Here is a 57,671-nt window from a genome sequence, read left to right on the forward strand (position 1 = left end):
TGCGTGGGTTCTTCGGGTACGTTTCATTGCTTTCTTTCTCTGCTTTCTGCCGCCTATCGGCTGCAAGGTTAAGCAAGAATATCACTTAAAACACTGTCCAGTTTTCCGGGTCCACCTCTCAATAAGCACATAACTATTGTAAGTACGCATTAGACCCTCTCTTCTTAACTTGTTGCTAAATATTCCTCATGTTGAATCTTAAAACCAGTGGATTGCGGTATCTAAATAACAATAGTCGCAGCGCGCTCATTATCTATAAATACGATACACCTTATTTCAGCAAGGTTATTTGATAATGATTTGGAGCTGCACGAGGCACTCGTTTTCTTACCATTAAATGGTTTGCCTTCTAGCTCACCAGTTAATTCATCATCGAGATAGCCAACAATTTGCTCAATGCCGTCAAAGTAAATTGTGATTTTATCCACTGATATGGTATTCAATAAATTGATTTTGCGTGACTGCTCAATCTTACCTGTGATTTTAGTCTGATCGTCTTGTCCCTTTGCCCTATAAAACTGTGGAGAAGATTCATAGACGTAGTGTTTTGCACATGCTGAAAGTAAAGCAGCAGCGAAGATAATAATTACCTTTTTCATATTCTTAGTTCTCCCTCTGCATTTATCCTAAGAGATTCGTAAATTTGAATATAATGCCTGTAATCGATAAGAGAAGGCCTAGTAAACTTATAATCCAATGTTCTTTCAAAAACTCGATACATGCTTTAACAGAGCGGCCATTTTTTTCCCACCAAGTTCCTAAAGTAATTAGCGTATTATTATTCGCACGGCCTGCGATGTTAGCGAATACGTCAACTTTTCGAAGTGTAGATTGGTGCAATCTAACGAATTGCTTAGCATCAAATGCATCTGCCTCTTGTTGTCCTGTTAAAAAGTCTTTTGCAGCTACGTGATTCAACTCCATTAATTTTTCAATTCTGGGGTGGCCTACATATCCTACCCCATAAATGCTAATCAGCATTCTTGATAAATCAAAGCGATTCCGTTCATCAATTTCATATGGAGAGCCGCCTAATGCAAGTAATCTGTTCTTTAAGGCTTCAAAACCAAAATTTGCATCTCTCATATTCCAATGCAACCATTTACAATGCTGTTTAGTTCTAGCTTCTTGGAAGAATGCTTCAAGCATCATTTTCTCTAATTGATCGTAGTGATTATCAATGCTTTTTAATAAGCCTTGTTGTTCTGCAAAAATATGTATTGAATAGGATTTGGTTTGTCCGGAATCTAGGTTCCTTAATGCTATTGACGTGACTCTGGGTGAGTTTGGATTGTCTCCGCGATCATAAAAACTTTCACATGAGTAATGCACTACAATAGTATGTTCTGGAGATTGAAATATTTCTTCTAATTGCTGCTTTGCTTTTTTCCATCTGCGATATAAATCTATTTCCTTCCCCATGCTTCCTGCCTTTTTTATATGCTCTTTTAATTAGCCCAATTATAACGGCTTAAGATTTAAGCTCAATAAGGTATGCAGTAGTTCACGTGTCTTTTATCCGACTTAGGTTGACATCGCAATGTTACCCCAGCATGCGTAGTTTTAACATTTCATAAGGTGTTTTTCCAGCATGTGCAGAATGAGGCCTCAGGTAGTTGTAATAATCCTCCCATTGGCCAAGTTTTTGTCTTAAGTCCACATCGCCGTTGTAATCCAGCATTTGGTAAAACTCCCGCTGGTCGGTCAGATGAGATCGTTCAACTTTGCCGTTGAGTCTTGGGGTGGCGGGTTTGATATAAACATGCAACATTCCCAGATCTGATACATGCCAATGAAACTTGGTTTGAAATTCATGCCCGTTATCTGTGCGAATGGTTTTAATTCGGAATAATAACTCGCTTTATTACAGTAGGGAAACAGGATAAAGCCACTGACACACCCAGCAAAGATGGTTATACAGTGTGGAAGTGGAAAAGCAATCAAGAGGTGCCAGTTCCCTGCGATACTATTGATGAAGCTGTGAAAGTTTCTACCACACTTTAACCAGCATGAAACTTGATGGGCAAGCAACTATGAAAAATCAAAGGGGTCAGACTCGATTGATTTTAAGCGTTACGTTTGCTATTCTCTATGCTTTACCCTTGACTGTTTACCGATGGCCCGCCTTCCTCGCTTTGTATTACCTGGACATCCGCAGCATGTGATTATTCGTGGCAATAACCGTGATCCTGTATTTATTGCCGATGAAGATTATCGCTATTTTCTTGAGAAACTGTCAGATGGCGCCAAAAGGCACCAGCGCGCACGCAAGGGGTCTTGCATTACGACATTTTCCCTTCAAATTTTCGGACAACACGACGCACAGTCGCATAATGCACCTTAAATGCAATCTCTATCTTTTACGTTATTTAAGAAATTAAAGTTCGCCAATGTTTAATAAATCGGTGAATTATTAATTTTGCATCTAGTTTACTGGTTGTAACAACACCAGTTTAAGCTGTTCCTGCTCAACAGGGCGTAAAGTTACTTGCTGGTAGTGCACAAGGCCTCGGCTAGGATGTGTAAACTCGCGCTGGCCGCCTTGGCGCTCCAGGACGTCGTGCTGTTTCCAGTAGATCTCGAATTCCGGACTGGCTGCTGTCAGTTCGGCCACTATTTTCTTGAGTTCCGGTTCTTCAAGTCGTGTGCGGCAGTCTGCCCTGAATTCGGCAACCAGTCGCCTCGCACGCATTTCCCAGTTCACGACAAATTGTTTTGCATTTGGCTGCTGAAATACAAAGCGTAGCAGGTTGGGACGTGTCTCAGCAGGTGCGTTGATCAGCCAGTCTCCAAACAGTGCTGTTGCTGCAGCATTCCAGGCCAGAATATCCCAGGTGCGACCCATGATATACGCCGGGATATGAATACTCTCCAGCATGGCCACCAGGGTTTCTGGTGCCGTATCCGCTTCAGACAAGTGTGCCTGCGGATCGCGGCGGTCTGTCATGTCAAACAGATAGCTGCGTTCGGATTTGCTGAGTTTGAGGGCATTGGCCAGCCTGGCCAGCGCATCGGTAGAAACATTGACCTCACGCCCTTGCTCAATCCAGGTATACCAGGTGGCACTGATGCCAGCCAGTTGCGCGACTTCCTCACGGCGCAAGCCTTGCGTTCGTCGTCTCACGCCATTCGGAAAGCCAAAGGCCTCGGGCGAACCTCGCTGGCGCATGGCTTGTAGAAATTCGCCCAGTTCTTTACGTTTGCTGTCCATGTTGTATGTGTGTGGCTAGTAATGTGTAATTGTGTTGAAAAGTATTCTGTGACAGAACACCTTGATGCGCGATGTCTTCAAAAAATGTCATCAGCATCCTGTTACTGTTAATACTAGTATAACTTGTATTCTTGTAAGGGTATTGCAATTTAGGTATGCTCTCAGCTTATTAAAAATCTGTTTTAATTACAATTGCTTAAAAGGAGCTGTCATGGCGGAAAAAACGCTTTATGACAAACTGTTCGACAGTCATGTGGTGCGTGAAGAAAACGGTGCGGCTTTGCTGTATATCGACCGTCATCTGGTCCATGAAGTGACCAGTCCGCAAGCCTTTGAGGGCCTGAAGCTGGCGGGTCGCAAGTTATGGCGTATCCATTCAGTCCTGGCGGTGCCTGACCATAACGTACCCACCACTGGCCGCAGTGCGGGCGTGGCTGGCATTGAGGACCCGATTTCGCGTTTGCAAGTGCAGACGCTGGATGCCAACTGTAAAGAGTTTGGCGTGACTGAATTTACCATGGATGACGAGCGTCAGGGCATCGTGCATGTAATCGGGCCTGAGCAGGGCGCAACGCTGCCTGGCATGACCGTGGTCTGCGGTGATTCGCACACCAGTACGCATGGCGCTTTTGGGGCGCTGGCACATGGCATTGGTACTTCTGAAGTCGAGCATGTCATGGCGACGCAGTGCCTGGTGCAGAAAAAATCCAAAGCCATGCTGGTGAAGGTCGAAGGTGATTTGGGACTGGGCGTGACTGCCAAGGATGTGGCACTGGCGATTATTGGTAAAATTGGCACCGCAGGCGGTACCGGCTATGCGATTGAGTTTGCAGGCTCTGCGATACGTGGCCTCACCATGGAAGGCCGCATGACCTTGTGTAATATGGCGATTGAGGCGGGTGCCCGTGCCGGAATGGTCGCCGTGGATGACACGACGATCAATTACGTGAAAGGTCGCCCGTTTGCACCTAAAGCCGAGCAATGGGAGGCCGCAGTAGCATACTGGCGTACGCTGCATAGTGACGAAGGCGCGATATTCGATGCGACCGTTGAATTGCAAGCTGCAGAGATTCAGCCACAAGTAACCTGGGGCACTTCCCCCGAGATGGTGGTGGGGGTGGATGGTCTGGTGCCAGATCCAAACAATGCGAAAAGTGATGTGCAAAAAAGTGATTGGGAACGTGCATTGCACTATATGGGCCTGCAAGCCAATACGCCGATTAATCAGATCGCCATTGATAAGGTGTTTATTGGCTCATGCACCAACTCCCGTATTGAGGATTTACGAGCTGCCGCTGCAGTCGCCAAGGGTCGTCGCGTAGCTGGCAATGTAAAGCTGGCGATGGTGGTGCCAGGCTCTGGCCTGGTCAAGGCGCAAGCCGAGCAAGAGGGGCTGGACAAGATTTTCAAGGCGGCTGGGTTTGAGTGGCGAGAGCCAGGATGCTCGATGTGCCTTGCAATGAATGCCGATCGTCTGGAGCCGGGTGAGCGCTGCGCTTCGACCTCCAACCGTAATTTTGAGGGGCGTCAGGGGCAGGGGGGGCGTACGCATCTGGTGAGCCCGCAAATGGCGGCTGCAGCTGCGGTCACAGGTCATTTTGTCGATGTTAGAACACTTTAAGGAAAAGCTTGGCTATGAAAAAAATCGTTACTTTAATCGCACTCGCATTGGTGCTCTCGGCTTGTAATACCATTAATGGCATGGGCAAGGATATTGAGCAAGCTGGCGAAGCTGTCCAGAAGTCGTCCAAATAAACTGGAATTTTTATGAAACCTTTTACCATACACCAGGGTTTGGTGGCACCATTGGATCGCGCCAATGTGGATACCGATGCCATTATTCCCAAGCAGTTTTTAAAGTCGATCAAGCGCAGCGGCTTTGGTCCGAATGCGTTTGATGAGTGGCGTTATCTGGACCATGGCGAGCCCGGCATGGATAACAGCAAGCGTCCGCTCAACCCTGACTTTGTGCTGAATCAAACACGGTATCAGGACGCCAGTATTTTGCTGACACGTGAGAATTTTGGGTGTGGATCCAGCCGTGAGCATGCGCCGTGGGCACTGGAGGACTTCGGTTTTCGTACCGTGATTGCGCCCAGTTTTGCAGATATTTTCTTCAATAACTGCTTTAAAAATGGTATGTTACCCATTGTTTTAAATGAAAATATTGTAGAAATACTATTTAAGGCTGTTGATGCACATCCGGGTTACCAGTTAACGGTTGATTTGCAACAGCAAACCGTGAACACGCCTGAGGGGCAGTCTTATGCGTTTGAGGTGGACAGTTTTCGCAAACACTGTTTGCTGAACGGGCTGGATGATATCGGGCTGACGTTGCAACAGGTGGATGCCATCAGGGCATTTGAGGCCAAGCATAAAGTCACGCAGCCTTGGCTTTTTAACTAGTGGCTTTTTAATTAGCAAGCCCGCACGCGCGTTTGGCATAGATCACAACATTTATTAAACAAGGGTTTTTCATGAAAATAGCAGTATTGCCCGGTGATGGTATCGGGCCTGAAATTGTGGCGCAAGCCGTAAAAGTTTTACACGCGTTAAACCTCGATTTGACGCTGGAAGAGGCGCCGATTGGCGGGGCTGGCTATGAAGCCGCCGGAGATCCATTGCCAGAGGCAACCCTCCAGCTGGCCAAAGAGGCCGATGCCGTATTGCTGGGCGCGGTCGGTGACTGGAAATATGATAGCCTGCCGCGTGACAAACGGCCCGAACGTGGCTTGTTGCGCATACGCAAGGAACTAAATCTGTTTGCCAATCTGCGTCCGGCATTGCTTTATCCGGAGCTGGCTGCGGCCTCAACCCTGAAGCCGGAGGTGGTGTCTGGTCTGGATATCATGATTGTGCGTGAACTGACCGGGGATATTTACTTCGGTCAACCGCGCGGTATCAGTACACTGGAAAACGGCGAGCGTGAAGGCATTAACACCATGCGCTACAGTGAGTCTGAAATCAGACGCATTGGACGTGTGGCGTTTGATATCGCGATGAAGCGTAACAAAAAAGTCTGCTCGGTCGATAAAGCCAATGTGCTGGAAACCACCGAACTATGGCGCCAGGTGATGATCGAACTTGCCAAAGACTATCCTGAAGTCGAACTCAGCCATATGTACGTCGATAATGCTGCCATGCAGCTGATTCGCGCTCCCAAGCAGTTTGACGTCATGGTGACAGGCAATATTTTTGGTGACATTCTGTCAGATGAGGCCTCCATGCTGACGGGGTCGATCGGCATGTTGCCTTCGGCTTCGCTGGACGCGAATAATAAAGGCATGTATGAGCCTAGCCATGGTTCAGCGCCTGATATTGCCGGTAAAAACATCGCCAATCCATTGGCGACTATTTTGTCTGTCGCCATGATGTTGCGTTATACCTTCAATGACGAGGTCAGTGCAGTGCGCGTTGAAAACGCTGTGAAAAAGGCCCTTGCGCAAGGCTATCGTACGGCCGATATTTATACCGAGGGGTCGCAAAAAGTCAGCTGTTCAGACATGGGCGATGCTGTCGTGGCCGCGCTCTCACTTTAAAAAAGAACTGGATACAACATGTTAAGAGTTGGGTTTGTAGGATGGCGCGGCATGGTCGGTTCCGTGCTCATGCAGCGGATGATGCAGGAAAATGACTTTTCTGACATCGAGCCACAATTTTTCACCACCTCGCAAACAGGGGGCGCAGCCCCCAACGTAGGCAAGGATTCGCCGGCACTCAAAGATGCCAGGGATATTCAGGCACTGCGTCAAATGGACGTGATTGTGTCCTGCCAGGGCGGTGATTACACCAGCGAAATATTTCCGCAATTGCGCAACAGTGGCTGGAGTGGCCACTGGATTGATGCTGCCTCGACCTTGCGTATGGAAAAAGATGCGGTGGTCATCCTTGATCCGGTCAATATGCACGTGATTCAGGATGCCCTCGCGCATGGCGGCAACAACTGGATTGGTGGTAATTGTACTGTTTCCTTGATGCTGATGGCGTTGAACGGGCTGTTTAAAGCTGACTTGGTTGAGTGGGCGACTTCGATGACGTATCAGGCGGCTTCTGGTGCAGGTGCCCAGAACATGCGGGAGCTGATCACGCAAATGGGCGTAATCCATGCTTCTGTGGCTGATTTGCTGGCTGATCCGGCCTCGGCAATTCTTGAGATCGATAAAACTGTGGCAGAGACCATCTGCAGTGATGTATTGCCGCAGTCACACTTTGGTGTGCCGTTGGCGGGTAGCCTGATTCCCTGGATTGATAAAGATCTGGGTAACGGCCAAAGCAAGGAAGAGTGGAAAGGCGGCGTGGAAACCAACAAGATTCTGGGGCGCGAAACGAACCCCATTATCATCGATGGCCTATGCGTGCGAATCGGCGCCATGCGTTGCCATTCCCAGGCGCTGACTTTAAAGCTGCGTAAGGATGTGCCGTTGGATGAAATCGAGCAGATGCTGGCTGAGGCCAACCCCTGGGCAAAAGTCATTCCCAACGCGCGCGAAATCAGTATGCGCGAATTGACCCCAGCAGCGATTACCGGCACGCTCAATACCCCGGTAGGCCGTTTGCGTAAACTGGCCATGGGCGGAGAATACCTGTCGGCATTTACTGTGGGTGACCAGTTGTTATGGGGCGCTGCAGAGCCATTGCGCCGAATGTTGCGTATTTTGGTCCAAGCTTAAAGTTATAGCTTAACAACAAGCCCGTAAAGTCTTGATTTATCATATAAATCAAGGTCTTTTCGGGCTTTTGTTCTATGCAACTTGTTGTTAAATAAGAAATAGTGGCTTAAACAGCGAGTCGAAAAGCAGCGTAAAGCACGATTACATGCGCTTGCGTGGCTTACTGTTTGATGCTATGTTGGCAATCGCCATGTATTGATAAGGGTGAATCGGTGACCGCATTCCAATTAAAAAAAATAGCCTTTACCTTAAGTTTGAGCGCAGCCTTGACAGCGCATGCCGCCGGCTTGGGGACAATGACATCCAGTTCGAAGCTGGGCGAGCCGCTTGTAGCTGAAATTGAACTGCTGGCAGTGACACCCAATGAGCTGAACAGTATTCAGGCGGCATTAGCCAGCGAGCAAGTGTATCAAGATCAGCTACTCGAAAAGCCTGCTTCTTACCCCTATATCAAAATTGAGGTGGCTAATAGCAATAAAGGCTTGCCAGTTCTCAAACTATCCAGCTCTCAACCAATTACAGAAGCATTTCTGGATATGCTGATTCAAGTGGATTGGCCCACTGGACGATTGGTAAAAGAATACACCTTGTTGCTCGATCCTCCTGGATTGCAATCTAATTATGTGTCTGAACCGCTTGCATTACCCACCGCACCTGCAAATAACACAGTGGTGCCAACGAGTAATCAGACAGAATCATCTGCAAAACAGGCAAATGATCGCAAAGCCTCCGAACCTGTTCTATCGCAAGCCGAGAAAAAAACTGCTGCTGCAAGCGCTGAACTTGCAAAAGGGACTGAAAGTACAATCGCGGATCATGAAACCGAGCAGGGGGATACTTTGTACGCGATTGCACGGCAGATGCGTCCTGACAATGTAAGTGTAGAGCAAATGCTGGCTGGTCTGTATCAGGCTAATCCACAGGCCTTTGCTGGCAAAAATATGAATCGTTTGAAAGTTGGCAAGATTCTGCGCATGCCAGATCAAGCAACGTTGGAGCACATGAGTCAGCAACAGGCCAAGGGCTTGGTCGCTGCACAGACTGCGGATTGGTTGAGTTATAAAAATAGTCTGGCAAAAGTGGTGCAGCAATCACCTGAAACCAATTCGGCAACGAATAGCCAGCAATCCTCCGGGAAAATTGGATCTGCGCAAGCCAAGCCTTTGCCACCCAAGACTGCGGCCAAAGATATACTTAAACTTTCAGCAGGTGATGAGAAGTCTTCTGCACAAGCTGACAAGTCAGCGCAAAAGGCCATGCAGGACAAGGTCAATGCTATGCAGGAGGATTTGACTGCCAAAGATCATGCTATTAAAGAAGAAAAGTCACGCACCGCTGATCTGGAAAAACAAATCGCAGACATGAAAAAATTGCTGGCGATGAAGAGCGATGCCATGGCCAAAATACAGCAAGATGCCGCGCAGGTGCAAAAATCTGCAGCGCCAGCTGAGGCTATGCCACAGGCTGAAGCACCCGCTTCAGCGCCGCAAAAGGTCTTGCCCGAGCAACCTGCTGTTATCGATGCCACTAAATCAATCCCCGAGGCTGCAGAAGCAACTCCAGAACAGCCAGTAGAGCAGCCGTCATTTATTTTATCCTTGATTCAGCGCCTCAAGCAGATGAATCCGGCATTGCCGTTTGCATTGGTGGCTTTGCCACTGCTTGGGTGTGCATGGTTGATCATGCGTGTGCGTCGCAAAAAACAGATGCATACCTTTGAAGAGGCGATTGTGACCTCTCCGGCAACGGAATTTCAGAATAATACGGTGTTTGGCAATACCCAGATGGCTTCCGGTGACACCTCTTTCCTGACTGACTTTTCACAAAGTGCGGTGGGAGGTATGATTGATGCGCATGATGTGGATCCGATTGCCGAAGCCGAGGTGTATATGGCTTATGGTCGCGATGCCCAGGCAGAAGAAATTCTGAGAGACGCGATTCAAAAAGACCCTAACCGTCAGGAGCTCAAGCTTAAGTTGCTTGAGATTTATCATGGCGCTGGCAATATGGCTGCATTTGAAACATTGGCCAGCGATATGTATGCAAAAGCTGGACCGAATGACCTCGCTTGGACGAAAGTTGTAGCTATGGGTCAACAGCTGGATCCTAATAATCCGCTTTATCGTGCCACAGCTCAGGCGACATCAGTGAACGGTGATGAAATTCTGGCAGACAACGCGGATGTGGCTACAAAAGAAGAGGGGTATCATCTTAATTTTGAGGCCCCATCACTTGAGTTTGCATCGTCAGCGAATGAGGTGGTGGACAGCATAACAGCGACTCCTTTTGTCTTGGCCGAAGAAACAACTCTGCAAGGTGCTGCAGAGGGTGCATTAAAGGACGATGATCTTGCAACAGTCACCTCAGAAATGGTTGACGCTGAACTTCCACTGATGGGGAGTGGCAGTTTGCCACAAGCAGAAAAGCCTTTGGAGACTATTGTCACCGAGACTTCAGTGGTCAATACCAGTAATACAATGTCTGATATCGTTTCCTTACAGGAAGAGGCAATTGGTTCAATAGAATCATCCTTACAGCCAGATAGCCCTAATGAAGGTGCAAAAGCGAGTACGCAACCAGAGGTTTGGGGGGATGGTTTGGCCGGAGGCTTGGAAACTTTAGAGTTAAATACTGAGTCCTCAAGTAATCCTGAGAACGAGTTGACGCCTAAGTCATTGGATTTGCCTACTTTGGACTTTGATGTAGTCGATGGTCAGGAAAAAAATGATGCTTTAAATGTTGTTGGCGAAAACAATTTGTCTCCAGCTGATGCTGTATTTGAATCCTTGCCAGACTTGTCATTTGAGTTGGGAACAGCCCCTAAATCTTCCGAGTCACCTAGCCAGGACTCGTCTGCAAGCAATGGAATGACATTTGAGGAAATTAGTCTAGAAGCTGCGGAACTGCAGCTGGAGGAAGCATCCGCTGCTGGTCTCAATGAGATTGAATCCTTCCCTGAAATCTCTCTGGACGTTGCGCCAGTCGCAACGTTTGCCGAAACAGCTGTTGTTGAGGCTGAATCTGAAGAAGTCGATACCAAGCTTGATTTGATAAAAGCATATATTGATATGGAAGATGTGATTGGAGCCAAAGAGTTGATTGAGGAAGTGCTACAAGAGGGGGGCGAGAAACAGCGCAAACGTGCCAGTGAATTGCTGACACAACTTGCATAATCAGCACCATGCTTTCATACAAGGCCGGGAATCCCGGCCTTTTTCTTGTATCATACTGCCTCTATGCATGTACTTGTTCCCTTGACCTTGATTCCGCAGTTGGCGATGCTGCTATCCCGGCTTCCGGCGCAGTGGGCTGCCATTATTTGCCTGGTGGTCATTGGCTGGTTTGGTATGCAGGCATCCAATACGTTTGCACAACTTACCCGTCGTCTGCGTTGGATATGGATTTCTTTACTGCTGATCTACAGCACATTAACGCCTGGTGAGTATGTCTTTCATGATGCCGCTATATTGGGTGCGCTGACCTATGAAGGCTTGTCTGGCGGTGCGCATCAGGCATTACATTTATTAGCAATGCTGTCTCTTGTTGCTTTTATTTTGGCAAAATATAGTGCGGCTGAGTTGATGAGCGGATTGTATCAATGGTTGACTGCCTGGCGATTTCCCCGAAAATGGCTGGAATCTGGTGTGGTACGCACCTGTCTGGTATTACAGGCCCAAACCACTACGATCACACTGGATCCGCGTTTATGGCGCCAGTGCTTTGAGCAACCCGCAACGTTGGTCGCCTCGCAAGCACAATTACCTTTCGTGACTATGGCGCTCAGGCCATTGGGCAAAGCAGAGCAAGCCTTATTGATCATGCAACTTTTTTTCATATGCGTGCTCCTGTTGGTCTGATGAAGATAGCGATTGGCGTGGAATATCATGGTGGCTGGTTTCAGGGTTGGCAAAGCCAGCCCAATCGCCAGGGCGTACAAGATCACCTGGAAGCCGCACTTGCGCAAATTGCCGGTACACAGGTGCGTTTGCATGCGGCGGGCCGCACCGACGCTGGTGTGCATGCCTTGATGCAAGTGGCTCACTTTGAAACAACGGCCGCTCGGCCGCTCCAAGCCTGGGTGCGTGGCACAAATGCGCATTTGCCTCCCTGGGTGCGTGTGCGCTGGGCGCATCCGGTTGCGGATGATTTTCATGCAAGGTTCAGTGCGCGTGCCCGCAGTTACCAGTATGTGCTATATAACCATGCAGTGGCGCCAGCGACGCAGCATGGCAGGGTAGGCTGGTATCATCGGCCACTGTTACTCCCTTTCATGCAGCAAGCCGCTGCCTGCTTGCTTGGCGAGCATGATTTCAGTGCTTTTCGTGCCAGTGAGTGCCAGGCAAAAACACCGGTGCGCACCATGGTCACTGCCGATGTAAGTCAGCAGGGGCTCTTTTTTATATTCAGCTTTAAGGCAAATGCTTTTTTGCAGCATCAAATCCGCAACATGGTCGGCGCCTTGGTGTATGTCGGACAGGAAAAGCTGAGCGTGGAGGGCTTTGCTGACTTGTTGCAGCAACAGAATCGCACGCTGTCGCCCCCCACCTTTATGCCGGATGGCTTATACTTTACTGGTGTGCAATACGATGCGCATTGGCAATTGCCGGATTGTGATCAATCCTGGCAAGGCTGACGGTGTTGTATGGAGACATTTTTTACTTTGAATCAGAGGATTATGCAGAGAACCCGCGTCAAAATTTGTGGCATTACCCGCAAGGAGGATGCATGGGCCGCTGTGACTGCTGGTGCAGACGCACTTGGCTTCGTTTTTTATTCGGCCAGTCCGCGGGCAGTGCAGCCACAACAGGTTCAGGGTATCGTGCAACAACTTCCGCCATTTGTTGGTAAGGTGGGCTTATTTGTCGATGCCGAAGCCGATACCGTTAAAGAGGCGATTATTACCGCTGGTCTGGATTGCTTGCAGTTTCATGGTGAAGAGTCAGCAGACTATTGTGCGCAATTTAATCTGCCTTATTACAAAGCGATCCGCGTCAAACCCGGGGCAAATTTGATACAATGCGAGTCTGAATTTGCCTCTGCAGCTGCATTGCTGCTGGATACGTGGTCAGACACGGCAGTGGGTGGTACTGGCCAAACCTTTGACTGGTCCCTGATCCCCGCAGGTTTGCAAAAACCCGTGATATTGGCAGGTGGGCTGGAGCCTGGCAATGTGCTGCAAGCAATTAAAAGGGTGCGTCCCTATGCTGTTGATGTCAGTGGTGGTGTCGAGGTGCAAAAAGGCATCAAGTCTCAACAAAAAATAGCTGCATTTATGCAGCAGGTGATGCAGTGTGATGCTGCGCGTAGCGTCGTGGTTTGAGTGATAGAGAGATAACGGAGTAAAGCATGCAAGTTTATGACATGCCAGATGAGCGTGGCCACTTTGGCCCCTTTGGCGGAATTTTTGTAGCAGAGACTTTGGTAGAAGCACTGGAAGAACTGCGTGTGATGTATGAAAAATACCGTCACGACCCCGAGTTTCTTGCCGAGTTTGCTTATGATCTCAAGCACTTTGTTGGCCGCCCCAGCCCGATTTATCATGCGAAGCGCTTGTCTGACAAAATTGGAGGGGCGCAAATTTATCTCAAGCGTGAAGATCTCAATCATACTGGCGCACACAAAGTCAATAATACGATTGGTCAGGCGCTACTGGCCAAGCGTATGGGTAAGCCTCGTGTGATTGCCGAGACCGGTGCCGGGCAACATGGTGTGGCCACTGCAACGATTGCTGCCCGCCTGGGTTTGGAGTGTGTGGTTTACATGGGGGCGGAAGATGTTAAACGCCAAGCACCAAATGTGTTCCGTATGAAGTTGCTTGGTGCCACCGTGGTGCCGGTTGAGAGTGGCTCCAAAACCCTGAAAGACGCATTGAATGAAGCCATGCGTGACTGGGTCACCAATATTTCCAATACTTTTTACATTATCGGCACCGTCGCCGGTCCGCATCCCTATCCGATGATGGTCCGTGATTTTCAGGCAGTGATCGGTGTGGAAGCCAAGCTGCAAATGCAGGAAATGATCGGGCGCCAGCCGGATGCAGTCGTGGCCTGTGTGGGTGGCGGTTCCAATGCTATGGGGATTTTCTACCCTTACATTGACGTAGAAGGGGTGCGCCTTATTGGGGTCGAAGCTGCTGGACATGGCCTTGAAACAGGTCAGCATGCAGCACCATTAACGGCCAATAGCCCCATCGGTGTGTTGCATGGCAACCGAACCTACCTGATGCAGGATGAAGACGGCAATATCGTTGAAACCCATTCGGTGTCAGCAGGGTTGGACTATCCTGGCGTTGGCCCCGAGCATGCATGGTTAAAAGATATCCACCGCGCTGAATACGTGGCCATTACCGATGACGAAGCGATGGCAGCTTTCCATAATCTGTGTCGTACTGAAGGCATTATTCCTGCGCTGGAATCTAGCCACGCGCTGGCACACGCTGAAAAAATGGCTAAAACCATGCCGCCTGATCAGGTGATTCTGGTCAATTTGTCCGGTCGAGGCGACAAAGACATTAACACAGTGGCCAAGTTGGCTAACATTACCCTGTAATCCGCAAAACCAGAAAAAGAATTGTTGTTTATGTCTCGTATAAAAACCGTTTTTACGCAATTGAAAGCGCAAGGCAAAAAAGCGCTGATTCCCTATATTACAGCAGGCGACCCGCATCCAGACCAGACCGTGCCATTGTTGCATGCACTGGTGGCCTCTGGCGCCGATATGATTGAACTGGGCGTACCATTTTCTGACCCGATGGCAGATGGCCCCGTTATTCAGCGTGCCAGTGAACGTGCCCTGGTGCACAAGATGGGGTTGCGTAAAGTGCTGGCGATGGTGAAATTGTTTAGAGAGACCAACCAGCAGACGCCGGTCATCTTGATGGGATATGCCAATCCGATTGAAGCGATGGGCAGTGACCAGTTTGTGGCCTTGGCCAAGGAATCTGGCGTGGATGGTGTATTGACCGTGGATTATCCACCAGAGGAGTGCTCAGCATTTAATACGCGCTTGGCAGAAGCCGGAATGGACAGTATCTTTTTACTTTCGCCCACGACCGAACCTGAACGTACCAGTCTGATTGTGAAGCAGGCAACTGGCTTTTTGTATTATGTCTCGCTCAAAGGCGTGACCGGTGCTGGTAACCTTGACATCGTAGAGGTGAAAAGGCGTGTTACCGAAATCCGTAAAGATACAGACTTGCCAATCGGTGTTGGATTTGGCGTGAAAGACGCAGCAACCGCACGTGAGGTGGCTGCTATTGCCGACGCAGTCGTTGTGGGAAGTCGCATGGTGTTGGCAATCGAGCAATCAGACGCGCATAGCCTGATTGCCAATGTACAGTCATTAATGACAGAGTTGCGTACTGCGATTGATCAGCATTAACGATCAACCAGAACCGCATAATCCGCAGGAGTAGAAATGAGTTGGTTAGATAAAATCCCCCAAAAAATCAAGCGAGCAGTGGATTCTGCTCAACGACGGAACATGCCTGAAGGCTTGTGGCATAAGTGTGATGCTTGCCAGACCGTACTCTATAGAACGGATCTCGATGAAAATCTGGAAGTATGTCCACGCTGTGGACATCATCATCGCTTGGGGGCTCGTGATCGCCTGAATGTGTTGCTTGACGAAGCAGGTCGCGTTGAAATTGGTTCAGATGTAACGCCAGTGGATGCCCTGAAGTTCAAGGACAGCAAAACTTATGCAGAGCGCATGAAAGCTGCACAGCGCGACGTAAAAGAAAAAGATGCGCTGATTGTCATGCGCGGTACTGTAGAAGCCGTCCCAGTGGTTGCCGCAGTATTCGAATTTAAATTTATGGGCGGTTCAATGGGCTCGGTGGTTGGTGAACGTTTTGTCCGTGGCGTGCAAGATGCCATTAATAATAAATCTGCATTTATCTGTATTTCTGCCAGTGGTGGTGCTCGGATGCAGGAAGGCTTGCTTTCGTTGATGCAAATGGCGAAAACCAGTGCGGCACTGACTAAGCTTTCTGAGGCTGGGTTGCCTTACATTTCAGTATTGACTGATCCAACCATGGGGGGCGTTTCCGCCAGTTTTGCCATGCTGGGGGATGTGATTGTGGCCGAACCGAATGCCTTGATCGGGTTTGCAGGTCCGCGCGTGATTGAGCAGACTGTGCGCGAAACATTGCCAGAGGGTTTTCAGCGCGCAGAGTTTTTGTTAACGCATGGTGCCATTGACATGATTGTCGATCGGCGCGAAATGCGTACCAGATTAAGTCAGTTACTATCCAGTTTGATGAATATTAGCAAAGCGGCTTAATGCAGTCGTTAATGCCCGTGCTTCCTGCAACTGTTGAGGCTTGGCTAAGCTATATTGAGTCACTGCACCCAAAAGCCATTGAAATGGGCTTGTCCCGCGTATGTGAAGTGGCGCAGCGCCTGTACTTGCGCTACCCGTTTATGGTGGTCACCGTCGGCGGTACAAACGGTAAAGGCTCTACATGTGCCATGCTTGAGCGCATTTATATGGCCGCCGGCTACCGTGTAGGTTGTTATACTTCACCGCATTTAATGCACTATCAGGAGCGAGTGCGGTTTAATGGCGTTGAAATTTCTGATGCCTTGTTGTGCGAGGCCTTCAGTGCTGTTGAGCATGCGCGGGGCGATGTTGCGCTTACCTATTTTGAAATGGGCACCTTGGCGGCCTTGTGGGCCTTTGAGCAGTCGCCACTGGATGTTGTTGTTCTTGAAGTAGGATTGGGTGGTCGGCTGGACGCGGTCAACATTGTTGACGCTGACTGCGCGATCGTGACCAATGTTGACCTTGACCATATGGAGTTTCTGGGCGATACCCGGGAAGCGATTGGTCGCGAAAAGGCCGGTATTTACCGCCAGCAGCAGGTAAGTATTTGCGGTGATCAGAATCCGCCTGCAACGCTGCTGGAATATGCTAAGCAGTTAGGAACTTCTTTGGCCAGATTTATGGTGGATTACCGGGTTGAACTGTTTGATGATCATGCACTCTATGAGGATTCTTCAGGACAATTAACGGTAGGTGCACTTAAGTTGGTGGGTGAATATCAGTGGCAAAATGTTGCAAACGTGATTTATTCAGTGCGGGCATTATCTGACCGTTTGCCTGTCAGCACTGAATCCGTACTGACTGCAATTAGTCAAACTGAAGTGACTGGCCGTTTTCAATATTGGAATCATCAACCGGATATTATTCTGGATGTTGCACACAATCCACATGCAGCACGCGCATTACTTTCGAATTTAAAGCAGTTGCGCGCGCATGGTGTTTTTATTCGTGCAGTGTTCTCTATGCTTTCTGACAAAGATATCACTAGTGTTGTGAAGGTGCTGGCTGAGGTAATCGATAGTTGGGATGTGGCAGCAATTAAGCACCCGCGGGCGGCAAGCGCAGATTTCCTTTGTGAATCCATTCGACGCGCGGTTCCCTTAGAGCGGATACAGACACATCCTGATTTGAAATCAGCATTACAGTCTGCTTATAAAAAAGCGGCAAAGAATGATAAAATTATCGTGTTTGGTTCTTTCTTTACCGTGGCAACCATTCTGGACATGAGTCATCAGGATTTGACGCAGGGGTAACCTGCCTGAGACTCGGTAGAAACGAATAAAACGACACACGATTATGGCGAGAGATGCTTTGACCGACAAGGAACTATTACTCAAGAAAACCGCCCGCAGAAGGTTGGTGGGGGCGATTACCCTTGTAATTCTGATGTTGATCATCCTGCCCTTTGTGCTTAAAGACCGAGCGGTAAATTCATCAGCTGATACGGTAAAAATAACTGTTGTCAACCGCGAGACTAATCATGAGCCCATTTTAGAGTTGCCTGAAGATGAAGTCTCGCTTGAGGCTGATGCCCCCGATTTATCACAACCCTCCAGCGCTGTCGCTGTGTCTGACGCAGAATCAGCTTCTGCTACAAAAGAACCCTTAATCGAGCCGCTTGTGGCTAAGGCTGAACCCAAGGCTGAACCCAAGGCTGAACCCAAGGCTGAACCCAAGGCTGAACCCAAGGCTGAACCCAAGGCTGAACCCAAGGCTGAACCCAAGGCTGAACCCAAGGCTGAACCCAAGGCTGAACCCAAGGCTGAACCCAAGGCTGAACCCAAGGCTGAAAAGCTTGGTATTAAAGAAGATAAACCTGTCTCCGATAAACAGTCAGGCAAGTTTTATGTGCAGTATGGCGTATTTTCTGACCCTAAAAATCTTGAAAGCCTCCGGACCAAGCTAAAACAGGCTGGATTTGATGCGAATACCGAACATGTGGATGGTGCTGGATTGAAATTACGCTTGCGCTCAAAAACTTATGCAACGCGTGCAGATGCTGCAAATGCTTTGAAAAAAATCCAGGCAGCTGGATTTAGTGGCATTGTTGCAGCCAAATCCTGAAGTGATTGATGACCATTTTTGACTACATAGTGCTTGGTATTATTGGTTTCACTATTCTGCTAGGTCTGATGCGTGGTGCCGTACGCGAGATACTCTCAATGTTAGGCTGGATGTTGGCTTTCTATCTTGCTAACAAATTTAATGCGGATGTCATTCGGTACTTGCCTGATGAAGTACCTACTGAGTCAATTAAAGTGATGGCCGCTTTTGTATTGATTTTTTTAGCAGTGCTACTTTTGAGCAGTTTGCTCGCGCTACTGCTCACTGGCTTGCTTAAAGCGGTTGGTCTGGGTGGGTTGAATCGTTTGTTAGGCGCTTTTACGGGTGCTTTGCGAGGACTGTTATTTGTATGTGTGTTGGTTATGCTGACAGGAATGACTGACATTCCAAGAGATGCTCGCTGGACCAATGCAATGTTGAGTGCACCACTCGAGGCATTGGTGATACGGTTGTTGCCGTTACTGCCTTCAAATATCGCTGCGCATGTGCATTTGGAGCACCAGCCAGTTGAGTCTGAGTTAATTTTGTAATGCAATTGATAGGAATAACACTATGTGTGGAATTATCGGTATTGTAGGTAAGAATCCGGTTAACCAGTTGTTGTATGACGGCTTGCTGGTGTTACAACATCGCGGGCAAGATGCCGCTGGCATCGTGACTTGCGATGGTAATACTTTCCACATGCATAAAAATAATGGACTGGTGAAAGATGTTTTCCATACCCGCCATATGCGTAATCTGGTTGGCAATGTCGGTATTGCACATGTGCGTTACCCGACTGCCGGTTCTTCCAGTGCAGCTGAAGCGCAGCCGTTTTATGTAAACTCGCCGTTTGGCATCGTGCTGGGCCACAATGGCAATCTCACCAACTCTGAGCAGTTGAAGTCCGAAATGTTCCGGCAGGATCTACGTCACATCAATACCAGTTCTGACTCAGAAGTGCTGCTCAATGTGCTGGCACATGAAATTGAGCATACTTCCAAAAATGCATTGCTCAATAGCGATGTGGTGTTTGATGCCGTTGCCGCGGTGCACAAGCGCTGTAAAGGTGCTTATGCCGTGGTGGCGATGATTGCCAACTTTGGTATGCTGGCATTCCGTGACCCGCACGGCATTCGTCCATTGGTGATTGGCAAGCAGGAAACGAATAAAGGCACTGAATACATTGTGGCCTCTGAGAGTGTGGCGCTGGATGTGTTGGGGTTTACCCTGTTGCGTGATGTAGAGCCTGGTGAAGCTGTCTTTATCGATATGGATGGTAATTTGTTCAGCCGCCAGTGTTCCGATAAATCCAAGCTCACTTCCTGTATTTTTGAATATGTCTACCTGGCGCGCCCTGACTCGGTGATTGATGGGGTGTCTGTTTACCAGACGCGCCTGGATATGGGCAGCTTGCTGGCAGAAAAAATCAAGCGCGAATGGGCAGACAAGCACATTGACGTGGTGATCCCGATTCCCGACACCAGTCGACCGAGTGCTTTGCAGTTGGGTATCGCACTGGGACTGGATTACCGAGAAGGCTTTATTAAAAACCGTTATATTGGCCGCACGTTTATCATGCCGGGCCAGGCTTTGCGTAAAAAATCTGTCCGTCAGAAGCTGAACCCGATTGGGATTGAGTTCAAAGGCAAAAATGTTTTGCTGGTCGATGATTCCATTGTGCGCGGAACGACTTCACAACAAATCGTCCAAATGGCCAGGGATGCAGGTGCCAATAAAGTCTATTTTGCCTCCGCGGCACCACCCGTGCGCTATCCAAATGTGTATGGCATTGATATGCCTAGTCGTGATGAGTTGCTGGCAACCAACCGCACGGATGAAGAAATCTGTGCTGAAATTGGTGCGGATGCGCTGATCTATCAGGATCTGGACGCATTGCGCGAAAGTATTGCCAAATCCAACCCGCACCTCACCGAGTTTGATTGCAGTTGTTTTGATGGTAAATATGTCACCGGGGATATCGACGCGGCTTATCTGAATCGCATTGAAACGGCGCGCAGCGATGCCAATAAAAAAGAGGTGCCGCCTAACTCCACCACACAGCTGGATTTGAATTTGCTGTCGACGGATTTGGTGGGTATAGAGTAAGGCTTGACAGCGCTCAGTAAAAGGCGTTAAATCAAATTGCGCTGATTTGAGTGGCCAAATTTAAACAAAGCCAAACTCAGCTTGCGGGCGCATAATAAATTCTGCTAAAGCGAGAGCCCAAAAACCCGTTTTAGCTTCGCGCTTAAACGGGTTTTTCATTATGGGCACCACAACGATATACGGGACATTGAAGATTTATGGACAAGCAATACCATCTGGAAACATTGGCAGTGCGGGCGGGTACGCTCACCACTGAATTTGGCGAAAACTCTGAGGCGCTGTTTCTCAACTCCAGTTTTCGCTTTAAAAATGCAGCGCAGGCAGCCGCCCGTTTTGGCGGGTCAGAGCCAGGCAATATTTATTCACGCTTTACCAATCCAACGGTCACCATGTTTCAGGCCAAACTGGCGGCGCTGGAAGGGGCCGAGCAATGCGTGGCGACGGCCAGTGGTATGGCAGCTATTCTGGCTTGTGTGATGGGATTGTGCAGTGCTGGTGATCATGTGCTGGCTTCGCGCAGTATATTTGGTACCAGTGTGCAGCTGTTCAGTAATATTCTCAAGCGCTGGGGGCTCGAAGTGACGTTTGTCTCGCTTACCGATGTCAACGCCTGGCGGGCGGCGGTCAAAGCCAATACCAAGCTGTTTTTTGCTGAAACCCCTTCTAATCCACTGACCGAAGTTGGCGATATTGCCAAGCTGGCAGAGATTGCGCATGCCAACGGCGCACATCTGGCCATTGATAACTGTTTTTGCACCCCGGCGCTGCAACAGCCCTTAAAGCTGGGCGCAGATATTATCATTCATTCGGCCACCAAATATATTGATGGCCAAGGCAGGGTGCTTGGCGGCGCAGTGTTAGGCAGCAAAACACTGATGGAGCCTGTGTATGGCTTTTTGCGGACAGCGGGCGTTACCATGAGTGCATTTAACGCCTGGGTGTTCGTGAAAGGGTTAGAAACCCTGCAGGTGCGCATGGAAGCGCATGCGGCGCGCGCCCTGGCACTTGCGCAGTGGCTGGAGCAGCAGCCACGTGTTGCGCGGGTGTATTACCCGGGGCTGGTGTCTCATCCGCAATATGCCCTGGCGCAACAGCAGCAACGCCTGGGCGGCGGCATTGTCACCTTTGAAGTCAGGCCGCATGAGGGGCAAACCGGGCAGGAGGCTGCCTGGGAGCTGATTGATGCGACCCGTTTGATTTCGATTACGGCCAATCTGGGGGATGCCAAGTCCACCATCACCCATCCGGCGACTACGACACATAGTCGCGTCACGCCTGAAGCGCGGGCTGAGGCGGGGATTAAAGATAATCTGGTACGCATTGCGGTTGGTCTGGAGCATGTGGAGGATTTGCAGGCCGATTTGGCCTTGTTGTCACGTGCATAGACATGGTTAAAGCAGCTGAGTGCAGATATGCACTCAGTTGTAGTCTTTTGGATGGCACTTCTTGCCTTGTATTCCCGCTTGGAATACTTAGGTCATGTCCGACTTCAGTCATTCTTCATTCCTTTTGCCCGCACACAAGCCATTTTGCTGGTGATTTGGCAAGCGAGTTAGCGTCAAACATGTTAAAATCGCGAGATAACTTTTAACTATAAATGTGGGTTAAGAATGAGTCAGTCTCCAGATCAGTTTGCCAAAGAAACCTTGCCGATAAGCCTCGAAGACGAGATGCGCCGCAGTTATCTCGACTACGCGATGAGCGTGATTGTCGGTCGCGCCTTGCCGGATGTACGGGATGGTTTAAAGCCGGTACACAGACGTGTATTGTTTGCCATGCACGAGTTGTCAAACGATTACAACAAGCCTTATAAAAAGTCTGCACGTATTGTCGGGGATGTGATCGGTAAGTATCACCCGCACGGTGATACCGCGGTGTATGACACGATTGTTCGTATGGCGCAGGATTTCTCCTTGCGCTACATGCTGGTCGATGGCCAGGGTAACTTCGGCTCTGTCGATGGCGACAACGCGGCGGCCATGCGGTATACGGAAATCCGTATGTCCAAGATTGCGCATGAGTTGCTGGCGGATATTGATAAAGACACGGTAGACTTTGGCCCCAACTATGATGGCAGCGAGCAAGAGCCATTGATCATGCCAACCCGTATTCCCAATCTGCTGATTAACGGCAGTTCGGGGATTGCCGTGGGGATGGCGACCAATATTCCGCCACACAACCTCAATGAAGTGCTAAATGCCTGTTTTGCGCTGCTCAAAAATCCTGAAATCACCATCGATGAGCTGATTGATCTGATTCCAGCGCCAGACTTTCCAACAGCTGGCATTATTTACGGTACTGTGGGCGTGAAGGAAGGCTATCGCACCGGCCGTGGCCGTGTCGTCATGCGTGGTCGCACCCATTTTGAAGACCTGGAAAGAGGCGGGCGTCAGTCGATCATCATTGATGAGTTGCCATATCAGGTCAATAAAAAGACGCTGATTGAGAAAATTGCCGAGCTGGTCAACGAAAAGAAAATCGAAGGTATTTCTGATTTGCGCGATGAGTCTGACAAGTCAGGCATGCGTGTCGTCATCGAACTAAAACGCGGTGAAGTGCCAGAGGTGATTTTAAATAACCTCTACAAGCAAACCCAGTTGCAAGATACCTTTGGTATGAACATGGTGGCCCTGATGGATGGTCAGCCACGTTTGCTCAACCTGAAACAAATGCTAGAGGCTTTCCTGCGCCACCGTCGAGAAGTGGTGACACGTCGTACCGTGTTTGAATTGCGCAAGGCGCGTGATCGTGGCCATGTACTGGAAGGCCTTGCTGTGGCACTGGCGAACGTGGATGAGATGATCGCTATCATCAAAGCAGCGCCAACGCCGCCAGAGGCTAAAAAAGAATTGATGGCCCGCAGCTGGAATTCCCCTGTGGTGGAGGAAATGCTCAAGCGTGCAGCGATGGAAGCTTCCCGTCCTGAAGGTTTGTCGGTGGACTTTGGCATGACGCCAAATGGCTATCGCCTGTCTGATGTGCAGGCACAAGAAATCCTGCAAATGCGTTTGCAACGCCTGACTGGCCTGGAACAGGACAAGATTGTCAGCGAATACAAAGAAGTGATGGATATCATTGCTGACTTGCTGGATATCCTGGCCAAGCCTGAGCGTGTGACTGCCATTATTGTGGACGAACTCAACGAAATTCAACGGCAGTTTGGTGACAAGCGCCGCTCAGAGATCGAGCAGAATACGCAGGATTTGTCACTGGAAGATCTGATTACACCACAGGATGTCGTGGTGACCTTATCACATACTGGCTATGTCAAATCGCAGCCGCTCGATGAATACCGTGCCCAAAAACGCGGCGGTCGTGGCAAGCAGGCGGCCGCCACCAAAGAAGATGACTTTATCGACAAAATGTTTGTCGCCAATACCCACGATTACATCTTGTGCTTCAGCAGCCGTGGCCGTGTGTACTGGTTGAAGGTCTACGAAGTGCCGCAAGGCAGCCGTGTCAGCCGTGGCAAACCGATTGTGAATCTGTTCCCGCTCGAAGAGGGTGAAAAAATCAACGCTATTCTGCCGGTGAAAGAGTTTGACGAAAATCATTTTGTGTTTATGGCCACTGCCATGGGCACCGTCAAGAAAACCGCTCTGGTAGAATTCTCCAACCCGCGCAAGTCCGGCATTATTGCCATTAATCTGGACGACGGTGATTACCTGATTGGGGCTGAAGTGACCAATGGCCAGAACGACATTGTGCTGGTATCCAATGGCGGTAAAGCGGTCTGGTTTACCGAAGATGATGTGCGCCCGATGGGACGTGCCACGCGCGGTGTTCGCGGCATGAAGCTGGCAGCCAAACAACAGGTGCTTTCCCTGTTAATTGCCGAAAATGATCAGCAGTCTGTACTGGTTGCGACTGAAAACGGCTATGGTAAACGTACCGTACTCTCAGAATTCCGCCATTCAGGCCGTGGCACACAAGGCGTCAAAGCGATTGCCATCAGCGAGCGTAACGGTCTGGCCATTGCTGCCAAACTGGTGACTGCCGAAGATGAAATCATGCTGATTACGACTGGCGGTGTCCTGATTCGTACCCGCGTCAAGGAAATCCGTGATATGGGCCGTGCGGCACAAGGTGTGACACTGATTAACTTGGGTGAAGGTGAAAAGCTGTCTGGCCTGGAAAAAATTGTCGAAACTGACGACGATGCCGACACCGATACTGAAGAATGACCTTATTCAAGAATATTTAGTCACATGAAACAGATTTTTAACTTTTCTGCCGGCCCTGCAGTCTTGCCAAAACCAGTGCTGGAACGTGCACAAGCTGAAATGCTGGATTGGCATGGTTCTGGCATGAGCGTGATGGAGATGTCGCACCGCGGTAAGGAATTCACCAGTATTCTGGAGAAAACCGAAGCTGACTTCCGCCAGCTACTGCGTATTCCGGCAAATTACAAAGTGCTGTTCTTGCAAGGTGGTGCCATTGCAGAAAACGCCATGATCCCGCTGAATCTGCTCAATGGAAAAACAGCAGATTATGTGGTGACGGGCGCATGGAGCAAACGCAGCGTTGAAGATGCCAGGGCCTACGGCAATATCCATGTGGCTGCCGATGCTGAACAAACAGGATTTACGACTGTACCTGATTTTGCCAGCTGGCAGCTTACACCTGATGCGGCTTACGTGCATTACTGCACCAACGAGACCATCAACGGTGTTGAGTTTTTACAGGTGCCTGAAACCCATGGTGTGCCGATTGTGGCAGACATGTCTTCGCACATTCTGTCACGCCCGATAGACGTGTCCAAATACGGTGTGATCTATGGCGGCGCGCAAAAAAATATCGGTCCGGCCGGCTTGTGCCTGGTCATTGTGCGCGAAGATCTGCTGGCGCAGGCTTCCCCGCTGACACCGGCAGTCTTCCACTGGAAGACACAAGCGGATAACCAGAGCATGATCAATACGCCGCCCACCTATAGTATTTATATTGCAGGCCTGGTGTTTGAATGGTTGCTGGCGCAGGGCGGGGTAGAGGCGATGGAGCAAATCAATATTGCCAAAGCCAACCTGTTGTATGATTACCTGGATCAGACCGACTTTTATTACAATCCGATCCAGCCGGCCTATCGTTCACGCATGAATATTCCCTTCCGCCTGCGCGATGAAACGCTGAATGATGCGTTTTTGAAAGCTGCTGATCTGCACGGTTTGTTACAACTCAAAGGGCATCGTACTGTCGGTGGCATGCGTGCCAGCATTTACAATGCGATGCCGATTGAAGGCGTACAGGCATTGGTCGCATTCATGCAGACGTTTGAAAAATAAAACTCTTAAAACACTTTAAAAATATACTTTAAATGTCTGATTTATTAAAACAATTTAGAGATGAAATCGATGCGATTGACGCACAGGTATTGGCCTTGGTCAATGCACGCGCCAAGCTGGCACGTGAAATCGGGCATTTGAAAGAAGACGGAGTGATTTACCGTCCCGAACGTGAGGCCCAGGTCATCCGTCGCCTGCAAGCTGAAAATCAGGGGCCATTGTCACCTGAAGCTGTCAGCAATATTTTTCGCGCTGTCATGTCGAATTGTCGAGCACTCGAAAAAGAGCTGTCGATTGCGTTTCTCGGCCCCTTGGGCACCTACAGTGAAGAAGCCGCGCTCAAACAATTTGGCGAAGGGCGTCAGGCCGTGGTGTGTAGCAGCATTGATGAGGTGTTCAGAACAGTAGAGGCGGGTCAGGCTGACTATGGCGTGGTCCCGGTTGAAAACTCTACTGAAGGCGCTGTGGGCATCACGCTGGATCTGCTGTTGGCCAGCCCTTTGCAAGTCATTGGTGAAGTCACCATGCCGGTGCATCACTGTTTGTTGTCTGCACAACAGGATCTTTCGCAAATCACCCATGTGTTTTCACATGCGCAGTCACTGTCGCAATGCCATGAATGGTTAAACCGGCATTTGCCTGCTTCTGCGCGCGAAGCGGTGACCAGCAACGCACGTGCGGCACAGATGATACATGAGCTCGTCGCCAGCCAGGGTACGTTTGCTGCAGCCATTGCCAGTCGGCGTGCGGCTGAATTGTTTGATTTGCATGTGCTTGCCGAAAACATTGAAGACGATCCGAAAAACACCACCCGTTTTCTGGTGTTAGGTGCGCATGGCGTGGCGCCTTCCGGTAAAGATAAAACTTCATTGGTGATGAGTGCGCCTAATAAACCCGGGGCCGTATTAGAACTGCTGGAGCCATTCTCCAGGCACGGCGTCAGCATGACCAAGCTGGAATCACGTCCCTCACGCCAGAACCTCTGGAACTATGTATTTTTTGTTGATATTGAAGGGCATCAGCAGGAGCCAACCGTGCAGGCGGCGCTCAAAGCACTTGCTGGGCGTGCAACTTTACTCAAGGTCCTGGGTTCATACCCGACGGCTATTCTTTAAAAATTGAATGATTATGTCTGATTTATCTACTTTAGCACCTGCTAACATCCGCGCCATTGCCCCTTATCAGGGTGGCAAACCTATCAGTGAACTTGCCCGTGAAATGGGGTTAAACGAAGCTGAGATCGTCAAGCTCGCTTCCAATGAAAACCCTTTGGGCATGAGCCCCAAAGCGCAAATGGCGGTTGAAGAAGCGATTTACGACATTGCCCGTTACCCGGATGGCAACAGTTTTGCACTGCGTGATGCCGTCAGTCACAAATGCGGTGTTGCGCCTCAGCAAATTGTGTTTGGCAATGGTTCCAATGATATTCTTGAACTGGCTGCACGCGCTTTTCTGACCACAGGGGATGAGGCTATTTACTCACAGCATGCATTTGCGGTGTATCCACTGGTCACACAGGCTGTGGGTGCAAAAGGTATCGTCGTGCCAGCGATCGACTATGGCCATGATTTGCAGGGTTTTCTGGCAGTTATCACGCCCAAAACAAAACTGATTTTTGTCGCCAATCCAAATAACCCTACCGGAACGCTGATTGCCAAAGATACGCTCAAAGCTTTTCTGGCACAGGTGCCCAAGCATGTCCTGGTGGTGCTGGACGAAGCCTACGATGAGTATTTGTCTGTCGTTGATAAATCTGAAGCCATTTCCTGGCTGGCTGAATTCGAAAATTTGATGATTTCACGCACCTTTTCCAAAGCCTATGGTCTGGCAGGGCTGCGTGTGGGGTTTGGCCTGATGCATGCTGCATTGGCTGACTTGATGAATCGTGTGCGCCAACCGTTTAATGTCAACAGTATTGCGCAGGTCGCAGCGGCGGTGTCTTTGCAGGATGAGGATTTTGTTGCTCGCAGTTACGCCGCTAACCAGGCTGGCATGGCACAAATTACTCAGGGATTGCAAGCGTTGGGCCTGGATTATATTCCGTCATATGGTAATTTTGTCAGCTTTAAGGTGCCCAATGCGGCAGCGGTTAACCAGGCACTGCTCAAAAACGGGGTGATTGTCCGTCCGGTAGCCAATTATGACATGCCAGACTATTTGCGCGTCAGTATTGGATTATTCAGTGAGAACGCACGTTTTATTGAAGTGCTGGAAAAGATTTTGAAGTCATGACCACTTATGAAAAACTAGCCACCGATGATGTTCGGGTGCTCGAAATCAAGCCGCTGATCAAACCAGCGGAGCTGCTGTCTCGTTTGCAGGAAAGCGCGATCAGTACACAGAACATCGTTACCACCCGCAACGCCATCCACCAGATTCTGCATCAGGGGGATGATCGCTTGCTGGTCATTGTCGGCCCGTGCTCAATTCATGATACCGAGGCGGGCCTGGAATATGCCAAAAAACTGCTTGAGATACGCCAGCGTTTATCCAGTGAGTTGCTGATTGTCATGCGTGTGTACTTTGAAAAGCCACGCACCACGGTGGGTTGGAAAGGCCTGATCAACGATCCGCATCTCGATGGCACCTATGACATTAATTTCGGGCTGGAAAAAGCACGTCGCTTCCTGCTGGATGTGAATGAAATCGGCATGCCTGCCGGTACCGAGTTTCTGGATATGATCACGCCACAGTACACTGCCGATCTGGTGAGCTGGGGCGCCATCGGTGCGCGGACGACGGAGTCGCAAGTGCATCGTGAGTTGGCTTCCGGTTTATCGTGCCCTGTGGGCTTTAAAAATGGCACGGATGGTGGCGCAAAGGTGGCGATCGATGCCATTAAAACGGCGGCCAGCCCGCATCACTTTTTATCCGTGACCAAAGAAGGCGAGTCCGCCATTATCGCGACCAAAGGCAATGATGACTGCCATGTCATATTGCGCGGTGGCAAGACGCCCAATTACGACGCACACAGTATTGCCGATGTGTGTAATCAATTGGCCGATGCTGGCCTGGCGCCCGTGTTGATGGTAGATTGCAGTCACGGTAACAGCCAGAAACAATTTAAAAACCAAATGCGGGTGGTACAAGATGTTTCTAACCAGATTGCTGCCGGTGACAGCCGGATTATCGGCGTGATGCTGGAATCCCATTTGAGTGAGGGGCGTCAGGATCACAGCCCCGGCTGTTCACTCAACTATGGCCAGTCTATCACCGATGCCTGTCTGGGCTGGGAAGACTCTGTCACTGTGCTGGAAACGCTGGCAGCCGCAGTCAAAACCAGACGCGAGAAACATTCAGCCGACGATTGCTGAATAGACGCTACAAACGTAATGACCAAGCCGCATTCATGACTGAGTGCGGCTTTTTTGTTGCGTTGGCGCAAGTCTGGCGTGTGCTCATGAAAATCACTAGCAGGTAATCATTGAGACTTGCAGGGCTTCCATGCAACGCATGCGTATGATGCGAGTCTTACTCAGTAATAAGCAGGCTTAGCAATAGACAGGCATGGTTTGTGTTCGGCAGTGCCGGAACGCCATGCAGTATTGAAGTGGCAGTGGTCGCTGGCAATAGAAACTGGTAATTGTTGTATGATGAAAATTGATCAAAGTCTGTGTGTTTTTTAACGAACATTTAAAATAAGAAATTTGACTATGTATATACATGTATTGGGTGCAGGGGCCGGTGGTGGTTTTCCGCAGTGGAATTGCAACTGTTTTAACTGTGACGGTTTGCGCAAGGGTACTATCAAAGCCACGCGTCGTACGCAATCTTCCATCTGCGTGTCTAGCAATGGTGTGGACTGGGTACTGTTTAATGCCTCTCCCGATGTATTACAGCAAATCCAGGAGTTTCCACCCTTGCAACCGGGACGTGCAGTCCGTGATACCGGCATCAAGGCGATTATGCTGATAGATGCGCAGATTGACCACACCACCGGCTTGTTTATGCTGCGTGAAGGGCAGGTGAAGCGTGAGATCTACTGTACCCAAATGGTGTATGAGGATTTGACCACTGGCAATCAGGTGTTAAATATTCTTGGACATTACTGTGGAATCAATCATCATGAAATCCCTATTGATGGCAATGATGTGAGCAGGGCTGAACCCTTTGAGATTCCGGGTGTGCCTGATCTGCGATTTACTGCGGTGGCATTGAAGAGTGCAGCCCCTCCATATTCGCCACACCGCAATGACCCGCACCCTGGGGATACGATAGGGGTGTTAATTGAAGAAATCAGCACCGGTAAAAAGTGCTGGTACTCACCGGGCCTGGCTGAAATTGAGCCGCATCTGCCACCCTTGATGCAGCAGGCAGATTGCATCATGGTGGATGGCACGTTCTGGACCAATACTGAGATGCTCGATATGGGATTGATGACCAAAACGGCGCGCAGTATCGGCCACAATCCGCAATCCGGCCCGGCTGGCATGATAGAAGAGTTGGACAAGTTTGGTGTGGACAAGCCTGTACGTAAAGTGCTGATTCATATCAACAATACCAACCCGATTTTAAGGGAAGATTCCGCCGAGCGCGCATGCCTCAATGATCACAAGATCGAGGTGGCGTACGATGGCATGGATATCATTCTATAGGAGAGATGTATGAACGCAGTGTCGCAAGCACAATTACCCTGGTCACGTGAAGAATTCGAAGCAAAATTGCGTGAGAAGGGACAGGGCTACCATATTCACCACCCGATTCATGTGTTGATGTATGAGGGTAAACTGAGCAAAGAGCAATTACAATGCTGGGTGGCCAACCGCTATTACTACCAGATCATGATTCCTCAGAAAGATGCGGCCATCATGTCTAATTGTCCGGATAAAGATGTGCGTAAAGAGTGGATACACCGTATTACGGACCATGATGGATATGACGGTGTTGAGGGGGGCATTATTGCCTGGGAAAATCTGGGTGAGGCCGTGGGTTTAACCCGCGAGCAAGTGATTTCATTGGAGTTGGTGACCCCTGGTGTACGTTTTGCTGTGGATGCCTATGTCAACTTTGCTCGCCAGCGCCCCTGGCAGGAGAGCGTGTGTTCCAGCCTGACAGAGTTATTTGCACCGCACATTCACCAGCAACGCATCAGTTCCTGGCCGGCCATGTATCCATGGGTAAAAGAAGAAGGCTTTATTTACTTTAAAAAACGGCTGACTGAAGCGCGTCGTGATGTTGAGCAAGGCTTGGGCATCACTCTGGATTATTTTAGCGTGAGTCGCGAAATGCAATTGCGCGCACTGGATATCCTGCAATTCAAACTGGATGTGTTGTGGGTAATGGCCGATGCCATCATGCTCGCCTGTACGCAGATCAAGGTCGAAGACCGTGATTATTTACGCCAGCCTGTGATTAAATTCAGATAAAAGTCTGGGTGAGGTGAGGCATACTCACCTCAAGGCTGCTTTAACTGGTGAAAGAAAAAGACTAAAGATGGAAAAAAATATTCAACATTCGGATATCTATGCAATTGCTTTGCATCACCGCTTTCAATGGGAAGAGGTACAGCAAAGCCATGTTATTTTATTCCCTGAAGGCATGGTGAAATTGCATGGTGGCGCCGGAGAAATTTTGAAACGGGTGGATGGCAAAACCAGTGTTGGCGATATTGTGGAAGAGCTTAAGGCCTTGTTTCCGGAGGTTGCGGATATTGAGGCAGATATTGTGGGCATGTTCGACCTTGCCGTAGGTAAGGCTTGGCTGCGCAAGGTTAACTAGGGTTTGATACAGGGTTTGATAATCGGGAAAAACTATGGCACAACTGAATAACGGCGTCGCAGCCAACATTACGCAAAAACAACCCTTGTGGTTGCTGGCAGAGGTCACCTATCGCTGTCCCTTGCATTGTGCTTTCTGCTACAACCCGACGGACTATGATAAGCACACTAAAAATGAACTCACTACCGAACAGTGGATCAACGCTTTGCGCGACGCGCGCAAAATGGGCGCGATTCAATTGGGCATCTCGGGCGGTGAGCCATTGTTGCGTGACGATATTGAAGAAATTGTTGCCGAAGCGCACAAGCTTGGGTATTACAGCAACTTGATTACCTCAGGTGTTGGCCTGACTGAAAAGCGCATACAGGCATTTAAAGAGGGCGGCTTGGACCATATCCAGTTGTCCATGCACGACATCACCGAAGAGATTAATAACTTTATTACCAATACAAAAACTTTCGAGCTCAAGAAGAAAGTCGCGGCCATGATTAAAGGCCACGGTTACCCGATGGTGCTCAATGTGGTGATTCATCGTTACAACATTGGCCATGTCGACAAAATTCTGGAAATGGCAGAAGCACTGGGTGCAGATTATGTAGAACTTGCCAATACGCAATACTATGGCTGGAGCCTGGTGAATCGTAGCCAATTGATGCCAACCCGTGAGCAACTGGCAGAGGCCGAGCGCATGACGAATGCTTTCCGTGAGCGCGTGGGCAATAAAATGAAGGTATTTTTTGTGGTGCCAGATTACTTTGCCGAGCGTCCGAAGAAGTGCATGAATGGCTGGGGTGAAGTGTTCATGATTGTGACTGCCAATGGCGATGTATTGCCATGTCACTCGGCGCGTTCATTACCAGGGCTTACTTTTCCCAACGTGCGTGAAAATGGCCTCGAATGGGCGTGGAAGGAATCTCCTGCCTTTAACAAGTATCGCGGCATGGACTGGTTGAAAGAACCATGTCGCAGTTGTGATGAAAAGGAAAAAGATCTGGGCGGCTGCCGTTGCCAGGCTTATTTGCTCAGTGGTGACGCAGAGGCAGCAGATCCGGTCTGTACCAAATCCCCCCACCGCCATTTGATTGATGCGGCGATTAAAGACTCGGAGAATCCTCTGTTACGAGAACAACCGATTATTTTTCGTACCGATAAAAACTCGAAAAAATATGCCGAGGGTGACCGTGAACGTGTAGATCAGTTTCACTCCCTGCCATAATGGCCCGATCGTTTTACTTTATAATGCACAGGTGCTCTCGGGCACCTGTGTTTTTTTGAGGCTTAGTGTTGAAAACCCACTCATCCATACTGGTATTTGTGCTGGCAGCGTTGGCAGCGCTGGCACCTTTCGCAATCGATACCTATTTACCTGCATTCCACGCCATTGCCGGGGAGTTGGGCACCACCGAACTGGCCATTCAGCAAAGCCTGACTTTTTATTTATTGCCCTATGCAGTGATGACGCTCTGTCATGGTGCCATTTCAGATGCCATCGGCAGAATAACGACGATCAAATGGGGGCTGGGTGTTTTTGTGCTTGCCAGTATTGGCTGCGTGCTGGCACCCAATATACAGACCTTGTGGTTATTTCGCGCCTTGCAAGGCATGAGTGGCGGTGCCGGTAACACAGTTGCGCGCGCCATGGTGCGCGACCTGTTTGAAGGCGCACAAGCGCAACGTGTGATGGCGACGGTGCAAATGCTGTTTGGCATCGCGCCCGCTGTGGCGCCCATTTTAGGCGGTATTCTGCTAGGTATACACTGGCAGGCCATTTTCATGTTTCTGGCACTGTATGCGGCTGTCACCTTGTGGGCTGCAATACGCTATTTGCCCGAAACCATGCCAGTCGGAAAAAGAGTTAAATTCTCGGTGGGCCAGGTTGCCAGCACGTATAGCCGCATGCTGGCTAATCGTCGCTTTCTGGTGTTAATCGCCAGTCTGGGACTGAATTTTTCGGCCTTTTTTATCTATGTACTGGCCAGCCCTGTGTTTCTGGTCAAGCATTTGCATTTAAACAGCCAGCAATTCGGCTATCTGTTTATTCCTACTGTCACCGGCATGATGCTGGGGTCATGGATTGCACGACGCACTGCAGGCAAGTTATCCGCTGAAGATATCTTACGCTGGGCGTTTATCTGGATGTTACTGATTGCTAGTTGTAATGTTGTGATCCAGTATGTCAATCTGGGCAGTGACGTGTGGTGGCTGGCTATCCTGCCAATCGCCCTGTTTAATATCGGCATGGCGATGGCGATGCCGGTATTGTCGATTGCTGCGCTAGATTGTTATGTGAAGGTGCGAGGTACTGCAGCTTCGGCACAGGCGTTTATGCAGATGCTGTGCTCTACCTTGAGCTCTGCCTTGATTGTTCCCTTGGTTTGGCACTCCATGCTGATGCTATCACTCGCCATGCTATTGATGACAGTATTGAGCGCTTGTTTGATGTGGTTTAGTGCCCATCAGGATAGCCGTGCTTCCGACAGTTAATCAACCTTCCGGATCTCCAATTGCATTAAATATGCCAACTTTCCTTTTCTCATTCGTCATTTGATCTCTGCCTCGTCGATTTAATATGAAATCGTAGCAACTGTCCGCAAGCAAGTGACAGTGGTGAAAATAAAACTAAATCGCAAGCGGGAGTCACCTATGAATATCACCAGAGAGCAGGAAGCATTGAAAGCGTACGTCAAGTTGCTTTCCAATCAGGGTGTCAGTCAACGCGTTCTGGTTCAACGTGAATTTATCATTATTCGATTAGCGACATTTCTGGATAAAATTCCAGGAGAGGGCAGCCATTATCGGCATGCGGTAGACCGATTTATTGCGAGTATCGATCCGGCAGAAATACCTGCCGTGTTACCTGTGATTCGAGAGTTTTTCTCTTTTTGGGTCAAAGATATCAAAGCGATTGCCGCCATGAGCCAGGCCAAAGTATTTAATGGTGCTACACCTGTTGTCATGGCAACGCAGGATGAATTATTTAAGCATTGGTATGATTTGGATAAGACAGTGTTGAGTAAACCTGAGGAGCAGATGCTGGTAGCATTTCATCGTGTTTCTTTGGCACACGGTTTAGATCCGCTTATTTTCAAGGAACGTATGCGGATGGCAAAATTTTTGTTGCTTTCTTTGCGCAGAGTGCCACATAAGCAGTCACATAGTTACCGCCAGATGGTAGATAGTAATTTACCGTTGTTTAGTGCGCTGGGTACTCAGCATGCCTTTTTAAGTGTTTCCCGTGAGTTTTATTATTTCTGGCGCGGCGATATGATCATGAAGTCGATGACAGAAGAGCGTAATCGTGATTTAGCAATGGCTGCCTAAGTCTGCCATCTGAACTCGTTAAAAACCGCCAGCTTTAGCGCTGGCGAATTTTTTGCAGAATGATGGCTGAGAGCTCTTCAATAGAGCGGCTGGTAGAGTCGGCCCACGGAATGTGATAGCGACGCATCATTTCTTCAGCAGTGGCTATTTCTTTGCGGCAGTTATCCAATGAAGCATAAAAACTGTCTGGCCGACGTTCGCTACGTACAGAATGCAAGCGATCAGGTTTAATAGTCAATCCAAAAATCTTATCGATGTTTTTTTCCAGTGCAGCAGGAAAAGCACCACGTTCAAAATCTTCAGGGATCAGGGGGTAGTTGGCTGCTTTCATGCCAAATTGCATGGCGAGATAAATGCTGGTCGGGGTTTTTCCGCAACGTGAAACACCAATCAGAATCACTTCCGCTTCATCTAATCCTGAGTTGGTCATGCCATCGTCATGATTTAATGTGAAATTAATTGCTTCCATCCGCTCGTGGTAACTGTTACCCATCGCACTGTAAGCAATGCTGGCACCCGTCAATGGCTCCTGATTGAGTTCAGAACCCAGCGGATAAATAAAACGATGGAACAGGTCGATAAAATAGGCGTTGGCCTGTTTCAGATGATTGCGATGTTCGCCATTTCCCACCGACATAATCACAATCGGACGAATCCCGTCTTGTTCGGCGACTTTTTGAATATGCTCAAACGCAGCTTGCACCTTTTCATCATTATCGGTGAAAGGCAGGCGGGTTTGCGTGAACTGTGTCTTGGGGAAGTGCTCAAGCAGCTTGCTCAAGGCACCTGCTGTGATCCCCGTGCCATCAGAAATAATAAAAACAGAACGGTGATTCATTCAGGTGCCTTGATAGTTGCGATGCGAGTTATTTTTTGGTCAGACGTTGCCAGGTCGCAACCACGGTATCCGGGTTCAGCGAGACTGACTGAATCCCTTCGGCGACTAGCCATTCGGCAAAGTCCTCGTGGTCAGAAGGTCCTTGACCGCAAATGCCCACGTATTTACCCAAGCGGTTACAAGTGTTGATTGCCATTTTCAGCAATACCTTCACCGCATCATTACGTTCATCAAAACCATCAGCCAGAATGCCGGAGTCACGGTCCATGCCCAAGGTCAGTTGCGTCAAATCGTTAGAGCCGATTGAGAAGCCATCAAAGTACTCAAGGAACTGCTCTGCCAGCAATGCGTTTGCCGGAATTTCACACATCATGATCAGGCGTAAACCATTGTCACCCCGTTTCAAGCCGTTGGCTGCCATGATTTCGGTCACGGCACGCGCTTCATCCAGTGTACGCACAAATGGAATCATCAGTTCGACATTGGTCAGTCCCATCACATCGCGGACTTTTTTCATGGCCTGACATTCCATGGCAAAACACTCTTTAAAGTCTTCAGCCATGTAACGCGCTGCACCACGGAAACCAATCATCGGGTTTTCTTCATCTGGCTCGTAAATCTCGCCACCGACCAGTTTTTTGTATTCATTAGACTTAAAGTCTGAGGTCCGTACAATCACCGGTTTTGGATAGAATGCTGCAGCAATGGTCGCAACGCCTTCCGCGACTTTGTCAATGTAGAACTGTTTGGGGCTGTCATAGCCGCGGGCGCGGTTCTTGATCGTTGCCTGTATTGTGGCCGGCATCGCATCTACGTTCAAAATCGCTTTCGGGTGAATACCAACCATGTTGTTAATCACGAATTCCAGTCGCGCCAAACCAACACCGTCATTCGGTGTCTGGGCAAAGGTAAACGCCATGTCCGGGTTACCCACGTTCATCATGATTTTGCAAGGCGGCTTGCTTAGTGCACTGTTGGCCTGAGTCGACACTTCGTAGTCCAGTGCGCCGTGATAGACAAACCCGGTTTCACCTTCCGCACATGAAACAGTAACGATTTCACCATCACGCAGCAAATCAGTGGCGTTCACAGAACCCACAATGGCAGGGATGCCTAATTCACGTGCAATAATCGCCGCGTGGCAGGTACGGCCACCACGGTTGGTAACCAAGGCACTGGCGCGCTTCATGACGGGTTCCCAGTTAGGGTCAGTCATATCGGCCACCAGCACGTCACCAGGTTGAACTTCGTGCATTTCAGCCGGATCTAGCACAATACGTACTGGCCCCACACCTACTTTTTGTGTCACTGCACGACCAGCCACCACAGGCACAGAGGCATGTTTTTGCAGCTTAAATGTCTCGGTGACATTATTGGCCGCTTCTTGCGACTTCACGGTTTCCGGACGAGCTTGTAAAATATACAGTTTGTTATCCAGACCGTTTTTTCCCCATTCAATATCCATTGGACAGCCATAGTGCTGTTCGATGGTCATGGCATAGCCAGCCAGCTCCAGGATATCCGCATCGGTCAGCGAGTAACGGTTGCTTTCTGCCGGGTCTACTTCGACAGTATGCGTGGATTTACCGGCTTGGGTGGCATCTGAAAATACCATTTTGATCAGCTTGGAACCCATGGTGCGGCGCACGATGGCAGGTTTGCCTTGCGCCAGCAAAGGTTTGTGCACATAGAACTCGTCCGGGTTCACTGCACCTTGTACCACAGTCTCACCCAGACCATAGGAGGCGGTAATAAACGCCATGTCACGGTGACCGGATTCGGTATCAATGGTAAACATCACACCGGCACAGCCAATATCAGAACGTACCATTTGTTGTACACCAGCAGACAGCGCCACGTCGGCATGTACAAACCCTTTGTGAACACGGTAAGAAATGGCACGATCGTTATATAAAGAAGCAAACACTTCTTTAATAGCGTGTTTGATATTTTCCAAACCATGAATATTCAAAAAGCTTTCTTGTTGTCCGGCGAATGAAGCATCCGGCAAGTCTTCTGCAGTCGCGGAGGAGCGTACTGCAAACGTAGTTCCTGGTGCTGACTTTTCTATCAGTTTGCTGTAGTTTTCAGCGATAGCAATTTGTAATGTCTGTGGAAACTCTGTTTCCATAATCCACTGGCGGATTTGTGCGCCGCATTTCGCAAGGGCTTGTGTGTCATCAGCATTGAGCTTGTCCAGCAAATCATTGATTCTTTTGTTTAATCCGCCTTGTTCCAAAAACTCACGATAAGCATCTGCGGTGGTGGCAAAGCCGGTGGGTACACGTACACCCTTAGCCGTGAGTTGAGAAATCATTTCACCAAGAGAAGCGTTTTTGCCACCAACAGAAGGCACATCGCTATTTCTTAGATTCTCAAATGGAATAACATGACTTACCATATAAAACCCTTAATTGTTTTGAACCTGATGATAATCTATTGCGGATGCAATCGATTCAATTCGATAAATAGAGGCCATTTGCGGGGCGCAACCAGTTTTATAGAATTACTTTTATAACATGCATTATGCCAAAATCATGTTTTAATGTCACGTCAGCTTCACCTCACTGTTTAAATTTTTTTAACGTACTTGTAACGAATGGCCCATGATTTCCGGATTGTTTTCTGATCGCTCTGTTTCCGTCACTACTTTTGGCAGATTGCATTTGGGATTTTTTGACCTTAGTCAGCAGTCTATACGGCGTTTCGGGAGTATGGGTGTCTCGATTGATGCATTTCAAACCAGCCTGACTGCAAGCTTTGGCACGCTTGGTAATGAGCTGCCTTGGCTGAATGCATTGCTGCAACGACATCTGCAAGGGCTGACCACCCCAGCCGAGGTGCGCTTGCAGCTACACCAGGCGATTCCGCGACATGGTGGATTGGGCTCTGGCACACAAATGGCTCTGGCTGTGGGAGCGGCTGTAAACAGCCTGCTTGGCTACTCTGTGAATCCTGCAGAGATTGCTGCGCGTCATGATCGTGGTGGTCGATCCGGTATAGGCATTGCGACATTTGCACATGGCGGGCTGATATTGGATGGTGGCAAAGGCCCTGCAACCGTTGTTCCACCTATGTTGGCACGTTATGCATTTCCTGATAAGTGGTGTTTTTTGCTGATGATGCAAACTGGTTTGGTCGGTGTGCACGGTCTTCAGGAAAAAACAGCCTTTCAACAATTAAAGCCTCACACGCTGGCTGAAACACAGGCGCTTGCACATCAAGTATTGATGCATGGCTTGCCTGCCTTGCAAGAGCAAGATTTTGAGGTTTTTGCTGCAGTTGTCGGGGCCTTGCAAGATTACAACGGTACTTATTTTGCATCGGCCCAAGGTGGTCGGTATGCCAGCCCTGCTGTTACACAAGTTATTACCTATTTAAAGCAACAGGGACATGTCGGTTTGGGGCAAACGTCCTGGGGGCCAACTGGTTTTGTGATGATGCCTACGCGCGCCTCTGCGCATGCGCTTAAAGAGCAGCTATTGATTCGTTTTTCCTCGCTTGATTTGGACTATCATATTGTGCATGCAGTCAATCATGGCGCTTTGCTGAGTATTCATGATTGAAAAGCCGGATTTTTTATCGCTTTATCATAGTTTTGAAATGCTGAAGTCTTGCGTATAGTGTGGCATAGTAAAGACAGGGGTTTGAATACTCATTAAAACTAAAACGAGGTGACCATGAAAAAAACAAGCATTATGCATTTATTCACAGCCGCAAAAAATGCCAGTCCGTTTGATGTCAATATGGCATTCGATGCAGGCTATGAAAAAATCATTTCCTATACCAATGTCACCCTGAATGAAATCATTCCCTTGACGCAAGATGCTATTTTTTCACGTAGCCCGAGTGGCCTAAAGCAACAAGCCTTGTTTTTTGGCGGACGGGATATTCAGGTCGCACTCGAAATGCAAAAACAGGCGCGGAGTGCCATGTTCAAGCCATTTGAGTGCCATACCTTTTCTGATCCATCAGGCGCTTTTACAACTGCAGCAGCCATGCTGGCCAAAGTAGATTTTTATCTGCAAAAGTCCGGCAGCGGCCTTGGTAAGGAAAAAATTGCCATTTTTGGTGCCAGTGGTACGGTGGGCTCCACAGCCGCGCTGATTGCGGCGCGCCAAGGATCAACAGTGTTAATGGTTGCGCATGCTGGAGTCGACAGCATGCAGGCTTATGTGGATAAACTCTCCGAAAGTTATGATGTGAAGCTGGAGGTGGTCGATGGCAGTACAGAGTCGGCTAAAATCGCCGTTCTTAACGAAGCGACTGTGGCCTTGTGTGCAACGCCTGCGGGTGTTCGCGTACTGGAAGTGCGTCAGTTTGCCGGTTCAAAAACACTCAAAGTAGTTGCCGATGTCAATGCCGTGCCTCCTTCCGGAATTGAAGGGGTGGATACTTTTTCTAATGGCGGCTTGATTGAAGGTACGCAAGTTGCGGGTTTCGGTGCTTTGGCCATCGGGCAACTGAAGTATGTGACGCAAAACAAGTTACTGGAGCAAATGTTGCAAAGCGAAAGTCCCATGCACATTGACTATCATCAGGCGTACGAATATGCCTGTGCACACGTTGAATAAGTCTGGCTGAATGCAGTTAGCAGTGGTTTCTCAAAGTGCGCGAATTTATGCGAACTTTGCACATGAGGCGGGGCTAGCTCCTGATGTGATTGATGCATTTGCTGATATCGACACGCGTGCATGCGCCAATCGCTGGTTGCAGTGCAAGGCACTTGTTTCCGGCTGGAATCCATCCGATTTCAGGATCTTGATTGATAGACTGGATGCCTGGCAGACAGATACTCTGGTCATAGGATCAGGCTTTGAGCAGGCATTGCCACAATATGCATGGCTCTACCAGCACTACACGCTGGCTGGCAATACGCCGCAGGTGATGGATCAGTTGAAAGATCCCTTCTGGCTGGCGCCCATCTGTACAAATCTGGGGATTGCTTCTCCCGAGGTGCGGCAAACGGCACCTGTCTCAGGCCGCTGGCTGGTCAAACAGCGGGGCGGTTGTGGCGGCGGCCATATCAAAGACTGGCAAGCAGGCATGATGGTGGCACAGCATGAATATTATCAGGCATGGCAAGCGGGCATCAGTGTAGGCGCCTTGTTTGTCGGCAACGGTGAACACTGTCGCCTGGTGGGCGTGCATCAACTACACGAGGCGCTTGACAGTTATGCCTATGCTGGCGCAAGCCGTCTGCTGGATGCCTCGCTGGATCAGGCCATGCAAGCACTGGCAGACTGTTTGATGCAGGCCGTTGCGCTCAAGGGGATTTTCAGTATAGATGCGCGCTGGCATGCAGGCCGTTTATATTTGCTGGAAGTCAATCCGCGGCTGAGCGCCAGCATGCGCCTGTATGTTGGTTTGCCTTTGATGCAGGCGCATCTGGCGGGTTGCCGGCAGCAAGCGTTGCCAATATTGAATGTGTCCATTTACAGTGCCAGTCATCGCATCTTGTATGCTGGCCAATCCGTGGATGTGTCCGGACTGCGCATGCCGGACTGGCTGGAAGATCGGCCGAATGGCGGAATGATTGAAGCAGGGCAGCCAGTGTGCAGTCTGTATGCGCAGGGCGAGAATATGTTTGAAGTGCAGCAACAGTTGCTGCAACAGCAGGAATTTTTAAAGAAACTATGGGGGACTTATGTCAGCGAGCGCATCCAATTCTTCAACGATTAGCGTACAACAATACAGCGCACCACTGGTCGCGCAACTTATCACGCACGCAGCCGCACTGGGGTGTCAAGTCAGCACACATGAAAGTGGTGCCACGATTGTCGATGCCGGTATTCAAGCCTCAGGGGGCCTCGAAGCAGGGCGTTTGATCGGAGAAATCTGCATGGGGGGCTTAGGGAGTGTGGCTTTGCGCCATGTGCCCCAGTTTGCGCGCTGGCCATTGAGTGTGGTGGTCACGGCTAAACAGCCGGTGATTGCCTGTCTGGGCAGTCAATATGCTGGCTGGGCGCTTTCGCATGAGAAATTCTTTTCACTTGGCAGTGGACCGGCACGCGCGATTGCCCAGCGCGAGGAAGTCTTCAAAGACATTGATTACCGTGACAGTGGCGAACAAACGGTACTGGTACTGGAAACAGATAAAGTGCCGCCCGTGCAGGTGATTGAAAAAGTGGCGAAAGATACTGGATTGCCCGCCAATAAACTGACCTTTATTTTAACGCCCACGCGTAGTATCGCAGGCACCGTGCAAGTGACCGCGCGCGTGCTCGAAGTGGCCCTGCATAAATGCCATACCCTGCATTTTGATTTGAGTGCCGTGGTGGATGGCTATGGCGTGGCGCCGGTGCCTGCACCATCGCCTGACTTTATCACTGGCATGGGGCGTACCAATGATGCCATTTTGTTTGGCGGATTTGTACAATTGTTCGTCAACACCGACGACGCGGCAGCCGAAGCCTTGACCAAACAATTGCCTTCTTCATCCTCTAAAGATTATGGCCGTCCATTCGCTGAAGTGTTTAAAGCAGTGAATATGGATTTTTACCAGATTGATCCCATGCTGTTTTCCCCTGCCAAAGTCAGCGTCACCAACCTGAAATCCGGCCGCACTTTCTTTGCCGGTAAGTTTAATGAAGATCTTTTAAATCAATCATTTGGCGGTTAATTGTAAAGTTAAACAATAGAGCAGCGGGTCGCATTGCACAGGCATTGTGCCCGCGTCGCTATTTCAGGACAGCATGCAAGTCGTTCCAATATTTACCGATGAAGTGGCCCAGGCCGGTGGCTGGCATGGGCAGGCGCTGGCGCAGGCATTTGCCCGTCGTGGCTGGCAAGCGCTGATGGTGTCGCTCGACAGTTGTCATGTCAGCATTGTTGACCAGCACGTGCGCGTCCACGTGCCGGGTCTGATGCAGGCTTCACCCATTGCTTTTGTACGTGGTGTGGCGGCAGGCACCACGCAGCAGATTATTACTCGCCTCAATATATTGCATACCCTGAAGCGTCAGGGTATGTATCTCTACAATAATGCGACTGCGATTGAAACCACAGTCGATAAATCGATGACCAGCCAGTTATTGGCTGAGCACGGGATCGCGACCCCCAATACCTGGGTATGTGAATATCGGCAGATTGCACATCCTTTAATGCAGCAGGCGCTGGACCATGGTAAAACGCTGGTCATCAAGCCGTTGTTTGGATCGCAGGGCAAGGGTGTGCGTCTGATACAAACCCCCCAGCAATTTGCGCTACCGCAAGAGATGTTTGTGGATGGTGTGTATTATTTACAGGAAAAAATTGAAACCGGTGTACATCAGCACGACTATCGCGTATTTGTGGTACGTGGTCAGGTGCTGGCCGTGATGAAACGCAAAGGCAGCGACTGGTTGCATAATGTGGCACGTGGCGCACGTTGCGAGGCATGTGATGAGGACGATGTCGCTGCACTCGGTTTGCAGGCGGCCAACGTTATTGGGCTGGATTATGCCGGGGTCGATATTATTCGGGACAAGGAGGGTAAATGTTGGGTGATCGAAGTCAACAGTATTCCAGCCTGGCGCGGGCTGCAAAGTATTACTGCTTTCGACATTGCGCAATCGCTGGTCGACGACCTGCTGCAGTTTGCCTGAGTCTGTGATGGATATTCAGTCAGCCTATCTGAAAGCCTGTTTGTCCGAGCTGGAAGCGCTCAAGCCCGGGAATGTGCATTTGTTTGCCGATGGTCATGGCATGCAGGTGCAGGACTTTATTGACAGTGCCGAGGTCTCGGCACCGGCCTTGTGTGAAGATCTCAGTCTGGGTGTGCGTCCATTGGGGCAGCGCATGGTGGATGCTTTGCAGGCGACTTATGCCAAAGTGGCGTGCAATACCAATCTGGGCATCGTGCTGCTGGCAGGTCCTGTAGTGCAGGCGGTGTTGCAGTATCCGCAGCTTTCACTCAGGCAGGGGCTGGTCGCGGTGCTAGACAATACCACTGTGGCGGATGCCGAGGCTGTTTATCAGGGCATTCGTCTGGTCAAGCCTGCCGGCATGGGCCAGCAAGTGGACCATGATGTCAGTCAGCAAGCCGACATCACTTTGTTACATGCCATGCAAATTGCAAGTGTCTATGACAAGGTGGCGGGTCAGTACACCAGCCACTATGCTGAAATATTTGACCATGCGTTGCCGCTTTATCAGCGATGCTGCACCCGCTGGGAACGCCCGGCCTGGGCCTTGACCGCCGTCTATCTGTATTGGCTGGCGCACTGGCCCGACAGTCATATCGCCCGTAAGTATGGCATGGCGCAGGCTGTTACCATCCAGCAGCAGGCCAAAAATCATTTTCAGCACTTTACAGACTTGCAGAACCCAAAGCTTTACATGGCGCCGTTACTTGCTTGGGATGCTGAACTCAAACAAGCCGGCATCAATCCCGGTACCAGTGCCGATTTGACAGTCACCACTGCCTTGCTCGCCAATCTCTTGGTCTGATTTCTGAAAAAGCACGTTCTGCCAGCATGGCTCTAAGGTATACTTTTAGTTTCAACGCAAGCAGGAGTCTCTTATGAGCGAACAGGTACTCAGCGAACAGGCATTGCAGCAGCAACTCAGTGAACATTTACCCCACTGGTTTTTTGAAGAGGGCTGGATACGCCGTAAATACAAAACCAGCGGCTGGAAGGGCACGCTGATGGTGGTCAACACTGTTGGCCATCTGGCCGAAGCGGCCTGGCATCATCCCGACTTAACCGTCTCCTATGCCTTTGTCATCGTCAAATTGTGTACGCACAGTGCCAAGGGCATCACCATGAAAGACATTGAGCTGGCGCGTAAAATTGAAGAGGTCGTGCAATGGCAGCCTGCCCTGATCGCAGGCACTGCGCTGGAAGGGACGCCACAGGATGATCAGCGTTTCAAATACATAAAATACGATTAAGCATGACCCAGACACACGCAAGGCCTCCGGCTATATTTTTGATGGGGCCGACCGCCAGTGGCAAAACCGCTGCAACCATCACGCTTTATCAGCAGTTTCCAGTTGAAATTATCAGTGTAGACTCTGCGCTGGTCTATCAGGGCATGGATATCGGTACAGCCAAGCCGGATGCAGAGACTTTGCGGCAGGCGCCCCATCATTTGATAGACCTGATCACCCCGCTGGAACAATATTCGGCGGCCCAGTTTGCAAAAGACGCTCTGGCGCTCATGCACCAGGCCACACAACAAGGGCGGATTCCGTTACTCGTCGGGGGGACTATGCTGTATTTCAATGCCTTGCAGCATGGCTTGAGCGCGCTGCCGCAGGCTGATCCAGCCATTCGCGCAGAGATTGAAGCTGAAGCAGAGCGTATTGGTTGGCCGGCATTGCATGCGCAACTGACGGAAATTGATCCGGCAGTCGCCGCCAATATCCAGATCAACGATATGCAACGCATAGAGCGAGCGTTGGAGGTGTACCGCATCAGTGGACAATCAATGAGTGATTTACGTGCGCAATCCACCAAAACAGAATTGCCATTTGATGTCCTCAAGATCGCGCTGGTGCCGAGTGATCGCGCCATATTGCATCAACGTATTGCCGAACGGTTTGCGCTCATGCTAGCGCATGGCTTGGTCGACGAGGTACAACGTCTGCTGGCACAATATCCACAGCTCACCGCCGAAACGCCCAGTATGCGTTGTGTAGGTTATCGTCAAACACTGGATTATCTTAAGGGCGAGATTGACTTGAAAACCTTGGGCGAGCATGGTGTATATGCCACGCGACAATTGGCAAAACGTCAGTTGACGTGGCTGCGCGGTATGGATGATTTGTTGGTATTAGATGCGTTGAATGCGACTTGCTTAAACCAGTTGTCGACCCGGATTGCCAAGTTGCAGACTGTTGGGCGCTCTTCTGTCTGATCAATTGAATAGCTCAGCATGGCCCAACTAAAGACAACAGATGCTGCTACTTCAAAGTTCAGCCAGTGAGGATTTGAGTGCCAGCAGTTGTGCTTCATTCAATGGTTGGCCATCAGCATTTGAAATAAGAAAGCTGTCTTCAACCCGATTACCCAAAGTATTGATTTTTGCATTATGTAAGGCGATATGGTGGGTCAGCATGGCGATAGCCATCGAGGCAAGCAATCCCGGTCGGTCATTGGCGATCACATCGAGTTGCTGAAAATGCTGGTCATGGTCTTGATGGCTATGTACTGAGCGAAAGCTGATCTGGGTGGGGATCGGCATGTGTTTGACTTGTCGGCTGACCCTGCCGCGAATAGGGGGGGGCATCGGTGTCTGACTGGTAAGTTGTTCAGTTAAACCCTGCTCGATATGTTTTAGCAAGCCGTTGTAGCTGACCTGACGCGTTTCCGGTTCCAGCACAATAAAGTTGTCCAACGCATAGCCATGTGCTGTGGTATAGATTTTGGCCTGCGCAATGTTGTATTGCAGGCTCTCGAAAAAATGGCAGATACGTGCAAAAATTTCTTTGTGGTCACGGCTATATATCATGACCTGTATGCCATCGCCCTTGGGGCTCAAACGGGCGCGCACAATGGCTTTTTCCGAGTCCTGATGAGGCATCAGTAAGCGGCTTTGCCAGGCGATTTCATCACTATCAAAACGACTGAAATAACTTTCACCAAAAGCTTGCCAAAGCGGTGTGACAGAAGGTTCTGACAGGGCAAAGCTTTGAAGTTTTTGAAGGGCTTCCTGTTTGCGTAGAGCCAGTTGCGCTTCGGTATTGAGCGATTGCTGTAATACACGCCTGGTTTGCAAGAATAGGCTTTCGAGTAATTTTGCTTTCCAGGCATTCCAGACATTAGGGCTGGTGCCACGAATATCAGCCACTGTCAGCAGGTAAAGTGCGATCAGTCGATATTCTGTGCCGACCAGCTGCGCAAAGGTTTCAATGACATCAGGATCCGAGAGATCACATTTTTGCGCGGTGCTCGACATTTTCAGGTGTGCTGCTACCAGCCAGGCGACCAGTTCGGTCTCCTGTTTCTCCAGACCATGTTTCTGGCAAAAGCGTCTGGCATCCACGGTTCCCAACACTGAGTGATCGCCCCCGCGGCCCTTGGCAATGTCGTGAAAAATCGCTGCGAGATACAGCAAATAAGGTTGACTGAATTCAGCAAACAACTGGCTACAGAGCGGAAACTCATGGCGTAACTCTGGTTTGGCAAACCGGCGTAGATTGCGCAGCACGTTTAGCGTGTGCTCATCCACCGTGTATACGTGAAACAGATCATGCTGCATTTGGGCAATCACGCGCCCGAATACCGGAATGTAGCGGCCAAGGATGCCGTAGCGGTTCATGCGACGCAAGCAGCGGTGTACGCCTTCCGGACTGCGCAGTATTTGCAGAAACAGCGCTTTGTGTAGAGGTTCCTTGCGAAACTGGCTATTAATCATCGGGTGCGCGGATTGCAGTGCTCTGATTAGAGGTGCACTGAATCCGGCAATTGTGCTGTATTTTTGAAGTAGTTTGAAGCAGCGTAAAATTGCATCAGGTTTACGCTGAAACAAGTCGTCTGTTCTGAGGCTTAACAGCCCTTGTGAAAGCGTAAAGTCTTCATCAATGATTTGCGGTGGACCGAGTGGCGGGTTGACGCGCGCATGCAGCAATTTTAGTAACACTTCATTTTCAATAATGACAGCTTTTACTGTGCGATAGTAACCCTGCATCAACTGCTCACTCGCACGCTTTTTTTCATTGGTGCGGTAGTGCATTTGTTCTGCCAGTGCATTTTGATAGTCAAATAACAGGCGATCTTCACGTCTTTTGGCCAGCAGGTGGAGTCGAATGCGCAGACTTTGTAACAGGCGCTCATGCCGTCTGAGCTGGCGTGCTTGTGCTTGATCCAGCAGACCTGCATGAACCAGTCCTTGCCAGTCTTTGCCTAGTCCCTGACTTTGAGCGACCCACAAAATCATATGCAGATCCCGGAGTCCACCGGGACTTTCTTTGATATTTGGCTCCAGGTTATAGGCTGTATCATTGAATTTTGCATGGCGAATTTGCTGCTCGCGCAGCTTTTCAGCAAAAAAGCGAGAAGCATCCAGTTGCAATCGCAGCTTCGTTTGCAGGGTGTCAAAGCCGCGATGATTGCCTGTCAGCCATCTGGCTTCGAGCAGATTGGTCATGACTGTGACATCCAGTGTGGCCTCGTTGAGACATTCCGGCAGCGTACGTACACTGTGCCCGATATTGAGGCCAATATCCCACAGGACACCGATCAGGCTTTCAATGCCTGCTTGCAATTCAGGTGTGTGATCTTCTGGCATTAACACCAGTAAATCGATGTCCGAATAGGGAAACAAATCTCCGCGGCCATAACCACCCACTGCTATGAGGCTCACAGAGGCTGGAACCTGATGCTGCTGCCATATTGACTTTAGTAATGCATCGAGTTGGCGGGCATTTTGCAGCAATAGGCGTTTGCCTTGAGGATTGGCTAGATACTGCTCGGCGTGGAGTGCATAGGCCTGATGCAGTGACTCACGCCATGCTTTTAGTTGCTCTTTACTTGTGGCCGTCATGCATTGTTCCAGAGTGCCACCTTAATGTGATGGTCTGGCAGGAGTGCCGGCTGAAACTGTCATGATTTCAAAGCCGTCTTCAGTGACCAGCACGGTATGCTCCCATTGCGCAGAAAGGCTGCGATCTTTGGTAACGACTGTCCAGCCATCAGGCATAAACTTGATGTCACGTTTGCCCGCGTTGATCATAGGTTCAATGGTGAAAATCATGCCGGCTTTCAGCTTGATGCCTGCGCCCGGTTTGCCATAGTGCAATACCTGCGGCTCGCAATGGAATTTTTTGCCGATGCCATGTCCGCAAAATTCGCGCACAATGCTGTAGCCATTTTTTTCGGCAAACGATTGAATGGCATAGCCAATATCGCCCAGAGTATTACCCGGTTTGACTTTTTCAATGCCGCGCCACATCGCTTGATAAGTGATTTCAGACAGGCGTTTTGCCTGAATCGAAACCTCACCTACACTGAACATGCGGGAAGTGTCGCCGTGATAACCGTCTTTGATGACGGTGATGTCAAGATTTACAATGTCGCCATTTTTCAGTTCTTTTTCGCTGGGCACGCCATGGCAAATCTGCTGATTAATCGAGGTGCATATCGACTTTGGATAGGGCTTGTGGCCATCAGGCGCATAATTCAAAGGTGCCGGAATGGCTTGTTGCTGATTGACGATATAGTCATGGCACAGTTTGTCCAGGGTATTGGTGGTCACGCCGGCAACGACGTAAGGCGTGATGTAGTCCAGGACTTCGGAAGCCAGACGGCCTGCGACACGCATTTTCTCTATTTCTTCAGGGGTATGCAGAATAATGGCCATATATTTATATGCTTTGGGTTATTGCGCATGCAGCGTGAGTGCCGCACAAACTAAACCTTTGATAAAAATCGCATTCTAACATAGGCAATGCGTGCTCAGGGCTAAAGCTCCAGCGCTTTTGTGCCGTTAAACAGGATGTGGAAAAGTGTAAACAGGTCGTCAATTACGCCACTCATTTGGCAATCGGGTTGACGGCCACTGTTCTACACTCTAATGGATTAGAGGAGTCAAACCATGGTGACATTAGCCGAAGCCAGAGACAGCAAGACGATTGCCCGCTGGGTTTCTTTTTTTCAAGCGGCAGAAATACCTGTATTGCGACAGACGGCTGAAGGGCTTGCGTTGCTGCGCGAGAATGAAGATGAGACCAGTGCACGCGATATTACCCGGGTGGTGATTAACGACCCCTTGATGATGTTTAAAGTCATTGCATATGCCAACAACCATCGCAGTCGCCACCAGTTGCAGGATCTGCTACAGATAGAGCAGGCCATTATGATGATGGGCACAGGCACTTTCTTTGCCCAGATTCCTACATTGCCGCATGTGGAGGATGTACTGAATCAGCATGTGTCCGCTTTGATGGATTTGCTCAAACTGATGGTACGCGCACATCGGGCAGGCTATTTTGCCGCCGAGTTTGCCTCCCACTTGAAAGATCTACATCCGGAAGAGGTGAGGGTAGCGGCTTCTTTGCATGATTTTGCCGAAATGCTGATGTGGTGCTTTAACCCTGACCAAATGAATGAAATCACCGAAAGGCAGGAAGCAGACAAAACATTGCGCAGCAAAACCGTGCAGCAAGAAGTGCTGGGATTCAAGCTGGTTGACCTGCAGGCCGAGCTGGTGCGGGTATTTAATTTACCTTCGTTGCTGTCTGATTTGATGGACGAAAAGCAGGCCCACCTGACCAGAGTGAAGAACGTACATCTGGCGGTTAATCTGGCTAGGCACTCTGCAGATGGGTGGGATAATGCCGCCCTACCAGACGATTACAGGGATCTTTCACAATTGCTGCATGTAGATATCGCCAGGGTGATGCACATTATTGGCGTGCCGCACTAAGTCAGAAGTATTGCATCACTCACGATGCGTGGGATGTGCCAGCAACAGTGTAATGGCTTGATGCACCTCATCGACCATGGCTTCCCACGGTTGCCTGGCAGGCACTCTGAACAGCCGGATGCCCGGATACCATGGGCTGTCTTCCCGATGTAATAACCAGCGGAAATGCGCATGCTGCGGCAGCAGTAGCCACACAGGTTTACCCAAGGCAGCCGCCAGGTGTGCGACGGCCGTATCCACGGTAATCACTAGTTCCATTTGCATAATCAGGCCCGCAGTATCCGTGAAGTCGGTCAGGGCCGGGTGATGGCATTCCAGCATGGGAAAGCGTTTGAGCATGATTGGGTCTTCCCGCCGGAACTCCTTTTGCAGGCTATGCCATTCCACTTCCATTTTTAACAGGTCTGCGAGCATAAATAACGGAATACTGCGGTGGTGGTCATGTTTGTTGTTCACATCTCCACACCAGTTCAGGCCAATCCGCAGTCTGCGCGCGGGCCCCAGCAATTGTTGCCAGGGCTGCGTATGGCGCTCGGCTATTTTCAGGTACGGCAGGCTGGCTGGAATTGTGTCCATTTGCGTGTGAAAGGCCAGCGGTAAACTCAGCATCGGGCAAAAAACATCAACATGCGGCAAGCGCGCGCCCTGCGGAATCACTTGAATAAAGGCGTCCTGTGACCAATGCTCATTGAGTAGCTGAAACAGCGGCTCCTGCACCTGTACGATGATCTGGTTAGGTTTGTATTGCTTGAGCATGACAATATAACGGCAGTATTGCAGGGTATCGCTTAAGGTTTGCTCCGCCACAATCAGGATGGATTTGCCAAGGAGCGACGATTGCCCTTGCCAGCGCATGCGCTCAGGCAGCGTTGAGTGGCCAGGCAATACCTGCAAGCGCGATTCGTAGAGTGTCCAGCCTTCATCAAACTCACCGTTCGCCAGTTTGAGCATGCCCAGATAATATTGGGCCTGCGCGTAAGAGGGCTGATATTTAAGCGCCACTTCCAGACTGCCGTAGGCGGCATCTGGCTCGCCATTTTCATGCAATGCCAGACCCAGATTGCAATACGCTGAAGCGTAGCTGGGGTTGAGTTGTATGGCCTGCTTGAAGTCAGCAATGGCTGCCGGGTATTTGGTTTGCTGGCAAAAAATAACACCGCGGTTGTTATAGGCAGAGGGTAATTCTGGCTGATGGCTGATGGCTGCGCTAAAGCTCTCGATGGCCTGCTCCAGCTGGCCGCTAGCGTGCAGCAACAAGCCTCTCTGGTGATGCGCTTCAGCAAAGTCTGGCTGAATCTGGATGGCTTGGGTAAAGTTCTCCAGCGCTTGCGTGGCTTGCCCCGACTGTTGCGAAATAATGCCCAGCCGGTAATAAAAACGCGCATGTTCCGGGTGCGCGGCAATCGCCTGTTTGAGCATATCCGCCGCCTGCTCGGGCTGCGCTTGTTGCAACAGCAAATCCACGCACTCTGAAAAAGCCTGCAAGTGTGCAGGGGAGAGTTTGACTGTGGTGCGTAATCTTAAAATGGCTTCCTGCATCCGCCCCAGATTTTTCAATGCCTGCGCATCCAGGTAATAGCTTTGTGCGTGCCTGGCATCGAGTGCAATCGCCTGTCGGTAGCATGCATGCGCCGCCTTGAATTGATGCGTGCGCATATGCAAATCTGCCAGTTGCAAATGCAGTGACTGTTGCTGAGGTGCCAGCTGTATTGCCTGCAAGTAGTATTGCTCGGCAGCGTCAAACTCACCATTATGCTGCATCAGGCGTGCAAGCTGCTGATACGCATCCCAGCGCTGCGGGTCTGCGGTGATCAGTTTGAGCAATTTGGCAATGGCATCATTCATGGCGGGAGTGTTGCAGGAGCGAAAAATGCAGCAGCGATTAACCTTTAAAAGTGGGTTGGCGGATTAAGGTACAATATCGGGCTCTGAGCGTCAACGTCTCACTTGGGTCAGGAAAGGAAATTCATGCTGGTAAAAGTAATCATGATCGGAATTTTATGCTGGATTGTATTGTGGTGTATCAGACAGTATCAGCAACCTGCATTTAGCCTGCAAATTGGCACGCAAGCCCCCGAATTCAAGTTGCCAGACGCTCAGGGAGCGATTCGCAACCTGTCTGACTGGCAGGGTCAATGGCTGGTACTTTATTTTTATCCCAAAGACGATACCCCGGGATGTACGCGTGAAGCCTGTCATTTTCGTGATGATACGCAGCAACTCACTGCACTGGGTGCGCAAGTCGTGGGGGTAAGCGTGGATACGGTTGCCAGTCATGCCGATTTCGTTAAAAAACATCGATTACCATTTCCTTTACTGGCGGATACCACCGGAAAAGTGGCTGCCGCTTACGGCGCATTATTTGATCTGGTCGTGTTCAAAGCGGCTCGCCGCATGACTTTCATTATTGATCCGCAAGGTAAAGTGGCGCAAGTGTACAGTCAGGTTGACCCTGATGGGCACAGCCAGATGATCGTAGAAGAGTTAAAAAAATTGTCAGCATTTTAATGCGAGAACACCATGCAAGCACTTTCTCTTATTGTGGCCCACGCCGATGACCGCGTGATCGGTTTAAACAATCAGTTGCCTTGGCATTTGCCGGAGGATCTGAAGCGTTTTAAACAACTGACCATGGGTCACCATATCATCATGGGTCGCAAAACCTATGTGTCTCTGGGCAGGCTGTTGCCTGGCCGCACCACCGTGATTGTCACGCGTGATGTGCATTTCAGCGTTGAGGGTGCCAAAATTGCACATTCACTGCCGCAAGCACTGGCTGAGTGCGCCGGTGATGAAGAGCCGTTTCTGATTGGCGGCGCAGAAATGTATGCGCAGGGATTGCCTTATGTGACCAGGCTTTACCTCACACGTGTACATACACAGGTTGCGGGCGATGCTTTTTTTCCTGAACTCGATAAGGCACAGTGGCAGCTGGTTGAAGCACACGAAAAAACATCTGCCAACGGTTTGCGTTACAGCGATTGCGTGTTTCAGCGCCAGCCTGCTTGAACCTGCATGTGAAAAAATAAAAAACGGACGTGGATAACGTCCGTTTTTGTAGAAATACTGCAGACTTGATACGCTACATCAGCTTTCCTGCAGCACACAATCCACATAGTAGAACGACTTACCATCCACGACCTGTTTAACCAGGCCATGGTTATCTGTCTCAAAGCCGGGGAATTTCTCGTTAAATTCGCGCGCAAATTTCAGGTAGTTTACAATCACCTTGTTAAAGCGCTCCCCTGGAATCAGCAGGGGGATGCCTGGCGGGTAAGGCGTGAGCAATACCGCGGTGACGCGGCCTTCAAGATCATCAATCGCTACACGTTCAATTTTACGATGGGCCATCTTGGCGTAGGCGTCAGTCGGTTTCATGGCTGGCACCATGTCAGACAAATACATCTCTGTGGTCAGGCGGGCCACATCATTGGCTTTGTACACTTCGTGAATTTGCTTGCACAGGTCACGCAAGCCTACACGCTCATAGCGAGGCTGTTTCTGTACAAATTCAGGCAGTACTTTCCACAGTGGCTGGTTTTTGTCGTAATCATCTTTAAACTGTTGTAATGCCGCCACCATGGTGTTCCAGCGGCCTTTGGTAATGCCGATGGTGAACATGATAAAGAACGAGTACAAGCCTGTTTTTTCCACAATCACGCCGTGTTCAGCCAGGTATTTGGTCACAATGGCGGCAGGAATGCCAAACGCGTCCGAGAAGTCACCTTCGACATCCAGACCGGGGGTAATGATCGTGGCTTTGATCGGGTCGAGCATATTAAAGCCCTCGGCCAGATTGCCAAAGCCATGCCAGCGTTCGTTGGCCTTCAGCATCCAGGCATCGCGCTCTTCCAGCCCATCCTCGGACAAATCATTGGGTCCCCAGACCTTAAACCACCAGTCAGCTCCCCATTCTTCGTCCACCTTGCGCATGGCGCGGCGGAAATCTAGGGCTTCTTTAAGCGATTCTTCGACCAGGGCAGTGCCGCCTGGTGCTTCCATCATGGCGGCAGCCACATCACAGCTGGCAATAATCGAATACTGCGGGCTGGTCGAGGTGTGCATCAGGTAAGCTTCGTTAAACACATCGCGGTCGAGCGTGTTATTGACGGCATCCTGCACCAGAATCTGCGAGGCCTGGCTCAGGCCCGCCAGCAGTTTGTGGGTGGATTGCGTAGAAAACACCATCGACTCTTTACACCGCGGGCGGTCTGCGCCTATGGCGTGGTAATCACCGTAAAAATCATGGAAGGTAGCATGCGGCAACCACGCCTCATCAAAGTGCAGGGTATCAATTTTTCCATCCAGCATTTCCTTGATTTCTTCCACGTTGTACAACACACCATCGTAAGTCGATTGCGTAATGGTCAGCACGCGTGGTTTGGCCTTTTTATCGGTGGCAAAAGGGTTGCGCTCGATTTTTTTCTGGATGTTTTCCCAGGCGAATTCGCTTTTCGGAATTGGGCCGATAATGCCAAAGTGATTGCGTGTCGGCATCAGGAATACCGGAATCGCACCGGTCAGGATAATCGAGTGCAATACGGATTTATGGCAGTTACGATCCACCACGACAATATCCCCTGGCGCTACAGTCGAGTTCCAGACGATTTTGTTGGAGGTTGAGGTGCCATTGGTCACAAAGTACAGGTGGTCACAGTTGTAAATGCGCGCAGCATTACGCTCGGAAGCCGCGACCGGTCCCGTATGGTCGAGCAACTGGCCCAGTTCATCCACGGCATTACACACGTCGGCACGCAGCATGTTTTCACCAAAAAACTGGTGAAACATCTGGCCCACTGGTGATTTCAAAAAAGCGACGCCGCCCGAGTGCCCCGGGCAGTGCCAGGAGTAAGAACCATCTGCGGCGTAGTGGGTAAGGGCTTTGAAAAACGGCGGGGGCAGGCTATCCAGGTAAGCCTTGGCCTCACGGATAATCAAACGCGCTACAAACTCTGGTGTGTCTTCATTCATGTGAATAAAGCCATGCAGTTCACGCAGCACATCGTTTGGAATATGGCGGCTGGTACGCGTTTCGCCATGCAGGAAAATCGGGATTTCCTCATTACGGTAGCGGATTTCCGCGACGAAGTTACGCAGTTGCTCGATGGCCTCCGGCTTCTCTTCGACGATTTCCTCATCGTCAATCGACAAAATAAATGCTGAGGCACGGCTTTGCTGCTGGGCAAACGAGGTGAGGTCGCCATAACTGGTAACGCCTAATACTTCGAGGCCTTCTTCTTCAATTGCTTTGGCCAGCACGCGTATACCTAGCCCTGAAGAGTTTTCTGAGCGAAAGTCTTCGTCGATAATGACGATAGGGAAGCGGAATTTCATAATGTGACATCCTTTACCACTGAGACACAGAGGCACACGGAATCAAGAAAGTTGAAACGCGAGGTGCCTCTATGGTGAAATGCATTGAATGAGGATTGATGCGATTAAATCTTGGGTAAAGTCACGCCGACTTGCCCCTGGTATTTGCCGCCGCGGTCTTTATAGCTGGTTTCGCATACATCATCTGCATCGGCTTCAAAAAACAGCACTTGTGCGCAGCCTTCATTGGCGTAAATTTTGGCCGGTAGCGGGGTCGTATTGCTAAATTCGAGTGTGACGTAACCTTCCCACTCGGGTTCAAACGGGGTGACGTTGACGATGATCCCGCAGCGTGCATAGGTCGATTTGCCCAAGCAAACAGTTAACACATTACGTGGAATACGAAAGTACTCGACCGTGCGAGCAAGCGCGAACGAGTTAGGTGGAATAATGCAGAAATCTGCATTCACCTCGACAAAGGAGTTAGGGTCAAAGTTTTTTGGGTCAACAATGGTGCTATTGAGGTTGGTAAATAGCTTGAATTCCCTGGAGCAGCGAATGTCGTAGCCGTAGCTGGACGTACCGTAAGACACCAGGCGCTGTCCCTCAGCGTTGACTTTCACTTGCTTCGGCTCAAACGGCTCGATCATGCCGTGTTGTTCAGCCATTTTACGTATCCATTTGTCCGACTTGATGCTCATTCCGTCTTCCAGTCTGTTGCGTGGGATCACGCGGTCAATAAAGAGAAAAAAGCGGAGTTTAAACTCCGCTTTTAGTAGGTGCAAATAATAACAACAAACGCTAGGTTATTTGCAAATTATTTATGAATTTTTAGCGATTAATTAAGACAGGGACCTGCCTCGGTCTTATTTGTCGCCGCCCAGTTCAATACTGTAACGCCAGAACTGATCTTCAGCCTCAAAAATCACTTTAGATGCTTCAGGATCACGGCTGCCTGCAGGGTACTGGTGTACCGGATGCTTGTCTTCTGCCCAGGCTTTGACGACCGGATCAACCAGACGCCATTGTGCTTCGGCTTCGGAAATATGCAGGTAGTTGGAGTTGTCGCCCTGCATCAGGTTCAGCAACAGCGCCTCGTAAGCATCAACCGAGTCATCTGAATCCCAACGGTTGGCAGCATCCAGTTGGATGGTGCGCGTTTGAATATCCAGGCCAGGAATCTTGGACTGAACTTCCAGTTTGATGCACTCACGTGGCTGAATGCCGATAATCAGCCAGTTTTGATCCTGGTCATTGATCTGCAGAGGTGCTTTTTTGAAGCGAATAGAAATACGGGTATCGGCTTCGTGCAGGCGCTTGGCGGTGCGGATGTAGAACGGTACCCCTTTCCAGCGTGGATTGTCGATAAACAATTTCAGGGCAGCATACGTTTCCACCACGCTGTCCTGGTTACCCAATTCTTCCAGATAACCCGGTACTTTTTCGCCATTAATTTCACCCGCGGCATATTGTGCGCGGAACGCATGTTTTTCCAGCGCATTTACCGGGATCGGGCGAATTTCTTCCAGCAGTTTGATTTTCGCATCGCGCACGCCTTCAGGAGACAGGTCTTTTGGCTGTTCCATCGCGGTCAGTGCCAGTGTTTGCAGAATATGGCTCTGCAACATGTCACGCAACGCACCTGTGCTGTCATAGAACTGCGTACGGTCGCCTACACCCAGCATTTCGGTGTTGGTGATTTGCACGTGATCAATGTACTGGTTGTTCCAGATCGGCTCGAGCACGGTATTGGTAAAGCGTTGCAGCAAAATGTTTTGCAGTGCAGATTTGCCCAGGTAATGGTCGATACGGTAAATCTGGCTTTCTTTGAGGTGTTTGGTAATTGCAGCCTGCAACTCTTTGGCAGAGGGCAGATCGGTGCCAAACGGCTTCTCAATCACCACGCGGCGCCAGTATTTGTCTTCTTGTGTCAGGCCAACATTGGCTAATGATTCGACCACTGGGGCAAAATCAACTGGGCGCACAGACAGGAAATAAGCCAGATTCTGCGGGAAAACGCTTTCGTCGCTGAGCGTGGTTTTCAGCTTGGCAAAGGCATCCGGGTCGGTCGGTGGGTTGGCATGGTAAAAGTTACGGGCGATAAAACGCTCAAATACCTTTTGGTCATAGCCTTTTTTAAATTTGGTATCCAGCATGCTTTTGATATCAGCACGCCAGGCTTCCAGATCCACCAGTTGGCGGCCTACACCTACAATTTTCATGTCATCAGGCAGGCGGCCCAGCATGTCCAGTCGAAACAAGCCAGGATACAGTTTTACACGTGCCAGATTACCGCTTGCACCAAACAAAACCAGGGTGCATGGATCAATTTTATTCGTCATTTCTAACCTTAAGATAAAAATGTAAACGGGAAAGGGCGGGCCTTTCCCATAACTTTGTCGCTATCAGTGCCAGTAATCAGCAAAAAGCCTCTCATCGAGAGAGGCTGCTGTATTACTTGGATGATTTTACTGCGTGGCCACCAAAAGCAT

The 57,671-nt window shown here is 49.8% G+C and carries 52 protein-coding genes and 1 pseudogene (1 of these 53 running past the window's edge); 40 read left to right on the forward strand and 13 right to left on the reverse strand.

All coding sequences use genetic code 11. The features are described 5' to 3' along the window. Nucleotides 1-221: 221 nt before the first annotated feature. From Q9291_RS12210 to Q9291_RS12220, 3 genes and pseudogenes are all read right to left on the reverse strand, one after another. On the reverse strand, nucleotides 222-599 hold the full coding sequence (locus Q9291_RS12210) for a hypothetical protein (RefSeq protein ID WP_306390353.1): 378 nt from the start codon (nucleotides 597-599) through the stop codon (nucleotides 222-224). Nucleotides 600-621: 22 nt separating this feature from the next. Further along, the gene (locus tag Q9291_RS12215) at nucleotides 622-1,422 is read right to left on the reverse strand and encodes a hypothetical protein (protein ID WP_306390354.1); all 801 of its coding nucleotides are present in this window, start codon (nucleotides 1,420-1,422) and stop codon (nucleotides 622-624) included. Between the two features lie 121 nt (nucleotides 1,423-1,543). Beyond that, a pseudogene (locus Q9291_RS12220) lies at nucleotides 1,544-1,849 on the reverse strand (integrase core domain-containing protein); the annotation flags it as partial. 267 nt (nucleotides 1,850-2,116) lie between these two features. Here Q9291_RS12220 and Q9291_RS12225 point away from each other — a divergent pair. After that, nucleotides 2,117-2,344, forward strand: coding sequence for a hypothetical protein (locus Q9291_RS12225; protein WP_306390355.1), 228 nt, complete (start codon nucleotides 2,117-2,119; stop codon nucleotides 2,342-2,344). Nucleotides 2,345-2,425: 81 nt separating this feature from the next. On the opposite strand, the gene Q9291_RS12230 is transcribed toward Q9291_RS12225, so the two are convergent. Then, nucleotides 2,426-3,211: a helix-turn-helix transcriptional regulator gene (locus Q9291_RS12230; RefSeq protein WP_306390356.1), complete on the reverse strand. Its 786-nt coding sequence runs from the start codon at nucleotides 3,209-3,211 to the stop codon at nucleotides 2,426-2,428. Nucleotides 3,212-3,422: 211 nt separating this feature from the next. On the opposite strand from Q9291_RS12230, the gene leuC reads away from it, so the two are divergent. From leuC to Q9291_RS12370, 28 genes are all read left to right on the forward strand, one after another. Continuing rightward, on the forward strand, nucleotides 3,423-4,832 hold the full coding sequence (leuC, locus tag Q9291_RS12235) for a 3-isopropylmalate dehydratase large subunit (protein WP_306390357.1): 1,410 nt from the start codon (nucleotides 3,423-3,425) through the stop codon (nucleotides 4,830-4,832). 14 nt (nucleotides 4,833-4,846) lie between these two features. Next, nucleotides 4,847-4,966: an entericidin A/B family lipoprotein gene (locus Q9291_RS12240; RefSeq protein ID WP_306390358.1), complete on the forward strand. Its 120-nt coding sequence runs from the start codon at nucleotides 4,847-4,849 to the stop codon at nucleotides 4,964-4,966. Between the two features lie 12 nt (nucleotides 4,967-4,978). Then, nucleotides 4,979-5,617 (forward strand): 3-isopropylmalate dehydratase small subunit, encoded by a 639-nt coding sequence (gene leuD, locus Q9291_RS12245; protein WP_306390359.1) that lies wholly within the window; start codon nucleotides 4,979-4,981, stop codon nucleotides 5,615-5,617. Between the two features lie 71 nt (nucleotides 5,618-5,688). Next, nucleotides 5,689-6,750 (forward strand): 3-isopropylmalate dehydrogenase, encoded by a 1,062-nt coding sequence (gene leuB / locus Q9291_RS12250; RefSeq protein WP_306390360.1) that lies wholly within the window; start codon nucleotides 5,689-5,691, stop codon nucleotides 6,748-6,750. Nucleotides 6,751-6,768: 18 nt separating this feature from the next. Then, entirely contained in the window at nucleotides 6,769-7,881 is a 1,113-nt protein-coding gene (gene asd, locus Q9291_RS12255) for an aspartate-semialdehyde dehydrogenase (protein WP_306390361.1), read from the forward strand. Nucleotides 7,882-8,051: 170 nt separating this feature from the next. Beyond that, nucleotides 8,052-11,054 carry a motility hub landmark protein FimV gene (locus Q9291_RS12260; RefSeq protein WP_502306697.1) on the forward strand — a complete coding sequence of 1,001 codons (3,003 nt, stop codon included), beginning with the start codon at nucleotides 8,052-8,054 and terminating at the stop codon, nucleotides 11,052-11,054. A gap of 63 nt (nucleotides 11,055-11,117) precedes the next feature. After that, complete coding sequence (locus Q9291_RS12265) at nucleotides 11,118-11,738, forward strand: energy-coupling factor transporter transmembrane component T family protein (protein WP_306390363.1); 621 nt, start codon at nucleotides 11,118-11,120, stop codon at nucleotides 11,736-11,738. Then, nucleotides 11,738-12,514 (forward strand): tRNA pseudouridine(38-40) synthase TruA, encoded by a 777-nt coding sequence (gene truA / locus Q9291_RS12270; RefSeq protein ID WP_306390474.1) that lies wholly within the window; start codon nucleotides 11,738-11,740, stop codon nucleotides 12,512-12,514. The genes Q9291_RS12265 and truA overlap by 1 nt, the downstream gene beginning before the upstream one ends. A 42-nt stretch (nucleotides 12,515-12,556) precedes the next feature. Then, nucleotides 12,557-13,201, forward strand: a complete 645-nt coding sequence (locus Q9291_RS12275; RefSeq protein WP_306390364.1) for a phosphoribosylanthranilate isomerase — start codon at nucleotides 12,557-12,559, stop codon at nucleotides 13,199-13,201. Nucleotides 13,202-13,227: 26 nt separating this feature from the next. Beyond that, nucleotides 13,228-14,430, forward strand: a complete 1,203-nt coding sequence (gene trpB / locus Q9291_RS12280; protein ID WP_306390365.1) for a tryptophan synthase subunit beta — start codon at nucleotides 13,228-13,230, stop codon at nucleotides 14,428-14,430. A gap of 30 nt (nucleotides 14,431-14,460) precedes the next feature. Next, the gene (trpA, locus tag Q9291_RS12285) at nucleotides 14,461-15,261 is read left to right on the forward strand and encodes a tryptophan synthase subunit alpha (protein ID WP_306390366.1); all 801 of its coding nucleotides are present in this window, start codon (nucleotides 14,461-14,463) and stop codon (nucleotides 15,259-15,261) included. 36 nt (nucleotides 15,262-15,297) lie between these two features. Next, the gene (accD, locus tag Q9291_RS12290; protein ID WP_306390367.1) at nucleotides 15,298-16,164 is read left to right on the forward strand and encodes an acetyl-CoA carboxylase, carboxyltransferase subunit beta; all 867 of its coding nucleotides are present in this window, start codon (nucleotides 15,298-15,300) and stop codon (nucleotides 16,162-16,164) included. Nucleotides 16,165-16,175: 11 nt separating this feature from the next. Further along, nucleotides 16,176-17,459 (forward strand): bifunctional tetrahydrofolate synthase/dihydrofolate synthase, encoded by a 1,284-nt coding sequence (gene folC, locus Q9291_RS12295; protein WP_306390368.1) that lies wholly within the window; start codon nucleotides 16,176-16,178, stop codon nucleotides 17,457-17,459. 43 nt (nucleotides 17,460-17,502) lie between these two features. Then, nucleotides 17,503-18,270 (forward strand): SPOR domain-containing protein, encoded by a 768-nt coding sequence (locus tag Q9291_RS12300; protein ID WP_306390369.1) that lies wholly within the window; start codon nucleotides 17,503-17,505, stop codon nucleotides 18,268-18,270. Nucleotides 18,271-18,278: 8 nt separating this feature from the next. Further along, complete coding sequence (locus Q9291_RS12305) at nucleotides 18,279-18,800, forward strand: CvpA family protein (RefSeq protein WP_306390370.1); 522 nt, start codon at nucleotides 18,279-18,281, stop codon at nucleotides 18,798-18,800. Between the two features lie 22 nt (nucleotides 18,801-18,822). Then, a complete protein-coding gene (gene purF, locus Q9291_RS12310) occupies nucleotides 18,823-20,358 on the forward strand; it encodes an amidophosphoribosyltransferase (RefSeq protein ID WP_306390371.1) in 1,536 nt (511 codons plus the stop codon). 197 nt (nucleotides 20,359-20,555) lie between these two features. Continuing rightward, complete coding sequence (locus Q9291_RS12315; RefSeq protein ID WP_306390372.1) at nucleotides 20,556-21,743, forward strand: O-succinylhomoserine sulfhydrylase; 1,188 nt, start codon at nucleotides 20,556-20,558, stop codon at nucleotides 21,741-21,743. A gap of 225 nt (nucleotides 21,744-21,968) precedes the next feature. Continuing rightward, nucleotides 21,969-24,542: a DNA gyrase subunit A gene (gene gyrA, locus Q9291_RS12320; protein ID WP_306390373.1), complete on the forward strand. Its 2,574-nt coding sequence runs from the start codon at nucleotides 21,969-21,971 to the stop codon at nucleotides 24,540-24,542. A 24-nt stretch (nucleotides 24,543-24,566) separates the two neighbouring features. Next, entirely contained in the window at nucleotides 24,567-25,637 is a 1,071-nt protein-coding gene (gene serC / locus Q9291_RS12325; RefSeq protein WP_306390374.1) for a 3-phosphoserine/phosphohydroxythreonine transaminase, read from the forward strand. Nucleotides 25,638-25,669: 32 nt separating this feature from the next. Further along, nucleotides 25,670-26,752 carry a prephenate dehydratase gene (gene pheA, locus Q9291_RS12330; protein ID WP_306390375.1) on the forward strand — a complete coding sequence of 361 codons (1,083 nt, stop codon included), beginning with the start codon at nucleotides 25,670-25,672 and terminating at the stop codon, nucleotides 26,750-26,752. A 13-nt stretch (nucleotides 26,753-26,765) separates the two neighbouring features. Beyond that, nucleotides 26,766-27,869 carry a histidinol-phosphate transaminase gene (gene hisC / locus Q9291_RS12335; RefSeq protein ID WP_370530759.1) on the forward strand — a complete coding sequence of 368 codons (1,104 nt, stop codon included), beginning with the start codon at nucleotides 26,766-26,768 and terminating at the stop codon, nucleotides 27,867-27,869. Continuing rightward, a complete protein-coding gene (gene aroG / locus Q9291_RS12340; RefSeq protein WP_306390379.1) occupies nucleotides 27,866-28,951 on the forward strand; it encodes a 3-deoxy-7-phosphoheptulonate synthase AroG in 1,086 nt (361 codons plus the stop codon). Before hisC ends, aroG begins: the two co-directional genes overlap by 4 nt. A 339-nt stretch (nucleotides 28,952-29,290) precedes the next feature. Further along, entirely contained in the window at nucleotides 29,291-30,232 is a 942-nt protein-coding gene (gene pqqB / locus Q9291_RS12345; protein ID WP_306390380.1) for a pyrroloquinoline quinone biosynthesis protein PqqB, read from the forward strand. Nucleotides 30,233-30,241: 9 nt separating this feature from the next. Then, entirely contained in the window at nucleotides 30,242-31,003 is a 762-nt protein-coding gene (gene pqqC / locus Q9291_RS12350) for a pyrroloquinoline-quinone synthase PqqC (protein WP_306390381.1), read from the forward strand. Between the two features lie 67 nt (nucleotides 31,004-31,070). After that, nucleotides 31,071-31,355: a pyrroloquinoline quinone biosynthesis peptide chaperone PqqD gene (gene pqqD / locus Q9291_RS12355; RefSeq protein WP_306390383.1), complete on the forward strand. Its 285-nt coding sequence runs from the start codon at nucleotides 31,071-31,073 to the stop codon at nucleotides 31,353-31,355. A 34-nt stretch (nucleotides 31,356-31,389) separates the two neighbouring features. Further along, nucleotides 31,390-32,571, forward strand: coding sequence for a pyrroloquinoline quinone biosynthesis protein PqqE (gene pqqE, locus Q9291_RS12360; RefSeq protein ID WP_306390385.1), 1,182 nt, complete (start codon nucleotides 31,390-31,392; stop codon nucleotides 32,569-32,571). Between the two features lie 65 nt (nucleotides 32,572-32,636). Continuing rightward, nucleotides 32,637-33,839: a multidrug effflux MFS transporter gene (locus Q9291_RS12365; protein ID WP_306390386.1), complete on the forward strand. Its 1,203-nt coding sequence runs from the start codon at nucleotides 32,637-32,639 to the stop codon at nucleotides 33,837-33,839. A gap of 120 nt (nucleotides 33,840-33,959) precedes the next feature. Then, nucleotides 33,960-34,676 (forward strand): hypothetical protein, encoded by a 717-nt coding sequence (locus tag Q9291_RS12370; protein WP_306390387.1) that lies wholly within the window; start codon nucleotides 33,960-33,962, stop codon nucleotides 34,674-34,676. Between the two features lie 34 nt (nucleotides 34,677-34,710). Here the strand turns inward: Q9291_RS12370 and Q9291_RS12375 are convergent, their stop codons facing one another. Beyond that, on the reverse strand, nucleotides 34,711-35,514 hold the full coding sequence (locus Q9291_RS12375) for a pyruvate, water dikinase regulatory protein (protein ID WP_306390388.1): 804 nt from the start codon (nucleotides 35,512-35,514) through the stop codon (nucleotides 34,711-34,713). Between the two features lie 28 nt (nucleotides 35,515-35,542). Further along, on the reverse strand, nucleotides 35,543-37,915 hold the full coding sequence (gene ppsA / locus Q9291_RS12380) for a phosphoenolpyruvate synthase (RefSeq protein WP_306390389.1): 2,373 nt from the start codon (nucleotides 37,913-37,915) through the stop codon (nucleotides 35,543-35,545). A gap of 205 nt (nucleotides 37,916-38,120) precedes the next feature. Here ppsA and Q9291_RS12385 point away from each other — a divergent pair, with 205 nt between their 5' ends. From Q9291_RS12385 to miaA, 8 genes are all read left to right on the forward strand, one after another. Further along, nucleotides 38,121-39,080, forward strand: a complete 960-nt coding sequence (locus Q9291_RS12385) for a GHMP family kinase ATP-binding protein (RefSeq protein ID WP_306390390.1) — start codon at nucleotides 38,121-38,123, stop codon at nucleotides 39,078-39,080. Between the two features lie 114 nt (nucleotides 39,081-39,194). After that, on the forward strand, nucleotides 39,195-40,088 hold the full coding sequence (locus tag Q9291_RS12390) for an NAD(P)-dependent methylenetetrahydromethanopterin dehydrogenase (RefSeq protein ID WP_306390391.1): 894 nt from the start codon (nucleotides 39,195-39,197) through the stop codon (nucleotides 40,086-40,088). Between the two features lie 10 nt (nucleotides 40,089-40,098). Next, complete coding sequence (locus Q9291_RS12395) at nucleotides 40,099-41,196, forward strand: ATP-grasp domain-containing protein (protein WP_306390392.1); 1,098 nt, start codon at nucleotides 40,099-40,101, stop codon at nucleotides 41,194-41,196. Next, on the forward strand, nucleotides 41,162-42,136 hold the full coding sequence (mch, locus tag Q9291_RS12400) for a methenyltetrahydromethanopterin cyclohydrolase (protein ID WP_306390393.1): 975 nt from the start codon (nucleotides 41,162-41,164) through the stop codon (nucleotides 42,134-42,136). The genes Q9291_RS12395 and mch overlap by 35 nt, the downstream gene beginning before the upstream one ends. Before the next feature lie 73 nt (nucleotides 42,137-42,209). After that, nucleotides 42,210-43,100: an ATP-grasp domain-containing protein gene (locus Q9291_RS12405; RefSeq protein ID WP_306390394.1), complete on the forward strand. Its 891-nt coding sequence runs from the start codon at nucleotides 42,210-42,212 to the stop codon at nucleotides 43,098-43,100. Between the two features lie 7 nt (nucleotides 43,101-43,107). Then, the gene (locus tag Q9291_RS12410) at nucleotides 43,108-43,944 is read left to right on the forward strand and encodes a triphosphoribosyl-dephospho-CoA synthase (RefSeq protein WP_306390395.1); all 837 of its coding nucleotides are present in this window, start codon (nucleotides 43,108-43,110) and stop codon (nucleotides 43,942-43,944) included. Between the two features lie 73 nt (nucleotides 43,945-44,017). Continuing rightward, entirely contained in the window at nucleotides 44,018-44,389 is a 372-nt protein-coding gene (locus tag Q9291_RS12415) for a 4a-hydroxytetrahydrobiopterin dehydratase (RefSeq protein ID WP_306390396.1), read from the forward strand. Nucleotides 44,390-44,391: 2 nt separating this feature from the next. Then, nucleotides 44,392-45,357 (forward strand): tRNA (adenosine(37)-N6)-dimethylallyltransferase MiaA, encoded by a 966-nt coding sequence (gene miaA / locus Q9291_RS12420; protein ID WP_306390397.1) that lies wholly within the window; start codon nucleotides 44,392-44,394, stop codon nucleotides 45,355-45,357. 51 nt (nucleotides 45,358-45,408) lie between these two features. On the opposite strand, the gene Q9291_RS12425 is transcribed toward miaA, so the two are convergent. Continuing rightward, complete coding sequence (locus Q9291_RS12425) at nucleotides 45,409-47,985, reverse strand: [protein-PII] uridylyltransferase (protein ID WP_306390398.1); 2,577 nt, start codon at nucleotides 47,983-47,985, stop codon at nucleotides 45,409-45,411. Between the two features lie 21 nt (nucleotides 47,986-48,006). Then, nucleotides 48,007-48,801 (reverse strand): type I methionyl aminopeptidase, encoded by a 795-nt coding sequence (map, locus tag Q9291_RS12430; protein WP_306390399.1) that lies wholly within the window; start codon nucleotides 48,799-48,801, stop codon nucleotides 48,007-48,009. A 234-nt stretch (nucleotides 48,802-49,035) separates the two neighbouring features. Between map and Q9291_RS12435 the strand changes: the two genes are divergently transcribed. Further along, nucleotides 49,036-49,866: an HDOD domain-containing protein gene (locus Q9291_RS12435; RefSeq protein ID WP_306390400.1), complete on the forward strand. Its 831-nt coding sequence runs from the start codon at nucleotides 49,036-49,038 to the stop codon at nucleotides 49,864-49,866. Between the two features lie 15 nt (nucleotides 49,867-49,881). Here Q9291_RS12435 and Q9291_RS12440 read toward each other — a convergent pair whose 3' ends face one another. Then, nucleotides 49,882-51,711 carry a tetratricopeptide repeat protein gene (locus Q9291_RS12440; protein WP_306390401.1) on the reverse strand — a complete coding sequence of 610 codons (1,830 nt, stop codon included), beginning with the start codon at nucleotides 51,709-51,711 and terminating at the stop codon, nucleotides 49,882-49,884. A 123-nt stretch (nucleotides 51,712-51,834) separates the two neighbouring features. On the opposite strand from Q9291_RS12440, the gene Q9291_RS12445 reads away from it, so the two are divergent. Beyond that, nucleotides 51,835-52,374, forward strand: a complete 540-nt coding sequence (locus tag Q9291_RS12445; protein WP_306390402.1) for a peroxiredoxin — start codon at nucleotides 51,835-51,837, stop codon at nucleotides 52,372-52,374. Between the two features lie 12 nt (nucleotides 52,375-52,386). Further along, complete coding sequence (locus tag Q9291_RS12450; RefSeq protein ID WP_306390403.1) at nucleotides 52,387-52,875, forward strand: dihydrofolate reductase; 489 nt, start codon at nucleotides 52,387-52,389, stop codon at nucleotides 52,873-52,875. A gap of 78 nt (nucleotides 52,876-52,953) precedes the next feature. On the opposite strand, the gene Q9291_RS12455 is transcribed toward Q9291_RS12450, so the two are convergent. From Q9291_RS12455 to gnd, 4 genes are all read right to left on the reverse strand, one after another. Then, nucleotides 52,954-55,200, reverse strand: coding sequence for an arginine/lysine/ornithine decarboxylase (locus Q9291_RS12455; RefSeq protein ID WP_306390404.1), 2,247 nt, complete (start codon nucleotides 55,198-55,200; stop codon nucleotides 52,954-52,956). A 104-nt stretch (nucleotides 55,201-55,304) separates the two neighbouring features. Continuing rightward, on the reverse strand, nucleotides 55,305-55,880 hold the full coding sequence (gene dcd / locus Q9291_RS12460) for a dCTP deaminase (protein ID WP_306390405.1): 576 nt from the start codon (nucleotides 55,878-55,880) through the stop codon (nucleotides 55,305-55,307). Between the two features lie 165 nt (nucleotides 55,881-56,045). After that, complete coding sequence (gene zwf, locus Q9291_RS12465) at nucleotides 56,046-57,521, reverse strand: glucose-6-phosphate dehydrogenase (protein WP_306390406.1); 1,476 nt, start codon at nucleotides 57,519-57,521, stop codon at nucleotides 56,046-56,048. Between the two features lie 112 nt (nucleotides 57,522-57,633). Beyond that, nucleotides 57,634-57,671, reverse strand: partial view of a phosphogluconate dehydrogenase (NAD(+)-dependent, decarboxylating) gene (gnd, locus tag Q9291_RS12470; RefSeq protein ID WP_306390407.1) — the 3' portion only. 871 nt of this gene lie beyond the right edge of the window; the window shows 38 of its 909 coding nt (coding positions 872-909); the start codon falls outside the window, past its right edge; the stop codon is at nucleotides 57,634-57,636.

Source organism: Methylophilus aquaticus (assembly GCF_030769565.1).
GTDB lineage: Bacteria > Pseudomonadota > Gammaproteobacteria > Burkholderiales > Methylophilaceae > Methylophilus > Methylophilus aquaticus.

Coding starts and splice junctions, on each gene's coding strand:
- asd (WP_306390361.1), top strand. CDS start 6,769: ATGTTAAGAGTTGGGTTTGTAGGATGGCGCGGCATGGTCGGTTCCGTG.
- Q9291_RS12210 (WP_306390353.1), bottom strand. CDS start 599: ATGAAAAAGGTAATTATTATCTTCGCTGCTGCTTTACTTTCAGCATGT.
- Q9291_RS12375 (WP_306390388.1), bottom strand. CDS start 35,514: ATGAATCACCGTTCTGTTTTTATTATTTCTGATGGCACGGGGATCACA.
- aroG (WP_306390379.1), top strand. CDS start 27,866: ATGACCACTTATGAAAAACTAGCCACCGATGATGTTCGGGTGCTCGAA.
- Q9291_RS12425 (WP_306390398.1), bottom strand. CDS start 47,985: ATGACGGCCACAAGTAAAGAGCAACTAAAAGCATGGCGTGAGTCACTG.
- serC (WP_306390374.1), top strand. CDS start 24,567: ATGAAACAGATTTTTAACTTTTCTGCCGGCCCTGCAGTCTTGCCAAAA.
- truA (WP_306390474.1), top strand. CDS start 11,738: ATGAAGATAGCGATTGGCGTGGAATATCATGGTGGCTGGTTTCAGGGT.
- Q9291_RS12390 (WP_306390391.1), top strand. CDS start 39,195: ATGAAAAAAACAAGCATTATGCATTTATTCACAGCCGCAAAAAATGCC.
- ppsA (WP_306390389.1), bottom strand. CDS start 37,915: ATGGTAAGTCATGTTATTCCATTTGAGAATCTAAGAAATAGCGATGTG.
- Q9291_RS12305 (WP_306390370.1), top strand. CDS start 18,279: ATGACCATTTTTGACTACATAGTGCTTGGTATTATTGGTTTCACTATT.
- leuB (WP_306390360.1), top strand. CDS start 5,689: ATGAAAATAGCAGTATTGCCCGGTGATGGTATCGGGCCTGAAATTGTG.
- Q9291_RS12240 (WP_306390358.1), top strand. CDS start 4,847: ATGAAAAAAATCGTTACTTTAATCGCACTCGCATTGGTGCTCTCGGCT.
- leuC (WP_306390357.1), top strand. CDS start 3,423: ATGGCGGAAAAAACGCTTTATGACAAACTGTTCGACAGTCATGTGGTG.
- pqqE (WP_306390385.1), top strand. CDS start 31,390: ATGGCACAACTGAATAACGGCGTCGCAGCCAACATTACGCAAAAACAA.
- hisC (WP_370530759.1), top strand. CDS start 26,766: ATGTCTGATTTATCTACTTTAGCACCTGCTAACATCCGCGCCATTGCC.
- gyrA (WP_306390373.1), top strand. CDS start 21,969: ATGAGTCAGTCTCCAGATCAGTTTGCCAAAGAAACCTTGCCGATAAGC.
- mch (WP_306390393.1), top strand. CDS start 41,162: ATGTCAGCGAGCGCATCCAATTCTTCAACGATTAGCGTACAACAATAC.
- Q9291_RS12440 (WP_306390401.1), bottom strand. CDS start 51,711: ATGAATGATGCCATTGCCAAATTGCTCAAACTGATCACCGCAGACCCG.
- Q9291_RS12405 (WP_306390394.1), top strand. CDS start 42,210: ATGCAAGTCGTTCCAATATTTACCGATGAAGTGGCCCAGGCCGGTGGC.
- Q9291_RS12275 (WP_306390364.1), top strand. CDS start 12,557: ATGCAGAGAACCCGCGTCAAAATTTGTGGCATTACCCGCAAGGAGGAT.
- trpB (WP_306390365.1), top strand. CDS start 13,228: ATGCAAGTTTATGACATGCCAGATGAGCGTGGCCACTTTGGCCCCTTT.
- Q9291_RS12315 (WP_306390372.1), top strand. CDS start 20,556: ATGGACAAGCAATACCATCTGGAAACATTGGCAGTGCGGGCGGGTACG.
- Q9291_RS12260 (WP_502306697.1), top strand. CDS start 8,052: ATGCTATGTTGGCAATCGCCATGTATTGATAAGGGTGAATCGGTGACC.
- purF (WP_306390371.1), top strand. CDS start 18,823: ATGTGTGGAATTATCGGTATTGTAGGTAAGAATCCGGTTAACCAGTTG.
- pqqB (WP_306390380.1), top strand. CDS start 29,291: ATGTATATACATGTATTGGGTGCAGGGGCCGGTGGTGGTTTTCCGCAG.
- Q9291_RS12395 (WP_306390392.1), top strand. CDS start 40,099: ATGCAGTTAGCAGTGGTTTCTCAAAGTGCGCGAATTTATGCGAACTTT.
- miaA (WP_306390397.1), top strand. CDS start 44,392: ATGACCCAGACACACGCAAGGCCTCCGGCTATATTTTTGATGGGGCCG.
- Q9291_RS12410 (WP_306390395.1), top strand. CDS start 43,108: ATGGATATTCAGTCAGCCTATCTGAAAGCCTGTTTGTCCGAGCTGGAA.
- map (WP_306390399.1), bottom strand. CDS start 48,801: ATGGCCATTATTCTGCATACCCCTGAAGAAATAGAGAAAATGCGTGTC.
- Q9291_RS12445 (WP_306390402.1), top strand. CDS start 51,835: ATGCTGGTAAAAGTAATCATGATCGGAATTTTATGCTGGATTGTATTG.
- pheA (WP_306390375.1), top strand. CDS start 25,670: ATGTCTGATTTATTAAAACAATTTAGAGATGAAATCGATGCGATTGAC.
- accD (WP_306390367.1), top strand. CDS start 15,298: ATGAGTTGGTTAGATAAAATCCCCCAAAAAATCAAGCGAGCAGTGGAT.
- folC (WP_306390368.1), top strand. CDS start 16,176: ATGCCCGTGCTTCCTGCAACTGTTGAGGCTTGGCTAAGCTATATTGAG.
- Q9291_RS12455 (WP_306390404.1), bottom strand. CDS start 55,200: ATGAAATTCCGCTTCCCTATCGTCATTATCGACGAAGACTTTCGCTCA.
- pqqC (WP_306390381.1), top strand. CDS start 30,242: ATGAACGCAGTGTCGCAAGCACAATTACCCTGGTCACGTGAAGAATTC.
- Q9291_RS12450 (WP_306390403.1), top strand. CDS start 52,387: ATGCAAGCACTTTCTCTTATTGTGGCCCACGCCGATGACCGCGTGATC.
- pqqD (WP_306390383.1), top strand. CDS start 31,071: ATGGAAAAAAATATTCAACATTCGGATATCTATGCAATTGCTTTGCAT.
- leuD (WP_306390359.1), top strand. CDS start 4,979: ATGAAACCTTTTACCATACACCAGGGTTTGGTGGCACCATTGGATCGC.
- Q9291_RS12300 (WP_306390369.1), top strand. CDS start 17,503: ATGGCGAGAGATGCTTTGACCGACAAGGAACTATTACTCAAGAAAACC.
- Q9291_RS12215 (WP_306390354.1), bottom strand. CDS start 1,422: ATGGGGAAGGAAATAGATTTATATCGCAGATGGAAAAAAGCAAAGCAG.
- Q9291_RS12265 (WP_306390363.1), top strand. CDS start 11,118: ATGCATGTACTTGTTCCCTTGACCTTGATTCCGCAGTTGGCGATGCTG.
- Q9291_RS12385 (WP_306390390.1), top strand. CDS start 38,121: ATGATTTCCGGATTGTTTTCTGATCGCTCTGTTTCCGTCACTACTTTT.
- Q9291_RS12415 (WP_306390396.1), top strand. CDS start 44,018: ATGAGCGAACAGGTACTCAGCGAACAGGCATTGCAGCAGCAACTCAGT.
- zwf (WP_306390406.1), bottom strand. CDS start 57,521: ATGACGAATAAAATTGATCCATGCACCCTGGTTTTGTTTGGTGCAAGC.
- Q9291_RS12225 (WP_306390355.1), top strand. CDS start 2,117: ATGGCCCGCCTTCCTCGCTTTGTATTACCTGGACATCCGCAGCATGTG.
- Q9291_RS12230 (WP_306390356.1), bottom strand. CDS start 3,211: ATGGACAGCAAACGTAAAGAACTGGGCGAATTTCTACAAGCCATGCGC.
- dcd (WP_306390405.1), bottom strand. CDS start 55,880: ATGAGCATCAAGTCGGACAAATGGATACGTAAAATGGCTGAACAACAC.
- trpA (WP_306390366.1), top strand. CDS start 14,461: ATGTCTCGTATAAAAACCGTTTTTACGCAATTGAAAGCGCAAGGCAAA.
- Q9291_RS12435 (WP_306390400.1), top strand. CDS start 49,036: ATGGTGACATTAGCCGAAGCCAGAGACAGCAAGACGATTGCCCGCTGG.